The organism is Mycobacterium sp. ABE4_509, assembly GCF_056160785.1.
Map to the genome: position 1 here is coordinate 1 of NZ_JBSWXU010000002.1, position 53092 is coordinate 53092.

General features: G+C 68.0%; 64 protein-coding genes and 4 tRNA genes (1 of these 68 cut by a window edge). 30 read left to right on the forward strand and 38 right to left on the reverse strand.

Annotated features, from left to right (window positions below; all coding sequences use genetic code 11):
- On the reverse strand, positions 1-986 hold a 986-nt coding region (locus ACXAID_RS00705; protein WP_475020253.1), incomplete at its 3' end, for a DUF222 domain-containing protein.
- A gap of 210 nt (positions 987-1196) precedes the next feature.
- Here ACXAID_RS00705 and ACXAID_RS00710 point away from each other — a divergent pair.
- The gene (locus ACXAID_RS00710) at positions 1197-2066 is read left to right on the forward strand and encodes an LLM class F420-dependent oxidoreductase (RefSeq protein WP_475020254.1); all 870 of its coding nucleotides are present in this window, start codon (positions 1197-1199) and stop codon (positions 2064-2066) included.
- 21 nt (positions 2067-2087) lie between these two features.
- Here ACXAID_RS00710 and ACXAID_RS00715 read toward each other — a convergent pair whose 3' ends face one another.
- Entirely contained in the window at positions 2088-3080 is a 993-nt protein-coding gene (locus ACXAID_RS00715) for a phosphotransferase enzyme family protein (protein ID WP_475020255.1), read from the reverse strand.
- 47 nt (positions 3081-3127) lie between these two features.
- Between ACXAID_RS00715 and ACXAID_RS00720 the strand changes: the two genes are divergently transcribed.
- Genes ACXAID_RS00720 through ACXAID_RS00730 form a run of 3 tightly spaced genes read left to right on the forward strand, consistent with a single transcriptional unit; the run spans position 3128 to position 6730 of the window.
- On the forward strand, positions 3128-4447 hold the full coding sequence (locus tag ACXAID_RS00720) for an aspartate aminotransferase family protein (protein WP_475020256.1): 1320 nt from the start codon (positions 3128-3130) through the stop codon (positions 4445-4447).
- A gap of 10 nt (positions 4448-4457) precedes the next feature.
- Complete coding sequence (gene gluQRS, locus ACXAID_RS00725) at positions 4458-5333, forward strand: tRNA glutamyl-Q(34) synthetase GluQRS (RefSeq protein ID WP_421459229.1); 876 nt, start codon at positions 4458-4460, stop codon at positions 5331-5333.
- A gap of 23 nt (positions 5334-5356) precedes the next feature.
- Positions 5357-6730 carry a flavin monoamine oxidase family protein gene (locus tag ACXAID_RS00730; protein WP_475020257.1) on the forward strand — a complete coding sequence of 458 codons (1374 nt, stop codon included), beginning with the start codon at positions 5357-5359 and terminating at the stop codon, positions 6728-6730.
- A gap of 2 nt (positions 6731-6732) precedes the next feature.
- Here the strand turns inward: ACXAID_RS00730 and ACXAID_RS00735 are convergent, their stop codons facing one another.
- Positions 6733-7959 carry a cytochrome P450 gene (locus tag ACXAID_RS00735; protein ID WP_421459225.1) on the reverse strand — a complete coding sequence of 409 codons (1227 nt, stop codon included), beginning with the start codon at positions 7957-7959 and terminating at the stop codon, positions 6733-6735.
- A gap of 34 nt (positions 7960-7993) precedes the next feature.
- Positions 7994-9208: a tRNA guanosine(34) transglycosylase Tgt gene (gene tgt, locus ACXAID_RS00740; RefSeq protein WP_475020340.1), complete on the reverse strand. Its 1215-nt coding sequence runs from the start codon at positions 9206-9208 to the stop codon at positions 7994-7996.
- Positions 9209-9238: 30 nt separating this feature from the next.
- Between tgt and ACXAID_RS00745 the strand changes: the two genes are divergently transcribed.
- Entirely contained in the window at positions 9239-9685 is a 447-nt protein-coding gene (locus tag ACXAID_RS00745; RefSeq protein WP_475020258.1) for a lipoprotein LpqH, read from the forward strand.
- Here ACXAID_RS00745 and ACXAID_RS00750 read toward each other — a convergent pair.
- Positions 9682-10029 carry a hypothetical protein gene (locus ACXAID_RS00750; protein WP_475020259.1) on the reverse strand — a complete coding sequence of 116 codons (348 nt, stop codon included), beginning with the start codon at positions 10027-10029 and terminating at the stop codon, positions 9682-9684. The genes ACXAID_RS00745 and ACXAID_RS00750 overlap by 4 nt on opposite strands.
- A gap of 269 nt (positions 10030-10298) precedes the next feature.
- Between ACXAID_RS00750 and ACXAID_RS00755 the strand changes: the two genes are divergently transcribed.
- The 3 genes from ACXAID_RS00755 to ACXAID_RS00765 all read left to right on the forward strand — a co-directional run bounded on the left by ACXAID_RS00755 (position 10299) and on the right by ACXAID_RS00765 (position 11861).
- The gene (locus tag ACXAID_RS00755) at positions 10299-10655 is read left to right on the forward strand and encodes a hypothetical protein (protein ID WP_475020260.1); all 357 of its coding nucleotides are present in this window, start codon (positions 10299-10301) and stop codon (positions 10653-10655) included.
- A gap of 7 nt (positions 10656-10662) precedes the next feature.
- Positions 10663-11079, forward strand: a complete 417-nt coding sequence (locus tag ACXAID_RS00760; RefSeq protein WP_475020261.1) for a DUF6636 domain-containing protein — start codon at positions 10663-10665, stop codon at positions 11077-11079.
- Between the two features lie 311 nt (positions 11080-11390).
- Positions 11391-11861, forward strand: a complete 471-nt coding sequence (locus ACXAID_RS00765; protein ID WP_475020262.1) for a lipoprotein LpqH — start codon at positions 11391-11393, stop codon at positions 11859-11861.
- A gap of 16 nt (positions 11862-11877) precedes the next feature.
- On the opposite strand, the gene ACXAID_RS00770 is transcribed toward ACXAID_RS00765, so the two are convergent.
- Entirely contained in the window at positions 11878-12219 is a 342-nt protein-coding gene (locus ACXAID_RS00770) for a DUF732 domain-containing protein (RefSeq protein ID WP_475020263.1), read from the reverse strand.
- 87 nt (positions 12220-12306) lie between these two features.
- Between ACXAID_RS00770 and ACXAID_RS00775 the strand changes: the two genes are divergently transcribed.
- The gene (locus tag ACXAID_RS00775) at positions 12307-12675 is read left to right on the forward strand and encodes a hypothetical protein (protein ID WP_475020264.1); all 369 of its coding nucleotides are present in this window, start codon (positions 12307-12309) and stop codon (positions 12673-12675) included.
- Here the strand turns inward: ACXAID_RS00775 and ACXAID_RS00780 are convergent.
- Positions 12666-13697, reverse strand: a complete 1032-nt coding sequence (locus ACXAID_RS00780; protein ID WP_475020341.1) for an NAD(P)H-dependent amine dehydrogenase family protein — start codon at positions 13695-13697, stop codon at positions 12666-12668. The two genes, ACXAID_RS00775 and ACXAID_RS00780, sit on opposite strands and share 10 nt — an antisense overlap.
- Positions 13698-13769: 72 nt before the next feature.
- On the opposite strand from ACXAID_RS00780, the gene ACXAID_RS00785 reads away from it, so the two are divergent.
- Both ACXAID_RS00785 and ACXAID_RS00790 read left to right on the forward strand, forming a co-directional pair.
- Positions 13770-14684: an NAD(P)H-dependent flavin oxidoreductase gene (locus ACXAID_RS00785; RefSeq protein WP_475020265.1), complete on the forward strand. Its 915-nt coding sequence runs from the start codon at positions 13770-13772 to the stop codon at positions 14682-14684.
- A 30-nt stretch (positions 14685-14714) separates the two neighbouring features.
- On the forward strand, positions 14715-15068 hold the full coding sequence (locus ACXAID_RS00790) for a hypothetical protein (protein ID WP_475020266.1): 354 nt from the start codon (positions 14715-14717) through the stop codon (positions 15066-15068).
- 3 nt (positions 15069-15071) lie between these two features.
- Here ACXAID_RS00790 and ACXAID_RS00795 read toward each other — a convergent pair whose 3' ends face one another.
- The gene (locus ACXAID_RS00795) at positions 15072-15830 is read right to left on the reverse strand and encodes a DeoR/GlpR family DNA-binding transcription regulator (protein ID WP_475020267.1); all 759 of its coding nucleotides are present in this window, start codon (positions 15828-15830) and stop codon (positions 15072-15074) included.
- Entirely contained in the window at positions 15831-17828 is a 1998-nt protein-coding gene (locus ACXAID_RS00800; protein WP_475020268.1) for a PTS mannitol transporter subunit IICBA, read from the reverse strand.
- A 210-nt stretch (positions 17829-18038) separates the two neighbouring features.
- Between ACXAID_RS00800 and ACXAID_RS00805 the strand changes: the two genes are divergently transcribed.
- Positions 18039-19124, forward strand: coding sequence for a zinc-dependent dehydrogenase (locus ACXAID_RS00805; RefSeq protein ID WP_475020269.1), 1086 nt, complete (start codon positions 18039-18041; stop codon positions 19122-19124).
- Positions 19125-19321: 197 nt separating this feature from the next.
- On the opposite strand, the gene ACXAID_RS00810 is transcribed toward ACXAID_RS00805, so the two are convergent.
- From ACXAID_RS00810 to ACXAID_RS00825, 4 genes are all read right to left on the reverse strand, one after another.
- A complete protein-coding gene (locus tag ACXAID_RS00810) occupies positions 19322-20527 on the reverse strand; it encodes a Fic family protein (protein ID WP_475020270.1) in 1206 nt (401 codons plus the stop codon).
- Positions 20528-20849: 322 nt separating this feature from the next.
- Positions 20850-20940: transfer RNA gene (locus ACXAID_RS00815), tRNA-Ser, on the reverse strand.
- A gap of 124 nt (positions 20941-21064) precedes the next feature.
- Positions 21065-21514, reverse strand: a complete 450-nt coding sequence (locus ACXAID_RS00820) for a nucleoside deaminase (protein ID WP_475020271.1) — start codon at positions 21512-21514, stop codon at positions 21065-21067.
- Positions 21515-21525: 11 nt separating this feature from the next.
- Positions 21526-22047, reverse strand: a complete 522-nt coding sequence (locus tag ACXAID_RS00825; protein ID WP_475020272.1) for a tRNA adenosine deaminase-associated protein — start codon at positions 22045-22047, stop codon at positions 21526-21528.
- A 103-nt stretch (positions 22048-22150) separates the two neighbouring features.
- Between ACXAID_RS00825 and ACXAID_RS00830 the strand changes: the two genes are divergently transcribed.
- On the forward strand, positions 22151-23131 hold the full coding sequence (locus ACXAID_RS00830) for a prephenate dehydrogenase (protein ID WP_475020273.1): 981 nt from the start codon (positions 22151-22153) through the stop codon (positions 23129-23131).
- On the opposite strand, the gene ACXAID_RS00835 is transcribed toward ACXAID_RS00830, so the two are convergent.
- The 5 genes from ACXAID_RS00835 to ACXAID_RS00855 are packed head-to-tail and all read right to left on the reverse strand — an operon-like array spanning position 23073 to position 27162.
- Positions 23073-23672, reverse strand: a complete 600-nt coding sequence (locus ACXAID_RS00835; protein ID WP_475020274.1) for a putative glycolipid-binding domain-containing protein — start codon at positions 23670-23672, stop codon at positions 23073-23075. The two genes, ACXAID_RS00830 and ACXAID_RS00835, sit on opposite strands and share 59 nt — an antisense overlap.
- Positions 23669-24466, reverse strand: a complete 798-nt coding sequence (locus ACXAID_RS00840) for an ABC transporter permease (RefSeq protein WP_475020275.1) — start codon at positions 24464-24466, stop codon at positions 23669-23671. The genes ACXAID_RS00835 and ACXAID_RS00840 overlap by 4 nt, the downstream gene beginning before the upstream one ends.
- Entirely contained in the window at positions 24463-25137 is a 675-nt protein-coding gene (locus tag ACXAID_RS00845) for an ABC transporter permease (protein WP_475020276.1), read from the reverse strand. The genes ACXAID_RS00840 and ACXAID_RS00845 overlap by 4 nt, the downstream gene beginning before the upstream one ends.
- Before the next feature lie 4 nt (positions 25138-25141).
- Positions 25142-26236 carry an ABC transporter ATP-binding protein gene (locus ACXAID_RS00850; RefSeq protein ID WP_475020277.1) on the reverse strand — a complete coding sequence of 365 codons (1095 nt, stop codon included), beginning with the start codon at positions 26234-26236 and terminating at the stop codon, positions 25142-25144.
- A gap of 23 nt (positions 26237-26259) precedes the next feature.
- Complete coding sequence (locus tag ACXAID_RS00855; RefSeq protein ID WP_475020342.1) at positions 26260-27162, reverse strand: ABC transporter substrate-binding protein; 903 nt, start codon at positions 27160-27162, stop codon at positions 26260-26262.
- A gap of 157 nt (positions 27163-27319) precedes the next feature.
- On the opposite strand from ACXAID_RS00855, the gene ACXAID_RS00860 reads away from it, so the two are divergent.
- Positions 27320-27727 (forward strand): LapA family protein, encoded by a 408-nt coding sequence (locus tag ACXAID_RS00860; protein ID WP_475020278.1) that lies wholly within the window; start codon positions 27320-27322, stop codon positions 27725-27727.
- A gap of 8 nt (positions 27728-27735) precedes the next feature.
- Here the strand turns inward: ACXAID_RS00860 and ACXAID_RS00865 are convergent, their stop codons facing one another.
- The 3 genes from ACXAID_RS00865 to ACXAID_RS00875 all read right to left on the reverse strand — a co-directional run bounded on the left by ACXAID_RS00865 (position 27736) and on the right by ACXAID_RS00875 (position 30284).
- Positions 27736-28545 (reverse strand): transglutaminase-like domain-containing protein, encoded by an 810-nt coding sequence (locus ACXAID_RS00865; protein ID WP_475020279.1) that lies wholly within the window; start codon positions 28543-28545, stop codon positions 27736-27738.
- Positions 28546-28645: 100 nt separating this feature from the next.
- Positions 28646-29665 carry a phosphotransferase family protein gene (locus tag ACXAID_RS00870; protein ID WP_475020280.1) on the reverse strand — a complete coding sequence of 340 codons (1020 nt, stop codon included), beginning with the start codon at positions 29663-29665 and terminating at the stop codon, positions 28646-28648.
- Between the two features lie 10 nt (positions 29666-29675).
- The gene (locus tag ACXAID_RS00875; protein ID WP_475020281.1) at positions 29676-30284 is read right to left on the reverse strand and encodes a histidine phosphatase family protein; all 609 of its coding nucleotides are present in this window, start codon (positions 30282-30284) and stop codon (positions 29676-29678) included.
- Positions 30285-30302: 18 nt separating this feature from the next.
- Between ACXAID_RS00875 and ACXAID_RS00880 the strand changes: the two genes are divergently transcribed.
- Both ACXAID_RS00880 and ACXAID_RS00885 read left to right on the forward strand, forming a co-directional pair.
- Positions 30303-30458: a hypothetical protein gene (locus tag ACXAID_RS00880; protein ID WP_475020282.1), complete on the forward strand. Its 156-nt coding sequence runs from the start codon at positions 30303-30305 to the stop codon at positions 30456-30458.
- A gap of 160 nt (positions 30459-30618) precedes the next feature.
- The gene (locus tag ACXAID_RS00885; RefSeq protein WP_475020283.1) at positions 30619-31389 is read left to right on the forward strand and encodes an SDR family NAD(P)-dependent oxidoreductase; all 771 of its coding nucleotides are present in this window, start codon (positions 30619-30621) and stop codon (positions 31387-31389) included.
- A gap of 33 nt (positions 31390-31422) precedes the next feature.
- Here ACXAID_RS00885 and ACXAID_RS00890 read toward each other — a convergent pair whose 3' ends face one another.
- Positions 31423-33294, reverse strand: coding sequence for an alkyl/aryl-sulfatase (locus ACXAID_RS00890; protein ID WP_475020284.1), 1872 nt, complete (start codon positions 33292-33294; stop codon positions 31423-31425).
- Between the two features lie 49 nt (positions 33295-33343).
- On the opposite strand from ACXAID_RS00890, the gene ACXAID_RS00895 reads away from it, so the two are divergent.
- A complete protein-coding gene (locus ACXAID_RS00895; RefSeq protein ID WP_475020285.1) occupies positions 33344-33892 on the forward strand; it encodes a cupin domain-containing protein in 549 nt (182 codons plus the stop codon).
- A 5-nt stretch (positions 33893-33897) separates the two neighbouring features.
- Here the strand turns inward: ACXAID_RS00895 and ACXAID_RS00900 are convergent, their stop codons facing one another.
- A complete protein-coding gene (locus ACXAID_RS00900; RefSeq protein WP_475020286.1) occupies positions 33898-34401 on the reverse strand; it encodes a metallophosphoesterase family protein in 504 nt (167 codons plus the stop codon).
- Between the two features lie 4 nt (positions 34402-34405).
- Complete coding sequence (locus tag ACXAID_RS00905) at positions 34406-34987, reverse strand: mycothiol transferase (RefSeq protein WP_475020287.1); 582 nt, start codon at positions 34985-34987, stop codon at positions 34406-34408.
- A gap of 418 nt (positions 34988-35405) precedes the next feature.
- Here ACXAID_RS00905 and ACXAID_RS00910 point away from each other — a divergent pair, with 418 nt between their 5' ends.
- The 3 genes from ACXAID_RS00910 (at position 35406) to ACXAID_RS00920 (ending at position 37796) form a co-directional block, all read left to right on the forward strand.
- A complete protein-coding gene (locus ACXAID_RS00910) occupies positions 35406-36158 on the forward strand; it encodes a hypothetical protein (RefSeq protein ID WP_475020288.1) in 753 nt (250 codons plus the stop codon).
- 286 nt (positions 36159-36444) lie between these two features.
- Complete coding sequence (locus ACXAID_RS00915) at positions 36445-37068, forward strand: hypothetical protein (protein WP_475020289.1); 624 nt, start codon at positions 36445-36447, stop codon at positions 37066-37068.
- A 536-nt stretch (positions 37069-37604) separates the two neighbouring features.
- Positions 37605-37796 (forward strand): hypothetical protein, encoded by a 192-nt coding sequence (locus ACXAID_RS00920; protein WP_475020290.1) that lies wholly within the window; start codon positions 37605-37607, stop codon positions 37794-37796.
- Positions 37797-37869: 73 nt separating this feature from the next.
- Here ACXAID_RS00920 and ACXAID_RS00925 read toward each other — a convergent pair whose 3' ends face one another.
- The 8 genes from ACXAID_RS00925 to ACXAID_RS00960 all read right to left on the reverse strand — a co-directional run bounded on the left by ACXAID_RS00925 (position 37870) and on the right by ACXAID_RS00960 (position 42335).
- Positions 37870-38226 (reverse strand): HNH endonuclease, encoded by a 357-nt coding sequence (locus ACXAID_RS00925; protein WP_475020291.1) that lies wholly within the window; start codon positions 38224-38226, stop codon positions 37870-37872.
- 240 nt (positions 38227-38466) lie between these two features.
- On the reverse strand, positions 38467-39312 hold the full coding sequence (locus ACXAID_RS00930) for a phage major capsid protein (RefSeq protein ID WP_475020292.1): 846 nt from the start codon (positions 39310-39312) through the stop codon (positions 38467-38469).
- A gap of 145 nt (positions 39313-39457) precedes the next feature.
- Positions 39458-39907 (reverse strand): hypothetical protein, encoded by a 450-nt coding sequence (locus ACXAID_RS00935; protein ID WP_475020293.1) that lies wholly within the window; start codon positions 39905-39907, stop codon positions 39458-39460.
- Between the two features lie 49 nt (positions 39908-39956).
- Positions 39957-40304: a hypothetical protein gene (locus ACXAID_RS00940; RefSeq protein ID WP_475020294.1), complete on the reverse strand. Its 348-nt coding sequence runs from the start codon at positions 40302-40304 to the stop codon at positions 39957-39959.
- Position 40305: 1 nt separating this feature from the next.
- On the reverse strand, positions 40306-40623 hold the full coding sequence (locus tag ACXAID_RS00945) for a hypothetical protein (RefSeq protein ID WP_475020295.1): 318 nt from the start codon (positions 40621-40623) through the stop codon (positions 40306-40308).
- 100 nt (positions 40624-40723) lie between these two features.
- On the reverse strand, positions 40724-41098 hold the full coding sequence (locus ACXAID_RS00950) for a hypothetical protein (RefSeq protein WP_475020296.1): 375 nt from the start codon (positions 41096-41098) through the stop codon (positions 40724-40726).
- A gap of 69 nt (positions 41099-41167) precedes the next feature.
- Positions 41168-41836 carry a hypothetical protein gene (locus ACXAID_RS00955; RefSeq protein WP_475020297.1) on the reverse strand — a complete coding sequence of 223 codons (669 nt, stop codon included), beginning with the start codon at positions 41834-41836 and terminating at the stop codon, positions 41168-41170.
- Positions 41837-42056: 220 nt separating this feature from the next.
- Positions 42057-42335, reverse strand: coding sequence for a MerR family transcriptional regulator (locus ACXAID_RS00960; RefSeq protein WP_475020298.1), 279 nt, complete (start codon positions 42333-42335; stop codon positions 42057-42059).
- A 535-nt stretch (positions 42336-42870) separates the two neighbouring features.
- Between ACXAID_RS00960 and ACXAID_RS00965 the strand changes: the two genes are divergently transcribed.
- Genes ACXAID_RS00965 through ACXAID_RS00975 form a run of 3 tightly spaced genes read left to right on the forward strand, consistent with a single transcriptional unit; the run spans position 42871 to position 44701 of the window.
- A complete protein-coding gene (locus ACXAID_RS00965; protein WP_475020299.1) occupies positions 42871-43083 on the forward strand; it encodes a helix-turn-helix domain-containing protein in 213 nt (70 codons plus the stop codon).
- On the forward strand, positions 43080-44270 hold the full coding sequence (locus tag ACXAID_RS00970; RefSeq protein WP_475020300.1) for a tyrosine-type recombinase/integrase: 1191 nt from the start codon (positions 43080-43082) through the stop codon (positions 44268-44270). The genes ACXAID_RS00965 and ACXAID_RS00970 overlap by 4 nt, the downstream gene beginning before the upstream one ends.
- The gene (locus tag ACXAID_RS00975; RefSeq protein WP_475020301.1) at positions 44270-44701 is read left to right on the forward strand and encodes a hypothetical protein; all 432 of its coding nucleotides are present in this window, start codon (positions 44270-44272) and stop codon (positions 44699-44701) included. Before ACXAID_RS00970 ends, ACXAID_RS00975 begins: the two co-directional genes overlap by 1 nt.
- Here the strand turns inward: ACXAID_RS00975 and ACXAID_RS00980 are convergent.
- Together ACXAID_RS00980 and ACXAID_RS00985 are read right to left on the reverse strand one after the other, a co-directional pair.
- A tRNA-Arg gene (locus tag ACXAID_RS00980) sits at positions 44675-44747 on the reverse strand. The two genes, ACXAID_RS00975 and ACXAID_RS00980, sit on opposite strands and share 27 nt — an antisense overlap.
- Before the next feature lie 53 nt (positions 44748-44800).
- A tRNA-Ser gene (locus ACXAID_RS00985) sits at positions 44801-44889 on the reverse strand.
- A 94-nt stretch (positions 44890-44983) separates the two neighbouring features.
- Here ACXAID_RS00985 and hisC point away from each other — a divergent pair.
- From hisC to ACXAID_RS01005, 4 genes are read left to right on the forward strand one after another with little or no spacing between them, the layout of a single operon-like run.
- Positions 44984-46039: a histidinol-phosphate transaminase gene (gene hisC, locus ACXAID_RS00990; protein ID WP_475020302.1), complete on the forward strand. Its 1056-nt coding sequence runs from the start codon at positions 44984-44986 to the stop codon at positions 46037-46039.
- Positions 46036-46518, forward strand: a complete 483-nt coding sequence (locus tag ACXAID_RS00995; RefSeq protein WP_475020303.1) for a DUF4334 domain-containing protein — start codon at positions 46036-46038, stop codon at positions 46516-46518. The genes hisC and ACXAID_RS00995 overlap by 4 nt, the downstream gene beginning before the upstream one ends.
- A 5-nt stretch (positions 46519-46523) precedes the next feature.
- Positions 46524-46985, forward strand: a complete 462-nt coding sequence (locus tag ACXAID_RS01000; RefSeq protein WP_475020304.1) for a hypothetical protein — start codon at positions 46524-46526, stop codon at positions 46983-46985.
- A 28-nt stretch (positions 46986-47013) separates the two neighbouring features.
- Entirely contained in the window at positions 47014-47841 is an 828-nt protein-coding gene (locus tag ACXAID_RS01005) for a crotonase/enoyl-CoA hydratase family protein (RefSeq protein WP_475020305.1), read from the forward strand.
- A gap of 41 nt (positions 47842-47882) precedes the next feature.
- Here the strand turns inward: ACXAID_RS01005 and ACXAID_RS01010 are convergent, their stop codons facing one another.
- From ACXAID_RS01010 to ACXAID_RS01020, 3 genes are all read right to left on the reverse strand, one after another.
- Positions 47883-48440, reverse strand: coding sequence for a hypothetical protein (locus ACXAID_RS01010; RefSeq protein ID WP_475020306.1), 558 nt, complete (start codon positions 48438-48440; stop codon positions 47883-47885).
- 185 nt (positions 48441-48625) lie between these two features.
- Positions 48626-48712 (reverse strand) — tRNA-Ser (locus tag ACXAID_RS01015).
- A gap of 10 nt (positions 48713-48722) precedes the next feature.
- Positions 48723-49235 (reverse strand): MarR family winged helix-turn-helix transcriptional regulator, encoded by a 513-nt coding sequence (locus ACXAID_RS01020; protein WP_475020307.1) that lies wholly within the window; start codon positions 49233-49235, stop codon positions 48723-48725.
- A 78-nt stretch (positions 49236-49313) separates the two neighbouring features.
- Between ACXAID_RS01020 and ACXAID_RS01025 the strand changes: the two genes are divergently transcribed.
- Complete coding sequence (locus ACXAID_RS01025) at positions 49314-50288, forward strand: NAD(P)H-quinone oxidoreductase (protein WP_475020308.1); 975 nt, start codon at positions 49314-49316, stop codon at positions 50286-50288.
- A gap of 7 nt (positions 50289-50295) precedes the next feature.
- Here the strand turns inward: ACXAID_RS01025 and ACXAID_RS01030 are convergent, their stop codons facing one another.
- The gene (locus tag ACXAID_RS01030) at positions 50296-51492 is read right to left on the reverse strand and encodes a cysteine desulfurase-like protein (protein ID WP_475020309.1); all 1197 of its coding nucleotides are present in this window, start codon (positions 51490-51492) and stop codon (positions 50296-50298) included.
- A 296-nt stretch (positions 51493-51788) separates the two neighbouring features.
- On the opposite strand from ACXAID_RS01030, the gene ACXAID_RS01035 reads away from it, so the two are divergent.
- Together ACXAID_RS01035 and wzt are read left to right on the forward strand one after the other, a co-directional pair.
- Positions 51789-52307 (forward strand): bacterial proteasome activator family protein, encoded by a 519-nt coding sequence (locus ACXAID_RS01035; RefSeq protein ID WP_475020310.1) that lies wholly within the window; start codon positions 51789-51791, stop codon positions 52305-52307.
- Between the two features lies 1 nt (position 52308).
- Positions 52309-53092: the 5' portion of a galactan export ABC transporter ATP-binding subunit Wzt/RfbE gene (gene wzt, locus ACXAID_RS01040; protein ID WP_475020311.1), read on the forward strand. Its footprint extends 44 nt past the window's final position; only the first 784 of its 828 coding nucleotides appear in the window; its start codon is at positions 52309-52311; the stop codon falls past the right edge of the window.

A 53092-nucleotide genomic window follows, 5' to 3' on the forward strand; every position in this document is an offset into this window, starting at 1 on the left:
TCGGCCAAGTCTCGTGGGCTCGGAGATGTGGATAAGAGACGGGGTTGGGGGGTGGGTGGCGGCGCGGGGGCCGGGGTGGGTGGCGCCGCGGGGGCAGACGGTGCAGGTGTGTCCGGGCGGGTCTGGGGGCCTTCGCCGTGCAGGGCGGGATCAGGCTGAGCGGTCAGGGCGGCCTGGTCGGCCACGACGTGTACGACCACGCTGGCCGCGCGGGCATCCTCGGCCGCGGCGGCGGGGCAGTCGGGGGTGGCGCACAGACACTTGAGGGTGTGTGCGCCGGCGAACACCGCGCCGAACGCATCGGCGCGTTTCTGGGCCAGGGTGCGCGGATCAGCCTCACACACCGAGGCGACCAGCGCGGCGATGCGTTGCGCGGCGATCGCGGCGTCGACCGAATACACCCGGCCGTAGACGCTGGTGGTGCCGGTCGCGTCGTCGCGCTTGCCGATCCCGAAATCGCGAGACCGTGACCGGGCGCGCACCCGGCGCACCGCATCAGGGTCGAGGGTGTGGATCCACACCTCGATCGCGGTGTCGAGTTTCTCCCCCGACAGCGTCCCCCACGAGCTGGCTGCGGCGGCGAACTGCTCATCGAGGCCCGCCCACACCGCGTCGTCGACGACCAGGGCGCACTGCCACACGATCCGCGACACCACCCGCGCGCTGACCTGCCCGGCCAAGAACCGCCGGCCCAGTTTCGGCAGCCGATCACGCAGGGTCACCGCGGTGTCCATCAAACCCACCGCGCGTCCGTGCGAGACGGTCAGCGCCGCGGCGATCTGCGCGGCAGCGGCGTCGGTGTCATCGCAGGCCCAGCGGGCGCGCGCCGGGTCGCTGCACTGCCGGCGCTGCCATTCGGCGATCGCGACGAATGTGCGGGCCTCCGCCGCGGCCGCCGTCGCCGACCAGCCGGTGATCGCGTCGATCACCTCGCCATCCGAGGCGCCAGCCAGGTCGGCCGGCCCCGGAAGCGAACTATCGAACATATGAGCGACACTATTCGGGGCCACCGACGCCGGATCTCATCCGCAAGCCACCACCACCCAACCTGGGGATGAAAACGCGATTGGGGATAACTCCCTCCCCCGAGCCCCGAGCCTGCGGGCCGACTTGGCAGGATCGCGCCACACATGGGCCAGACCGCCTTTTCTGCCCCGGGCAGGAATGCCTGCCGAACACGACCCCTTGCACCCGGTATGGAGCTCGGATTTCACATCCCCGTTTTCGACATCGACGGCGGACCCACCGCCATCGCCGCAGAGCTGGCCGAGGTCGGTGCCGCCGCCGAGGCAGCCGGCGCGACCTGGCTGTCGTTCATGGATCACTTCTTCCAGATCGAACCGACCGGGCTGCCCGCCGAGGCGAACATGCTCGAGGGATACACCACGCTCGGATATCTGGCCGGGCACACCAGCTCGATCAGCCTCGGGTTGCTCGTCACCGGCGTCACCTACCGCCATCCCGGCCTGCTCGCCAAGACCGTCACCACCCTCGACATCCTCTCCGGGGGACGCGCGGTGCTCGGCATCGGCGCCGCCTGGTTCGAGCGCGAACACCACGGCCTCGGAGTGCCGTACCCGCCCACAGCGGAGCGTTTCGAACGCCTGGAGGAGACCCTGCAGATCTGCGACCAGATGTGGGACCCGACCGACAACGGTCCGTACCAGGGCAAGCACTATCAGCTCGCCGAAACCCTGTGCTCGCCACAGCCGATCAACCGGCCCAAGGTGCTCATCGGTGGCGGCGGCGAGCGCAAGACCCTGCGGCTGGTGGCCCGGTACGGGGACGCCTGCAACCTGTTCGCCAGCTCCCCCGGCGACGTCGCGCACAAGCTCGACGTGCTGCGCCGGCACTGCGACGACGCAGGCCGCGACTACCACAGCATCAGCAAGACAATCCTGGCCATGAACGCCGGACCCGAGGCCATCGACGAGTTCCTCACCCAGATGGCCGCCTACGCCGAACTCGGCGTCGACACGGCGATCGTCACCCCCAAGACCGGTGCACCCGCGTCCTGGATAGACGCCATGTCCCCGGCGGTGGCCAGACTCGCCGAGCTGGGCTGAGCGGCCTAGTCGACATCACACCTACTCGTAGCGCATCCAGCCGGGGTCACCCAGGTAGCGCTCTGCCAACGCTGCGGTGCCCATGGCGAAGCCGTCGGTGAACGTCAACGCCGCGTCGGCATCGGCGTGCGAGGCCACCCAGGCGGTCAGCATAAGCCGGCGCAGCATGACGAACGTCGGGATCATCTCCACGTGCCCGGCCGGGATCGCCCGCACCTCCCGGTATCCGCGCAGCCAGTCGGCGATCATCCGCCCGGCCTCGGGGGTGTCCTCGATGAACGACACCACCGCGCCGAGATCGGCCAGATGCCAGGACCAACCGCAGTCGTCGAAATCGATGACGGTGAGACCACCAGCGCCGGCGGGGCCGACCATCAGATTCGCCATCCGCAGGTCGGCGTGGATCAGCCCGAACCGGTCCGGCGCCTGACCGAACTCGGTGAGCGCGCCGGCCACCGCCGCGGCGGCCCGTTCCACCACCGCCGCCCCCTCGGATGTCAGCCCGGGCGCCTCCCGCCAGTTACCCCACCGGGCCACCGGCCCCAGCGTGGCGTCCACGTCCCAGGCGAACCGGGTGAAGTACTCCGGAGCCGACCAGCGCTCGACGTGGTCGTGCATGTGCGCCGACAACCGGCCCAGCTCGTCGAAGCCGACCGCATCGGGGTTCTCCTCGGCGGTGCAGCCCTCGATGAACGTCACCGCGTCGACGTGCAGCATTCCGTCGCCCACCACAGCGGCCACCACGTCGCGACCGTCGGCGGCGTGGATCAACTCCGGTGTCGCCACGTCGGTCTCGCGGCGCAACGCCGTCATCCAGTCCAGCTCGGAGCGGATGGCCTCCAGCGAGTGATAGCCCGGCCGGTGCACCCGCAGCACGATCGGCTCGTCGTCGGCCACCAGGTATGTCGCGTTCTCCGACAGACTGAGCAGGCGCAACGGCGCGTCCTGGGGGCGCGCGTAGGCCGGTAGCGCGGCGCGGGCGTAACTCTCGTGGTCGGGGGGCAGTCCGGACATCCACACAATTCTGACCGACGACCGGTCATGCAGCAGACTGGGGCGTGATGGCCTTCTCGAACATCATGGACTCCAACAGCTACCGCAGCGGGTCGGGCACCGCGGCCGGCGAGCCGATGATCGCCGCGCGGGAGCGGCTGCTCGGCCCGGCCAACCGGCTGTTCTACGAGCAGCCGGTGCACCTGGTGCGCGGTGAGGGCGCCTACCTCTACGACGCCGAGGGAAACCGGTTCCTGGACGCCTACAACAACGTCGTCAGCGTCGGACACTGCGAACCCCGGGTCGTCGAGGCCGTCACCCGCCAGATGTCGACCCTGAACACCCACACCCGCTACCTGCACCGCGGGATCCTCGACTATTCCGAGCGGCTGCTGGCCACCCTGTCCGACGACACCGGCGGACCGGATCAGGTGATGTATGCGTGCACCGGGTCCGAAGCCAACGACCTGGCACTGCGGGTCGCCGCGATGTACACCGGCGCCACCGGCGTCATCGTGACGTCGGACGCCTACCACGGCAACACCGCCACCGTCACCGCGATCTCACCGTCGTTGGGCGGCGCGGCGACGGTGGGCCCGAACGTGCGGACGGTGCCGGCACCGGACAGCTACCGGGTGCCCGCCGGCGAACTGGCCGGACGCTTCGCCGACGATGTGGCCCGCGCCGCCGACGATCTGGCGGCCGCCGGGCACGGGGTCAGTGCCCTGGTGCTCGACACGATCTTCTCCTCCGACGGCGTCTACCCCACCCCCGACGTCCTGGGCCCGGCCGTCGCCGAAGTCCGCCGACGCGGGGGCGTCTTCGTCGCCGACGAAGTACAACCGGGCTTCGCGCGCACCGGGGATGCGATGTGGGGCTTCCAGCGCCACGGGGTGGTTCCGGACCTCGTCACGATGGGCAAGCCGATGGGCAACGGGCTGCCGGTGGCGGCGATGGCCGGCCGGGCCGAGGTGCTGGCACCGTTCGCGACCGGCGTGCCGTACTTCAACACGTTCGCCGGCAACCCGGTGTCGATGGCGGCGGCCGCGGCGGTGCTGGACGTCATCGAAGCCGACGGGCTGCGCGACCGCGCCCGCGATGTCGGGGCCGCGCTGCGAGCCGGACTCGCCGCCGTGACCGACCCGCGGATCGGGAACGTCCGCGGGGCCGGGCTCTACCTCGGCGTGGAGATCGTCAGCGACCAGCGCACCAAGACGCCCGACCGGGACACGGCCCGCCGGCTGGTCAACGCCATGCGCCGGCGCCGCGTGCTGATCTCGGTGTGCGGCAGCGCCGGCCACGTCCTGAAGATCCGTCCGCCGCTGGTGTTCTCACCGACCGACGTCGACTGGTTCTGCTCGGCCTTCGCCGAGGTGCTGGCCGACTAACGTGACGGGGATGACGGCTGCAGGCAGGTTCGCGCCCAGCCCTTCGGCCGACCTGCACATCGGCAATCTTCGTACCGCCGTGCTGGCCTGGCTGTTCGCCCGGTCGACCGGCAGGCGCTTCCTGATGCGCATCGAGGATCTCGACGACCGCACCCACACCGAGATCGCCGACCGTCAACTGGCTGACCTGGCGGCCCTCGGGCTGGACTGGGACGGTGAGGCCACCCGGCAGACGGCGCATCCGCAGCGCTACGACGCCGTCGTCGCCGACCTGATCGAGCGCGGCCGGGTATTCGAATGCTATTGCACGAGAAAAGACATCGCCGCCGCGCCGCGAGCCCCGCACGCCCCGGAGGGCGCCTATCCGGGCACCTGCCGGGACCTGACCGAACCTCAACGCGCGGCACGCCGGCGCGAGACCGGGCGGCCACCCGCGCTGCGGCTGCGCGCCGACACCACCGAGCACACCGTGCACGACGTGCTGCACGGGGACTACACCGGCCTGGTCGACGACTTCGTGGTGCGCCGCGGTGACGGCGTGCCGGCCTACAACCTGGCGGTCGTCGTCGACGATGCGTCCTGCGGGGTCGACCAGGTGGTGCGCGGCGACGATCTGCTGTCCTCGGCGCCCCGCCAGGCCTACCTGGCCCGCCTGCTGGGCCACCCGCAGCCGACCTACGCCCATGTGCCGCTGGTACTCAACGACGCCGGTGCCCGGCTGGCGAAACGCGACGGGGCGGTCACCCTCGCCGAGATCGGTGCGCCGGACGCGCTGGCCCAGATCGCCGGTTCGCTGGGATACCGCTCCCACACGGTCGGCGGCATGCTCGCCGAGTTCGATCCGGACACGCTGCCGCGCACACCGTGGATATACCGGCCCGACTGACGTCGGCCGTGAGAGAGTTTCGCATGATCACTGCACCGTCGCGCGAAGCGGACGTCATCATCGTCGGCGCCGGCATCTCCGGGATGATCGCCGCCCGTGCGCTTCTCGCAGCGGGGCTGACACCGCTGGTGCTCGAGGCCGACGACCGGGTCGGCGGCCGCATCCTGACCGAGGAGGCGCTGCCCGGCCTGCCCGTCGAACTCGGAGCCCAGTGGATCGGTGATACCCATCACCGGATGTTCGCGCTGGCCGAAGAACTCGGGGTCCAGACGTTTCCGCAGTACGACGACGGCGAGACCTCCTACCAGCTGGCCGGCTCAGGTGTGCTGCGACAGAACGACTTCCACAGCAGGTTCGGCGCCGAGCTGGCCGAGCTGGAAAAGGTGCTGCGGCTGCTCGACGAGCTGGCAGCCGAGGTCCCTCCGGAGGCGCCGTGGCTGGCACCACATGCCGCGGAATGGGATTCGATCACCGCGGGGGCCTGGTACGACGGTCAGGGACTTTCGCCGGTGGCCCGCACCCTGCTGGAAATCTGCACCGTCGGGATCCTGGCGGTACCCACCGTGGAGGTGTCGTTCCTGCATCTGCTGTTCACCATCCAGACGTGCGGGGTCACCTCGGAGCTGTTCGCCGAGTCCGAGGGCGGGGCGCAGACCACCCGGTTCGTCGGCGGCACCGGCGAGATCCCGCGGCGGCTGGCTGCTCTGATCGCCGACCATCTGGTCCTGGAGGCCCCGGTGCTGCTGATCGAGCACGGTGCCGAGCAGGTGACCGTCACCTGCCGCGGCGGTCTGGTCGCGCGCGGCCGCCGCGTGATCGTCACGCTCTCACCGACGCTGGCCGGCCGGATCATGTACGACCCGCCGCTGCCCGCGGTGCGCGATCAGCTCACCCAGCGGCTGCCCAACGCCTCGGCGATGAAGGCGTTCTTCGTCTACGACGAACCGTTCTGGCGCGCAGACGGACTCAACGGTCAGCTGATCTCGGACATCGGGCCGGCGCGGATGTCCAACGACACCTGCATGCCCGGCGACGGCCGCGGGGTGCTCCTGCTGTTCCTGGAGGGCGACCAGGCCCGCACGTACGGTCGGCTGCCGACCGACCGGCGACGGGGCGCGCTGACCGCAGAGCTGGTGCGCCACTTCGGTCCGAAGGCGGCCCACCCCGAGTGCTACGTGGACGGCGAATGGGCCGAGCGGCAGTGGACCCGGGGCTGCTACAACGCCAACTGCGGCCCCCTGGTGTGGACCACGTTCGGCCCTGCGCTCGCCGCGCCCGTCGGTGCGATCCACTGGGCCGGCACCGACACCGCGACCCACTGGAGCGCATACATGGAGGGCGCGGTGGAGTCCGGCGAGCGGGCCGCCGCGGCGGTCATCGGTGAACTGGGTGGCTGATCTCAGCTCAGCGACACCGGCAGTTCGGCCATCCCGCGCAGCGTGACGTTCTGCTTGTAGGTCGGCTCCGCGGCCAGCGCGGCCTGCGGGAAACGCGCCGTCAGCGCCGTCAGCGCGACGGTTGCCTCGAGCCGGGCCAGCGGTGCGCCCAGGCAGAAGTGCGGGCCCTTGCCGAAGCCGAGGTGACGGATCGTGGGCCGCTGCGGGTCGAACTCGTCGGGACGCTCGACCAGGTCGGGGTCGCGGTGGGCGGCGGCCAGCAACAGCAGCATGTTGTCGCCCTTGGGTACCGTCACACCGCCGATCGTCATGTCGTCGCCAGCCACCCGGCCGATCAGCTGCACCGGCGGGTCGTAGCGCAACGTCTCCTCGATCACCCCGCCGGCGCGTTCGGGGTCGGCCGCCAGCGCCGCCCACTGCGCCGGATCCCGCAGCAACGCCAGCGTCGCGTTGGCGATCAGGTTGACCGTGGTCTCGTGCCCGGCGATCAGCAGCAGGTTGCAGGTCGCGACGATCTCGTCCTCGGTCAGCTGGTCACCGGACTCCTCGACGTGGATCAGCCCCGACATCAGGTCCTCGCCGGGATCGCGGCGGCGCTGGGCGATCAGTTCGCGCAGATACCCGCGCAGCCACAGCCCGGCCTGCATGCGTTCCTCGAATCCCTCCCCCGCGCTGCCGGTGACAGCCAGGAACGGGTCCAGGGCCTGGGCGAGCTTCGCCGAGGCGGCGCTGAACTGGGGCTCGTCGGACAGCGGCACACCGAGCAGCCGGCAGATCACCGCGACCGGCAGCGGATAGGCCAGCCCGGTGATCACCTCGAAGGGCTCGCCGGGTGTCGCCTTGCCCAGCAGCGAGTCGACCAGCGCCACGATGTCGGGTTCGAGCGCCTTGACGACCTTGGGCACGAACGCCTTGCTGACCAGCCGGCGCAGCCGGGTGTGGTCGGGCGGGTCGAGGAACAGGAACCCCGGCGGACCGAACGGACGCGGCGTCGCGCCCTCGGCCAGCATCCGCTGCGCCGCGGTCGACTTGAGCCGGTCGCTGGCCGCCGACGGGTCGCGCAGCACCTGATCGCACAGCGCGTAGGAGGAGAACACCGCCAGGTTGTTCTCCGGCAGCTGCAGCGGACCGTGCTCGCGAATCCGCCCGTACAGCGGGTAGGGATCGGCGCGGTGCACCGGATCGAGCATCTGCATCAGAAGGGACTGGGGGTCCGCGGCAGTCGTCATGCTCTTATTGTGCACGCGTCTAAAAGGACGCAGGTCAGGCTTTCGCCGCGTAGTACCGACCCAGCACGTGCTCACGCAGCTCGTCGAACCGGCCCGCCGGAATGGCCGCACGGATGTCGTCGACGAGACGGATGACGAACCGTTCGTTGTGGATCGTGCACAGCGTCGAGGCCAGGATCTCCTTGGCCTTGAACAGATGGTGCAGATACGCGCGCGTGTAGTGCGCGCACGTATAGCAGTCGCAGGCCTCGTCGATCGGGGTGAAGTCGCGCCGGTACCGGGAACCGGTGATGTTGAACCGGCCGTCCGGCGAATACACCGCGGCGTTGCGGGCCACCCGGGACGGAGAGACACAGTCGAAGGTGTCCGCACCGGCCTCCACGGCCGCGAACAGATCGTCGGGCTCGCTGATGCCCAGCAGGTGGCGCGGCTTGTCGGCGGGCAGCTCGCTGCTCACCCAGCCCACGATCGTGGCGAGGTTCTGCTTCTCCAGCGCCCCGCCGATCCCGAAACCGTCGAAGCCCAGCCCGGCCAGCCCGCGGGCGGCGTGGCGCCGCAGATCCTCGTACTGGGCGCCCTGTACCACCCCGAACAGTGCCTGGGCATGCTTGTCCGGACGCAACTCGTCGAGCCTGCGGTGCTCGACCAGACAGCGCACCGCCCAGTCGTGGGTGCGCTGCACCGAGCGCTCCTGATAGGAGCGGGTGTTGACCAGGGTGGTCAGCTCGTCGAACGCGAAGATGATGTCGGCACCGAGTTGCCGCTGGATCCCGATGGAGATCTCCGGGGTGAAGCGGTGACTGGACCCGTTCAGGTGCGAGCGGAACGTCACCCCGTCGTCGTCGACGTGGGCGAGGCGCTGTTTGCCCTCGGCGATGATGTCGTCGGCCTGGACCCGCTGAGCGTCCATCGACAGCACCTTGCGGAAACCCGCCCCCAGCGAGAGCACCTGGAATCCACCGCTGTCGGTGAACGTCGGGCCGGACCAGTTCATGAACGCGCCCAGACCGCCCGCTGCGTCGACGATATCGGGCCCCGGCTGCAGGTACAGGTGGTAGGCGTTCGCCAGGATCGCTTGGGCACCAAGTTCTTTCATGGTGTCCGGCAGGACCGCTTTGACGGTGGCCTGGGTGCCGACGGCGATGAAGGCCGGGGTCCGGATCTCACCGTGCGGGGTCGTGATCACCCCGGTCCGGCCCAGTCGGCCCGGCAGTTCGGCCTCCACCCGAAAAAACGGATCACTGAACATCGGCACCGGCACGGAAGTAGATTCTGCCCTGTGACCACACGATGGGCAGTCAGTGCCTGCGCTCTCGCCGCCGCCGCTCTCGCCGCCGGGTGTTCGTCGTCTCCGCCGCCGCCCTACCAGCCGCCACAGGGCGCGCTGATCCCGGGAACCGCTCAGGTGACCGTCAACGGTCAGGATGCCGGAACCTCCTACGCGGTGAACTGCATGACGATCGAATCGCTGACGATGATCTCCACCGGCGGCGAGGACTCCGGGGTGTACACGATGGTGTCCAACGCCGAGGACCTCGATGTACGGCTGCTGCGCATCACCGACCTCGGCGGGTTCACCGGCAGCTACAACCAGGGCCTCGACGGCGAGGCCACGGTGACGATGACCGACCGCACCTTCGACATCAACGGCACGGCGGTGGGCTTCGATCTCGACGACCCGAGCTTCCGCTCGACGAGCACGTTCGGAATCAAGATCGCCTGCTAGTAGTTCACGGTAATTATTCGGTCACCGGGGCGCCCGCAAATGACCGAGCAGCCACACTCGGTCAGCATTGCACCCGAGTACGGGATCTGGCATGTCCAGTCGTCGACCGGAAACACCAGGTAGTTGCCGCCCTCCGGGTAGGAGACACCATGGATGTAACGGTCGAGGACAGATAGGGCCTCGTTGCAGGACACACTGCCTTCAACGATGCGGACCGGAGCGCTTCGGCCGGTCCAGAACTCGTTGTCCGGGAATGCGATGGCGCCGCAGTCTGTTCCAGAGTCGCTCAACGGGTCGGCGCTCGCTGCGCCGACGGACAGCGCGCCAACCGCGATGGCAGACATGCCCACCCCGACCGCGATGGATCCAGTCCTATGCTGTCCTAACACGCTAAATCCCCCAAAACAGCGTGAAAAGCGTCACGATGACATCCCCGAGTATATGCACATTTGAGCTGGACTACAGGCCGAAGCACCCGGCCACTTGATAGCGTTTCTGCAGATAATCGGGGTGCGAATCGGGGGGGTTCGAGGCGGTGAAGCGCATCGGGTGGTCGGGGGCAGACCGGTTGATCGGCCTGGGGGGCGTCGGTCTCGCTGTTGGAGTCGTCTCTGTGATGACAGCGGCAGTCACCACTGCGGACGAGCAAGGGGGCGCCGACTGCGGGCAGCTCGCAGCCCCCAACGGCGCTCTCGGTCAGCTTCGCGCGGTGGGCGGGTTGACCTGTCCGGAAGCCTCCGCCGTCTTCGATCGCTACCTCAGCGACCCCGCGCGTGCCCAGGGCGGTCAGTGGCAGCTCGTGAGCTATGACGACGATTGGACGTGCCTGACCACCTACTACCCGGGCGCAACCGGTCCCCCGATCGGCGGGATCTGGAAGGAATGCGAACTGGACCACACCACGCTCAGCATCGGCCAGACGCCGGGAAATCCGCGCGCGGAGTTGGATTGGCTGGGTGCCAATGCCTAGGCCGGTGGTGAGTTCGCTGATCGGTGCGCTCACGGCGATCTCCTCGGCAGCCGCGGCGCCTGCTGCAACAGCGGCGGACTACGTGTCTTTTTCCTCCCCGTCGCACAACATCGTGTGCATGATGAAGTCCCAACTGGTCCTGTGCGATCTGGCCGAAAGAGACTGGACGGGACCCCCGGTCTACGACGACCCGCTGTGCGGCCTGCAACAGGCGGACCGGCTCGTCCTCCAGGCCGGGCAACCGGCGGCGATCCGCTGCCGCAACGACACCTTGATCACCAGTGAAGATTTCATCCTCGACTACGGCCAATCCCACACGGTCGGTTCCCTCACCTGCACGAGCGAGTACTCGGCGATGAAGTGCAGCGACGCCGACACCGGGCACTACTTCACAGTGTCCCGACAAGCCTACGATCTGCATTGAGTCCGCGGGCAAGCGTCGCGATCGCGGGCGTGGCCGGTTGCCTGGTCCTAGGCAACGCAGGGGTGGCGAGCGCCGAACCGCCGCCGGGAACCTATATCCGAACCCAGGACAACGGGCTTGACAGCACCATCACCTTGGTCTCCTGCGGCCCGGGATGCTTCGAGACCCGACGTGCTGACACAAGCCGTCAGCGAACCGCTCATGTGATTCGGCGAATACCCCTTCACCAGCGCGGACGCCGCTCATAATGCTTGATGTGGTTCGACGACCTCGCCAAGCCACGGCATAAGTCAAACCTTAGGAGACCCGCAATGAAGCATGGAACCCGTGAGATCGCCGTCGTCGTCGGGGGCGCAGCAATGATCTTCGGCCTGTCGGCCTGCGGCGGATCGAGCGAAGAATCGGGAACCTCGGGGGAGACATCGACGGCGGCCGCCGCCGCGGGGACCAGCACCGTGACGATCGACGGCGAAGATCAGGGCGTCGAGGGCACGGTCGTCTGCAACTCGATGGGCGGCAACGTCAACATGGCCATCGGCGACGCCACCACCGGCATCGGCGCCGTGGTGTCGGAGGGGGACGACCCCAACGTCGTCTCGGTGGGGCTGGGCAACGTCAACGGCGTCACGCTCGGCTACCAGAGCGGCGTCAACGAGGGCGAAGCCACGGTGGAGAAGGACGGCGACACCTACACGATCACCGGCACCGCGACGGGCATCGACATGGCCAACCCGCTGCAGCCGGTGAACAAGCCGTTCGAGATCGTGATCACCTGCCCGTAGCAGCCGGGGCGGGCTGCTAGAACGGCTGGTAGCCCGCCGCCGACTGCCGCAACTGCCAGATCTGCGCCGGGCACAGCTCGTTGACGGCCTGATTGATCAGGTAACCGGCCTGGTAGTAGTCGGTGGTGTGGAAGTCCGCCTTCACCTGGTTGACCAGTTCGGCGTACGGCATCTGGCCGGCCACCCGGTCGCAGACGCTGTTCCCGTAGCCCAGCGCCGCGTCGGCGTTGGGGAAGTTGTAACCGGGACGCACGTGCACGTTGACCAGGTAGGCCACCACATCGGCGTGCGCGGCCGGCGCCGCTACACCCATACCGCACACCAGACCCGCACACACCGCACCGACCAGCCACTTCATGAGCCAAGACCCTACGCCAGCCGCCGCCGTCGCGGGCCGAATGCCCGATCCCGCCCGGCTGGCGGAACAGCAGCCTAGGGTGAGGCCATGCGGACGGCGGCGATGATGGCGGCGCTCGTCGCGCCGCTGCTCGGGCTGGGTACGGGGACGGCGACGGCGACACCGATCTCCAGCTGCGACGGCTCCGGATGCGTGCCCTATGTGGACCACACCGCCCAGCTCGGCGGGTCCTGCAACCAGGCACCCCGCTACAACTTCGGCATGGACTCCTCCGGACAGACGCTGGCGTGCAACTTCGCCGGCCGGTGGGTGTCCTCCGGGCCGCTGACCGGGGTGCGCACGCTGCGCTCGCAGTGCACCGAGACCGGCGCGATCGCCCAGAGCCCCGACGGCGTCCCGCTCAAGTGCGACGGCACGGCGTGGAGCGCCGACTACTCGGTGATCTACTACAGCTGAACGCCGCCGCGGCGGAATCCGGTTGCGCTGCGGATCAGCGGCAGCGACGCCGAGGTGGCGAATCCAGCAGGTGCGTCGCACACCGCCGGCACCGCGTTGAGCACCTGCATCGCGGTGGCCACGTTGGCCGCGCGGACGTGCTCGGACATCTCGGCGGCACGGCTGAAGCTGGCCAGCGACATGAAGTGCGCCCGCATCGACGGGTCGCCCTCGATGGTCAGGGTCCAGCCGTGCTGGGGCACCGGCCAATGCCTCGGGTACTCCCCGCCCACGGTCCACAGCGTCTCGATCTCGATCAGCGCCCGCCCGTCGCGCCTGCCCGTCCAGTTCCACCGCTGACCCGCGGTCGTGCCCGCAGCCAGCACATGGTCGAAGATCTGGTGGTCGGTCTCGGCGGGGACCGCCTCGACGGTGGTGGTCACCTCGTCGAGGTCGGCGCCGAGTTCGTCACCGAGCAACCACACCTGCTCGACGAAGATCGAGCTGTTGAAGGCCAGGAACTCCGTCGCGGTCGGGCTGATCATCTCGACCGGCTGCCCGAAAGCCATGTTGTCGAACGTGATTCCGGTGCTCTCGTAGGCCGACCAGTCGGCACGCTCCTGCAGCGTGATCGAGTCGATGGTGCGGCTCATCCCCGACAGCGCCAACGGCAGCACGCCGGACAGGTTGCCCGGGTTCAGGCCGCTGCCGTGGACGGTGCTGCCGCCGGCTTCGCACGCCGCCTCCACCCGGTCACGGTCGGCGGCGGCCATCCGCCGCGGATGGAACATGAACGCGGTCGTCGCGACGTTCTTGCCGGCGGCCAGCACCGCGCACACGTCGTCCACCCGCGCGGTGCGCGGGGTGTAGAGCACGCAGTCGGCGTCGAGCGCCAGGATCTGCTCGACGTCGGTGGTGGCCGACACGCCGATCGGGTCCCGGCCGACGAGCGTGCCGATGTCGACGCCGTTCTTGTCGTCGGAGTACACCCGGGCCCCGACCAGCGACAAGTCCGGCCGGTGGTCGAGCACCGCGGTGATCATCTCCGTTCCGACCGCACCCGTTCCCCACTGGATCACCCGGTACACACCGGCGAAGGTAGCAAGATTGCGGCCATGACCAATCGCGTTCAGGCACTCCTCGGTGTCGAATTCCCCATCGTGCAGGCCCCGATGACCTACATCGCCCGCGCAGAACTGGCGGCCGCGGTGTCCGAGGGCGGCGGGCTGGGGATGATCGAGACGCTGACCGACGAGGGCCGCGCCGACCTGACCAGGGTGCGGGAGCTCACCGACCGCCCGGTGGCGGCGAACCTGATGATCCAGGGCTGGAAACGTGACCCGTCGATCGTCGACGTCCTCGCCGGCGCCGGGGTGCGCCACGTGTTCACCTCGGCCGGTGACCCGGCACTGTTCACCGCGCGGCTGCACGACGCCGGGATGACGGTGGTGCACGTCGTCGGCTCGTTGAAGGGCGCACTCAAGGCCGCCGACGCCGGCGTCGACGGGCTGGTGGTCGAAGGGGTTGAGGGTGGCGGTTTCAAGTCCGCCCTGGGCGCCTCGACGATGGTGCTGCTGCCCCTGGTGGCCGACAGCGTCGATCTGCCGTTGATCTGCGCGGGCGGGATCTGCGACGCCCGCTCGGCGGCTGCGGCGCTGGTGCTGGGCGCCGAGGGTGTCCAGATGGGCACCCGCATGCTGGCCAGCCAGGAGGCCGCGGTCCACGCCAAGTTCAAGGAGGCGATCGTCGCCGCGGGTGACGACGGGACGATACTGCTGGCCGTGCCGGGCAATCCGACGATGCGGGTGCTGCGGACCGGGATGGCGGCCCGCGTCGGCGACGGGGCGCAGGCACAGCTGCTCGGCCGGGTGACCGACCTGTACTTCGGGGGCGACCTGGATGCCAGCGTCGCCAACACCGGGCAGGTGTCGTCCCGGATCACCGACCTTCGTCCGGTCGCCGACATCGTCGCCCACACCTGGCGCGACATCGAGGACGCACTGCGCGCGGCACGGGCAAGACTCGGTTGAGCCGACCGGCGATAGGGCACACTCGACTGCATGGGTGACTACGACGACGCGGGCCCGGACAACACCCTGGGCCCCAGCGAATCGCTGGACTCCGACGAGGTCCGCAACGACGACGGGGACATCGTCGTCGATCCCCCCGAGGAGTGGATCGACGCCGAGGACGACGAGAACCTCGACGAGCGGCTCGCCGCGGAGGTGCCCGACGTCGAGCCCGACATCGGCAAGGGGCACGATCCGGGCGACTACCGGCCCGGGCGGCGCTCGGCCGGGCAGATCGACGGCACCCCGGAGGACGGGGACTCGTTCTACACCGTCGCCGACGACGACGAGAAGGAGATCGTGCCCGGCGACGACGAGGCCGACTCCGTCATCGGCGACGAGTGAGGTTCACGCCCGGATGACGATCGGGCCCAGCTGCTCGTAGCGGCGCGCCTCGGTGGCAGGCAGCTCGGATCCGGTGACGATCGACTCGAAATCCGACACCTGGGCGAACCGGCAGAAGCTGCTCTCGCCGAACTTCGAATGCGCGGCGACCAGGATGGGCCGGCGCGCCACCTGCACCGCGGTGTTCTTCACCGCCGCGACCGCCGGATCGGGTGTGGTGAGCCCGTGTTCGAGCGAGATGCCGTTGGTGCCGAGGAAAGCGACGTCGATGACCAGGCTGCGCAGCATGTCGGTGGCCCAGTGGTCGACGGTGGCCAGCGTGCGGCCCCGCATCCGTCCACCCAGCAGCAGCACGGTGACACTGCGGCTGTGTGCCAGTGCTTCGGCGGCCAGCAGCGAGGACGTGACCACGGTCAGCTCCTGGTCGGCCAGCCGCTCGGCGATGAGCCGGGGGGTGAAACCCTCATCCAGGTAGACCGTTTCGGCGCCGTGCAGCAGTTTGGCGGCCTCGGCGGCGATGCGGTGTTTCTGGGCGAGATCAACCTGGCTGCGGTACTCGACCCCGGATTCGAAAGCCGCGGTCTCCAACGGGACCGCGCCGCCGTGCACCCGCTTGAGCAGCCGACGCCCCGCCAGCACCTTCAGATCGCGGCGGATGGTCTCGCTGGCGACGTCGAACTCCGTCGCCAGCGATGCGACCTCCACCCGCCCGCGGGTGCGGGCGAACTCGACGATCCGGTTCTGGCGGGTGTCGGAATCCACCTACGTCACGCTACTGGTGTCACCGGCGATCAGGATGGCCTTGACCTCCTCGGACGTGGTCGCCTCCCGTAGCCGGGCGACGTCGTCGGCCTTGAGGAACACCTGAGCGATCTTGGTGAGCAGCGCCATGTGATCCTTACCGGCGCCGGCGATCCCGACCACGAACTCGGCGGGTTTGCCGTTCCAGTCGATCGGCTCGGGGTAACGCACGAACGACAGCCCGGTCCGGCGGATGGTGTCCTTGGCCTCGTTGGTGCCGTGCGGGATCGCCAGCCCGTTGCCCATGTAAGTGGAGATCGACTTCTCCCGTTCGTGCATCGCGTCGACGTAGCCGGGTTCCACGGCACCGGCAGCCACCAGCAGCCGGCCTGCCTCGTCGATCGCCGCCCCGGCGGTGGTCGCCGTCCCGTTCAGCACGATCGAGTCCAGCGCCAGCACGTCACCGTCGGCGCCCCCGGGCTCGGCGTCGGTCTCGGGCTGTACCGGCTCCGCGGCGCCGCCCGCGTTCGTCTGCGCGAGTTGTTCGACGATCTCGTCGTAGCGCGGGCTGCTCATGAAGTCGTCGACCGAGACGTGCAGCGCCGACGGGGTGCGCTGGCGGGCCCGCTCGGTGAGGTCACGGTGCGAGACGACGAGGTCGTAGCTGTCGGCCAGGTTGGAGATCGCCGAGTTGGTGACCTTCACGTCCCCGTAGCCCGCTTTCTGGATCTTGCGGCGCAACACCGAGGCTCCCATCGCCGACGAACCCATGCCGGCGTCGCAGGCGAACACGATGGTGTTGATCGGACCGGTCTTGGTCGAACCGACCAGCGCGGAGGCGACGCTGGACTTCTTGCCCTTCATCGATTCCATCGAGGCCGTCGCGGCGGCCAGGTCGTCTTCGTCGGTCGCCTTGTCGGTCTTGAGCAGCAGTGCCGCGACGGCGAACGACACCGCGGCCGAGCCGAAGACGGCCAGGGTCACCCCGATGAAGCTGTCGCCCGGTGTCTGGGCGTAGACGGCGATGATCGACCCCGGCGCGGCCGGGGCGCGCAGCCCCGACCCGAACAGCACGTTGATGAACACGCCGGTCATGCCGCCCAGGATGGTCGCGGCGATCAGCTTGGGCTTCATCAGCACGTACGGGAAGTAGATCTCGTGGATGCCGCCGAAGAACTGGATGATCGCCGCGCCCGGGGCCGAGGCGCGGGCGGCGCCCTTGCCGAAGAACATGAACGCCAGCAGCAGTCCGAGGCCCGGGCCCGGGTTGGCCTCGAGCAGGAACAGGATGGACTTGCCGGTCTCGAGGGCCTGCGTGGTACCCAGCGGGGTCAGCACGCCGTGGTTGATGGCGTTGTTGAGGAACAGCACCTTGGCCGGCTCGATGAGGATCGACGTCAGCGGCAGCAGATCGTTGTTGACCAGGAAGTCGACGACGTTGCCGGCGCCGCGGGTGATCGACGAGACGATCGGACCGATGCCGAAGAAGCCGAAGACCGCGAGGATCATGCCGAGGATGCCGGAGGAGAAGTTGTCGATCAGCATCTCGAAGCCCGGCTTGACCTTGCCGTCCCAGATCGCGTCGATCTTCTTCATCAGCCAGCCGCCGAGCGGGCCCATGATCATGGCGCCGAGGAACATCGGCACGTCGGCGCCGGTGACCACGCCAACTGTGGCGATCGCGCCGACCACCGCGCCGCGGGTGCCGTAGACCATCCGCCCGCCGGTGTAGCCGATCAGGATCGGCAGCAGGTAGGTGATCATCGGGCCGACGATGCCGGCACCCTCGAAGTCGCCCCAGCCGCCGATCTGGGCGACCCAGCCGCTGGGATCGCGCAGCGCGCTGAAGATCCCGGTCAACCAGCCGGCCTCGATGAACAGCGCGGTGATCAGGCCCCAGGCGATGAACGCGCCGATGTTGGGCATGACCATGTTGGACAACGCCGTGCCCAGCTTCTGGACACGCACACGAATCCCGGGACGCGCGGCCGCGTCCTGGTCGATGACTGCTTGAGACATTCACGTCCTCCGATTCGATGGTGAGCTGCTCGACACTTCCCGGATTCGGTGATGCCGATCACATACATTCAGTTAACCGCATGAACGGGCATAAATGCAAGCAAACGGTCATAAATGGTCAAATTATGTGGTGGTTTTGTGCCCGGTTTGCGGTTAGAGTGTCGTAGAGCACACCGGATGCAGCCCGCCAAGCCGAGAGGATCACCCACCATGAAGGCACTGCGCTTCTACGCCCCCGAGGATGTCCGGCTCGAGGACATCCCCGAGCCGGACTGCGCGCCCGACGAGATCAAGATCAGGGTCCGCAACTGTTCGACGTGCGGCACCGACGTCAAGATCTTCTACAACGGCCACCAGAACCTGACCCCGCCGCGCACCATCGGCCACGAGATCGCCGGCGAGATCGTCGAGGTCGGCGCCGAGGTCAACGACACCTACGCTGCCAACTGGCAGGTCGGCGACCGGGTCCAGGTGATCGCCGCGGTGCCCTGCGGCGAATGCCACGAGTGCCGGAAGGGCTGGATGGCGGTCTGCCAGAACCAGACCTCGATGGGCTACCAGTACGACGGCGGCTTCGCCGAATACATGATCGTTCCCCGGCAGGTGCTCCAAGTCGATGGGCTGAACCGCATTCCGGACAACGTCGGGTTCGACGAGGCATCGGCTGCCGAACCGTTCGCCTGCGCCATCAACGCCCAGGAGCTGCTCGGCATCGAACCGGGCGACACCGTCGTGGTGTTCGGCGCCGGCCCGATCGGCTGCATGCACATCCGCATCGCCCGCGGCGTCCACGACTGCGGCCCGGTGTATCTGGTCGACGTCAACACCGCCCGGCTGCAGATGTCGGCCGACGCGGTGTCCCCCGAGGAGATCATCAACGGCTCCGAGGTCGACGTCGTCGAGCGCGTCATGGAGCTGACCGGCGGGCGCGGCGCCGACGTCGTCATCACCGCCACCGCGGCCAACGTCACTCAGGAACAGGCGATTTCGATGGCAGCCCGCAACGGGCGCATCTCGTTCTTCGGCGGGCTGCCCAAGACGGACCCGACCATCACCTGCGACTCGAACGTGGTGCACTACCGCCAGCTGCACATCCACGGCGCCAACGGCTCGGCGCCCGAACACAACAAGCGCGCACTGCAGTACATCTCGACCGGTCAGGTGCCGGTGAAGGATCTGATCACCCGGCACATCCCGCTCGACGACGTGCTGGAAGCATTCCAGATCGTCAAGAAGGGCGAGGCCATCAAGGTGACCGTCGAGCCGGTGCCCGCCCAGGTGGGCGCCGGGGTCTGAGCCGCCGGTCGGCTGCAGTCGCTTCGGGTGTCGCCCGGGACAGTCAGGAAGGGCTTAGTACGCCCACCGCACCGGCGGTCCGTCATCGATCCGCGCGATGACCTCCTCAACAGTGGTCAGGGCCGGGAAGGTCGACTCCATCCACCACGACCTCGGTTCGACGAGTCCCACATGGCGCCACTATTACCCCCATACCGTTAAGGTGCCGCGGCCGTGATCGCCCGATAGACGTCCCGAGCGACGTAGTACCGCCCATAGCCGCCGTACGGGCCGTCCACAATGCCCAGCGTCGCCAGCTTCTTCACGGCCGTGTCGATGCCCTGCGGTGTCTTGTTGAAACGCCGCGCGAGCGCCGGAACGCGGACAATCGGAGTGTCGACAAGAGATTCGACGATGTCGCGCGCAACGCCGCCTCTGTACCCGCTGTCTTGGAGAAGCTGCACGTAATTGCGCTGAGCGTCGAGCATGAGATTGACGCGGCGGGCGGTGTCGATCGCCGAGGCCTCGACGCCACGGGAGAAGAACCGTATCCACGAGTCCCACTCACCGGTCTGCGACACCTTCGCAAGTTCGTCCTCGTACTCGCTTCGACGGGCTTCGAACCAAGGCGAGACGCTGAGCAGCGGCTCTTGAAGGAGGTCGTCGATCATGAATTGGAGGACGATCAGTAGCCGTCCTATGCGGCCATTTCCGTCATTGAACGGGTGCAGGGTTTCGAACTGATAGTGAGTCATCGCGGCGGCGATGAGAGGGTCCCTGTCCCCGCCCGTGGTGATCCATCCCACGAGGTCGCGAACGGCGGCTTCTAGCTCAGGGCCTGGCGGCATTGGGACGAACCTCGCCGACTCGATTGTTCCGTCGGGGCTCCCGATCGCGACCTGACAGTGCCTGATACGGCCTGCGTCCCGCGTCTCGGAGTCAGTTCCGTTCACCAGTTGTCGGTGTGCGTCGAACAGCAGGCTTGTCGTGATGGTGCGATGCTCCGCGACGTAATCGAACGCGACGTCGGCCGCGTCGACGTAGTTGAGGACTTCCATCAACGCAGCGCTTCTGTTCTCGTTGGCGGCGGAGTCAGCCGCCAGGACGTCATCGATCGGCGCGAACGTACCTTCGAGCGCCGATGTGCTCTGCGCCTCTCGGCTCAAGGTCGGTCGCCGGAGGATTCGAGGGTCAGGTACCTGACGGGAAGCTTGGTCCAGGTGGGCCAGTGCCCGGCTGGCGCGGGTCACCGCCCGCCATGCTCCGCCACTCAGTTCAGGCTCGATCCCGAGCGGATGAGCGACGTATGCCGAGTGCTCGTAAGATCGCCCGTTACGGCCGTCGGTGCCAGCGATCGGCCGTAGGTTGCCGATCGGACTTGACGCGAAACGCTCTACCTGCACAAACCAAGTGTACAGCCTCATTGGTTGGTATTACATCCGCGAAATTAAAGCTGATTTGGTTTTGAATGGCCGAAAACAACTGACAACGGGGTTCACTTGATGATGGATTCGACGAAAGCACATCGAGTTGACGTGTTGCCGGAACAGCATCAGCAGCGCTTCACAGTGCTCTCGGCCGCTCCCCGCTCACGTCGGCGGGGGCTGGTTCTCCGGCGCTGTACACCGGGCCGAGGTCCAGAAAGATCACCGCGCACCTGTTCACCGCCGAGTGTGTCAAAGGGTGGAGGCCGCAGCGCAGCAATATAGAAATAACCCCTCACCTGGATCGCAGGTCGAGGGGCTATGGCGGTGGCGGAGGGATTTGAACCCTCGGACGGGGGTTACCCGTCACACGCTTTCGAGGCGTGCTCCTTAGGCCGCTCGGACACGCCACCGCGGGGTAGCTTACCGATGCACACCCGGCGAACCCAAACCGCCGGTGCACCGAGCGTGCATGGACTGTCGCGGCTGGCGTCGGCCGGCGACCGTAGGTGCACTTTCGCGGGTCTTGGCAGACCGCTACCGCTGACGGGCGAAGAACGCCTCCAACGGGGCGGCACACTCGTCGGCGAGCACCCCGCCGCGCACCTGCGGTCGATGTGTCAGCCGCCGGTCACGCACCACATCCCACAGCGACCCGACCGCGCCGGTCTTGGGCTCCCACGCCCCGAACACGACCCGCGCGACGCGCGCCATCACCAGCGCACCGGCGCACATCGTGCACGGTTCCACGGTCACCGCCAGCGTGGCGCCCTCCAGCCGCCAGCCGTCGCCCAGCACCGTGGCCGCGGCACGCAGCGCCAGGATCTCGGCATGGGCGGTCGGGTCTCCGAGGGCTTCGCGTGCGTTGGCCGCGCGGGCCAGTTCGGTGCCGTCGGCGGAGACCACGACCGCGCCGATCGGCACATCGCGCGGGCCTGCGTCCGCCGCCGCGTCCAGCGCGGCCCGGATCAGCTCCTGGTCGGTCACCTACGGCTGGATCAGCGGCCGAGCCTGTCGAGCACCGAGGACAGCTCATCGGAGAAGCCCATCTCGCGGGCGATGCGGCCCACCTGCTCGTCGGCGTAGAGGTCGCTCTCGTCGAGGATCACCCCGAGCACGCCGGCGGGCAGCCCGAGGTCGGACAGCACCCCCAGGTCGCCCTCCTCGAACGGGTCGGCGTCGTCGAGTTCGTCATCGTCGATGTCGGCGTCGAGCATCTCCAGCACCTCGGCGGCGATGTCGTAGTCCAGTGCAGCGGTGGCATCCGAGAGCAGCAGCCGGGTGCCCGCCGGCGCCGGACGCACGATGACGAAGAACTCGTCGTCCACGTCCAGAATCCCGAAAACAGCACCTGCGCTGCGCAATTGGCACAGCTCCGTCTCGGCGTCCTTGAGGCTGGTCAGCGCCGCCGGGCGCATCGCGGTGCATCGCCATTTGCCGTCCTCACGGACAACCGCCACACCGAAGCCGTCGGGCGTGTCCACCGACTGCTGCTGCGCTTGGGTTCGCTGCGCTCCCATGACAGCACACGGTAGTCCCCAAACAGGGCCTTGACCAGCGGCTCGACACCCGCTGGAAACCTCCTGACACCGGACCGCCACCCGGGTGTGCCAACCTGGAACCGTGGCGAAGACACCGGTGTGCGTGATCGGCCTCGGGCTCATCGGCGGCTCGGTGATGCGCGCGGCCGCCGCGGCCGGCCGCGACGTGTTCGGCTACAACCGCTCCCCCGGCGGCGCCGACGCCGCCCGCTCCGACGGATTCGCCGCCTCCACCGACCTCGACGAGGTCCTCACCAGGGCCGCCGACACCGGCGCGCTGATCGTGCTGGCCGTACCGATGCCGGCCCTGGCGCCGATGCTGCGCCACGTCGCCACCGCCGCCCCGCACTGCCCGTTGACCGACGTCACCAGCGTCAAGGGCGCGGTGCTCACCGAGGTCGGCAAGGCCGGCCTGCTGGACCGCTTCGTCGGCGGACATCCGATGGCCGGCACCGCGCACTCGGGCTGGCAGGCCACCGACGCGACCCTGTTCGTCGACGCCCCGTGGGTGCTCTCGGTCGACGACCACGTCGACCCCGCGGTGTGGGCACAGGCCATGACGCTGGCGCTGGACTGCGGCTCATTCGTGGTGCCGGCCCACTCCGAGGAGCACGATCTGGCCGCTGCCACCATCTCGCACCTGCCGCATCTGCTCGCCGAGGCGCTGGCCACCACCGCCGGTGCGGTGCCGCTGGCATTCTCGCTGGCGGCCGGCTCGTTCCGGGACGGCACCCGCGTCGCGGAAACGGCACCGGACCTGGTCCGGGCGATGTGCGAGGCCAACGCCACCCAGTTGGTGCCGGTGCTCGACCAGGCACTGCGCCTGCTGAAAGACGCGCGCGAGCACCTGGCCGCCGGCCGGCCGATATCCGACCTGGTCGAGGCCGGCCATGCCGCGCGGACCCGCTACGGAAGTTTCAGCCGGCCCTCGATCGTGGCCACCGTGATCGGCGCCGAGGGCTGGCGCGGCGAACTGGCCGCCGCCGGCCGGGCCGGCGGGGTGATCAGATCCGCTCTGCCAACCCTGGATAGTCCAGCAGAAAACCGTTCTCATCGACCGTGAGCGTGGTCTCGGCGACCGGTGACTGCACGTGGATGCCGTCGGCACCGCACCGGTACCCGATCGTGGCGACGTCGACCGACAGGTCGGGCACTCGCACGTAGACCACCGGCACCGTCACCGATTCGCCCGGCCTGCGGTACACCCCGGTGCGCCGGATCGGCAGCGTGTTGAAGAACGGGCTCAGGATCAGGTCGACGTCCAGCGCACCGTCGAAGGCCGACCGGCTGGTCTGCCCGGAATGGTCCTGCACCAGCCACATGTTCTCCTCGTCCCGGGCGATCGAGAGCTGGCGCTCCCGCTCGGCCATCGTGACGGTCAGCGACAGGCGCTTGGTGCCGCCCACCTCGTCGGTGACGAGGTCGTAGGACGCGCTGAACGCGGGATGCGCCGAGGTCGCGGCGGCGACGATCCGGCCGTAGGCCTTGATGCGGTCACCGGACAACTGCACCCGCGCAGACTCCATCCGCGGCACATCGTGTGCACGCCAGGTCAGAATCGCCGGAAACGAACCATGCGCCTCAGAGCGAGCCTCTTCACTCATCCCTCTACCGTATGCGAAGCGTCCGGCCGTGTGCGGCTGGCTTCGGAACTGGACCGCGAACCGACGTTCGGACGTGATTCGAACGCAATCTCATCGCCGAGTAGCGGCTGCGGCAGCCGTCCGCCGAACCGGCCCAGCCGACCGGAGCCCGGCATCGAGACCCACACGGCGAACGCCAGCAAGGCATCGAGGATCAGGGCGAGCGCGGTCACCATCAACGCGCCCACCAGAGCGATGTGGAACTCCCTGATCTTGATGCCGTCGATCAGGTAGCGGCCCAGCCCACCCAGGCTCGCGTAGGCCGCAATGGTGGCGGTGGCCACGATCTGCAGGGTGGAGGTGCGCAGCCCGCCGAGGATCAGCGGCAGCGCGTTGGGGGTCTCCACCCGCAGCAGGATCCGCCGCTCGGTCATGCCCATCGACCTGGCGGCGTCGACGACGGCCGGATCCACGTTCGCGATGCCGGCGTAGGTACCGGCCAGCAGCGGCGGGATTCCCAACAACATCAGCGCGATGGTGGGCGGCACCAGACCCAGCCCCCACAGCAACACCCCCAGCAGCAGCACGCCGAGGGTGGGCAGCGCCCGCAGCGCGTTGACCCCGGTCACGATCACGAAGGTGCCGCGGCGGGTGTGCCCGATCAGCATGCCGATCGGGATGGCGATCAGCGCGCTGAAGAACACCGCGATCACGGTGTACTGCAGGTGTTCGACGATGCGGGCCCACAGACCCGACGGGCCGGCCCAGTTGTCGGCGGTGAAGATGAACGACAGTGCCTGCTGCAGGAAGTTCACGCGGCCACCTCCTGGGGCTTGGCCGCGCGGGGCGAACGATCCGCGCGGGTCCACGGTGTCAGCACCTTGCCGGCCAGCATGATCAGCGTGTCGATGACGATCGCGAGCACGAAGATGGCGATGATGCCGGCCATGATCTGGTCGCTCTTGTTGGACTGGTAGCCCGCGGTGAACCAGGTGCCCAGCCCGCCGATGCCGATCACCGAACCGACGGCCACCATCGAGATGTTGGTGACCGCGACCACCCTCAGGCTGGCGACCAGAACCGGAACTGCGAGCGGCAGTTCGATTTTGAGCATCCGCGTCAACGGCCGGTAGCCGACGGCGGTGGCGGCGTCGCGGACCGCTGCCGGTACCGCGTCCAGCGCCTCGGGAACCGCGCGCACCAGCAGCGCGGTGGTGTAGAGCGTCAGCGCGACGATCACGTTGGCCTCGTCGAGGATGCGGGTGGGGATCACCAGCGGCAGCACGACGAACAACGCCAGCGACGGAATGGTGAACACGATGCTGGCCGTGACCGTGGTCATCCGGCGCAGCGCGGTGGTGCGCTGCACCGCGGCCCCCAGCGGGACGGCGATCAGCAAGCCCAGCACGATCGGCACCAGGGACAGCCGCAGGTGGATCACAGTCAGTTCCCACGCGGTGTCGAGGTTGTTCAGCAGATAGTTCACCGGCTCACCCCCGCTGCTTCTGCAGGGCCTCGAGCACATCGGAGGCCAGCACCCCACCGATCGGTGCGCCGTCGGCGTCGACCACCACCCCCAGTCCGGACGGCGAGGACAGCGCGGCATCGAGCGCCTGACGCAACGAGTCCTGCGGGCGGAACAGCGAACCACCCGCGGTGGTGCTGTCGTACAACGACTTTCCCGACCGGTGCTGCGCGACCCCGGAGGCGTCGATCCAGCCGTAGGGCGCCCCGTCGGGCTTGGTCACCAGTGCCCACTGCCCGTTCGCCAACTCCAGTGAGTCGATCCCCGGTTCGCCGACGGTATGCAGATCGTGCATCGGCAGCCCGGACGCGTGCCGGAACTGCAGGCCCCGGTAGCCCCGGTCGGTGCCGATGAACCCGGCGACGAAATCGTTGGCGGGGTTGGACAACAACCGCTCGGGTGCGTCGTACTGCTCGAGCACACCGCCGCGGCCGAACACCGCGACCCGGTCACCGATCTTGACGGCTTCGTCGATGTCGTGGGTGACGAAGACGATCGTCTTGTGCAGTTCGCTTTGCAGACGCAGGATCTCGGCCTGCAGCTCCTCGCGCACCACCGGGTCGACCGCACTGAAAGGCTCGTCCATCAACAGGATCGGCGGATCGGCAGCCAGTGCCCGGGCCACCCCGACCCGCTGCTGCTGACCGCCGGAAAGCTGAGCGGGATAGCGATTGGCCAGGCCCGGATCCAGCCCGACCCGTTCGAGCACACCGAGCGCCGCCTTGCGCGCGCTGCGGCGCGACTGTCCTTTGAGCACCGGAACCGTGGCCACATTGTCGATCACCCGCTGATGCGGCATCAGCCCGGCGCTCTGGATCACGTAGCCGATCCCCAGGCGCAGCTTCACCGGGTCGACGGTGGTGACGTCGGAGCCGTTGACCGTCAACGTGCCCGACGTCGGCTCGGTCATCCGGTTGATCATCCGCATCGACGTCGTCTTGCCGCAACCGGAAGGCCCGACGAACACGGTGAGCGTTCCATCGGGTACCACCAGATCCAGATCGTCGACGGCCACGGTGCCGTCCGGGTATTTCTTGGTGACGCCGGCGAATTCGATCACGGATTACCCTTCGTTGCTCATCGTCACAGCGGTTCGTCGAACCCGTTGTCGGACACCCACCGTGCGGCGGCCTCGTCGGGGTTGATACCCGAGTTCCCGGAGGTCTCGGTGTTGAGCCTGATCAGATCCTCGGTGGTCAGCGCCGCGGACACCGCGTCGAGCACGATCTTGAGTTCATCGGATTTCTTCTGCGAGCTCACCAGCGGTATCACGTTGGCCGCCAGGAAATTGTTCTTCGGATCCTCGAGCACCACCAGGTCGTTCTCTGCGATCGCCGGCGAGGTGCTGAAGATGTTGGCCGCGGTGACCGTGCCGTCGGTCAGGGCGCGCACCGTGGCCGGGCCGCCGCCGTCGCTGATCGCGACGAAGTTGGTCTCCGGGATGTCCAGACCGTAGTTCTCCCTCAGGCCCGGGAGGCCCTCGGCGCGGTTCAGGAACTCCGACGGTGCGCCGAACTTCACCTCTGCCGAGTGCTCGGCGAGGTCCCCGATCGTGGTGAGGTCCCACCGTTGCGCCGTCTCGGAGCTGACGGCAACGGTGTCCTTGTCCTCCGCCGGCGACGGGTTGAGAATCGACAGATCACCGGGCAGTGCGCGGAACAAGGCCAACAGCACACCGTCGGGTGTGGTGACCCCGGTTTCCGGGTCGAAGTACTGCAGCAGGTTGCCGGTGTATTCGGGGATCAGATCGATCGAGTGGTCCTGTACCGCCGGGATGTAGGTCTCCCGGCTGCCGATCCCGAACTGGCGGCCCACGGTGAACCCGTTGGCTTCCAGCGCCTGCGCGTAGATCTCGGCGACGATCCTGGACTCGGGGAAATCGGCCGACCCCACGACAATCGACTTCAGATCACCCGAGACTTCGCCACCGCCCAGCGGATTGGAACTGCCGCACGCCGCCAAAATCGCTGTGGCCAGGGCGAACATCGCCACCAGCGCAGAGCGCAGCCGCGCCGGTCCGGGTCGTCGGGAACGATTCACGCGAACGTCCTTCCAGCTGCGGGTGAGCCTGCGAACCATTCGTGACCCTAACGCGACCTGCGCGGTGGTTTCATTCGAAGGGCGAAAGGGCAAAAATGTAGATATGCCCAGCGATCCGTCCGCGTCGCCCGACGTGCCACCGTCCGACCCGCCGGTCACGGATGGGCCGTCCACCCCGCCGACCGGGTCCCCCACCCCACCGATCGGTTCCCCCACCCCTCCGTCCGGGTCGCGGCCGGTGCCCGAGGACGCGGTCAAGTTCACCAAGGCCGCCGCCATGTGGGGTTCGCTGATCTTCGGATTCCTGGTGCTGATCGTGTTGCTGATCTTCATCGCCCAGAACACCGAGTCGGCGCAGTTCGCATTCCTGGGCTGGCGCTGGAGCCTGCCGCTGGGCGTGGCCATCCTGTTCGCGGCGGTGGCCGGCGGCCTGCTGACCGTCGCGGTCGGCGCAGTGCGCATCTTCCAGCTACGGCGCGCCGCCAAGAAGAATCTGAAGGCGGGCCTGTAGCCGCCGGCTCACTGGATCGACACCAGCTGATCCACCGAATCCGTCGGCAGATCACCGTCGACGGTCGCTGTGACCGCCATGTTGTTGACCATGATGGCGCCCTTGTGGTTATCCAGCCAGGCGGTGTCGGCGGCATCGCGGCCGGTCGCGATACGCACCATCGACTGCCGCGGCGCCAGGCAGGTCGCGTCGACCACCCGCCACTGCCCCTCGACGAACGCCTCGGCCACGGCGTGGAAGTCCATCGGCTGGCAGCCCGGCGCGTACACCGACACCAGCCGCGCCGGGACGTTGACCGCGCGCAACAACGCGATCACCAGATGGGCGTAGTCACGGCAGACACCTTCGCCGGCCAACAACGTGTCGGCCGCGCCGTCGATCGGGTCACTGGACCCGGGGACGTAGTTCAGCCGGGTGCCGACCCAGGAGGAGACCTTCTCCAACAGCGTGGCCGTGTCGCCGTACTCACCGAACTCGGTGGCCGCGAACCCGAAGAACTTGTCGGCCTCGGCGTAACGGCTGGGCCGCAGATAGGTCGACAGGTCGAGATCGTGCACCGGCGCCGGATCGGCCCGCCCGATCAAGGTGGCCGCGTAGCTGACCTTCAGATTGCCGACCGGGGCGTCGAGGGTGTGGATCCGGTTGCCGTGCTCGCCGGTGATCTCGCGAACATCGGGGCGGATTTCCTTGCCGTCCAACAGGAACGACAGCGACTCGGTCACTTCAACCCCCGAATGCGGGGACACCGCGATCTGGAACTCGAGCGTGGAGGGCGCGGTGATCTGCACGTCCAGCTCGGCTCCCACGTCACGTTTCATCGGCGGGCGCTTCCTTCCGATCCGGGAAAGGAATCTCGAAGGGGGTTTTTGGGGCACGCGTTCCTCTACCCGCCGCCCACCGACGGCGAAACCTCGGCGTTCAGGACAGTTCGGCCAGCCCGGCGGCGATCAGCGGGCGCACGGCCTCCTCGACCTTATCGCTGTCATCGGCCACCCCGCTCTCCCTGGCGCGGTAGGCGATGCCCGCCCCGATGATGGCGAGCTTGAAATACGCCAGAGCCATGTAGAAATCCCAGTTCGCCAGCGAGTGACCGGCGGCTTTCGCATACTTCTCGGCCAGCACGTCGGCGGGCGGGATCTGATCGGCGGCCCACGCGGCGTCGGCGTGCACCAGCCGGAAGGTCGGATGGCGGTACACGCACATCAGCGCGGCGTCGGACAGCGGGTCGCCGAGCGTCGACATCTCCCAGTCCAGGACGGCCACCACCTTGGTCGGATCATCCTGATCGAGGATCGTGTTGTCGATGCGGTAGTCACCGTGCACGATGGCGGCCCGGCTGCCGGCCGGGATCGTCTCGGCGAGCTTGGCGTGCAGCGTCTTGACGTCGGCGTCGCACGGGTCGTCGTCGCGTTTGACCAGTTCCCACTGCGAACCCCAGCGGCGGACCTGACGTTCGAGGTACCCGGCGGGCTTGCCGAAGTCGCCGAGCCCGACCGCGTCGGGGTCGACCGCGTGCAGGTCGGCGAGCACGGTGATCAGGTTGTCGACGCAGGATTCGATCGCGGCGGCATCACCGATCTCGGCCAGCTGATCGGTGTGGCGCACCACCCGGCCCGGCACGAAATCCACCATCTGGAACGGCGCCCCCAGAACCGAGTCGTCGTTGCGCATCGTCACCGCCCGCGGCACCGGCACGGCGGTGTCGGCCAGCGCCGCGACCACCCGGTACTCGCGGGCCATGTCGTGCGCGGACGGGGTGAGCCCGTGCAGCGGCGGGCGGCGCAGCACCCACCGGGAGGCGTCGTCGCTGACCAGGAACGTCAGGTTGGACCGGCCGCCGGAGATGAACTCGGCGCGCAGTTCCCCGCTGCGGGGCACCCCGGCGTCGGTGAGGTGTCGGTCCAGGGCGGCGAGGTCGAGGCCTTCGAGGTCGGTCACGCGGACCTGTCTACCACCGCTGGTTCCGCGGCAATAGGTCCCATACGTGTTCGGTCGCGTTCACCCCGGCGACCGCCAGCCGCCCGGTGCGTGACGACAGCAGCCGGGTCACCGACGCGTAGTCGACGTGGAACGACAGCAGCCGCTCGGTGCCCAGAATGCGGTGCAGCAGCACGTTGATCACCCCGCCGTGGCTGAACACCGCCACGGTGTCGTCGTGCCCGGCCGCGCCCACCAGATCGTCGACGGCGGCCCCGACCCGCGCCAGGAAAGCCGTCTCGTCGACGCTGCTGGGCAGATGCCCGTCGATGAGGCGCTGCAACTCCCCGGGGTTCTCCGCGGCGATCTGCTCGACGGGGATGTAGTGACCGAGGTCGCGGTCGTACTCGGCGAACCGCTCATCGATGTCGACGGCCTTGCCCAGCGCATCGGCGACCGGTTGGGCGGTCTGGATCGCCCGGACCTGCGGGCTGCTCACCACCCGGGTGATCGGAAACCGGGCCAGCGCGTCGGGCAGCCGCGCGGCCTGTCGGTTGCCCTCGTCGGACAGGTGTGGGTCGGAGCCCTGCCCGGGCTCACTGCGCAGCGGCAGCGCATGTCGGACCAGAAGCAGTTGCACCGTGACACCATATGGCCCGTGCGCGCCTTCGCCTGCCCCGTGTACCGCTCGTTCGCCCCGTTCGAAGCTGCCCGGTGCGCCACCTGCGGGGCTGCGCTGGGCCTTCACCTGCCCTCGAAGTCGATGGTGGCACTCGACGACCAGCAGTCCGCCACCGTCGACGGCCGGCACTGATCCCGTGCACCCAGCACTCGACGTTGAGCTGCAACTGGCTGGTCCCCGAACAGGGCACCGAAACCTACGCGCGGGGCCATTCCGCCACCGGTGGTGGCCAAACTGGGATTCGTGCACCGGGTGATCCGCTCGGCGTCCCAAGAGATCCGCGAGGTGCAGCATGAGTGATTCCAGCGGCTATGCCGACCAGTTGTTCGACCTGACCTCGCGGGTGGTGCTGATCACCGGCGGCAGCCGCGGCCTCGGCCGCGAGATGGCGTTCGCCGCGGCGCGCTGCGGCGCCGACGTCGTCATCGCCAGCCGCAAGTACGAAACCTGCGTGGAGACCGCCGAGGAGATCACCGCCCAGACCGGCCGCCGCGCCTTCCCGTACCAGGTGCACGTCGGCCGGTGGGACGAGCTCGACGGGTTGGTCGACGCCGCCTACGGCGAGTTCGGCCGGGTGGACGTGCTGGTCAACAACGCCGGCATGTCACCGGTGTACGACAAACTGACCGACGTCTCGGAGAAGTTGTTCGACGTGGTGCTCAACCTCAACCTCAAGGGCCCGTTCCGGCTCTCGGCGCTGGTCGGGGAACGGATGGCGGCCGACGGCGGTGGTTCGATCATCAACGTCAGCACCCACGGCTCGCTGCAGCCGCAGCCCTCGTTTATCCCCTACGCCGCGGCCAAGGCCGGGCTCAACGCGATGACCGAGGGGCTGGCGCGGGCGTTCGGACCCACGGTGCGGGTCAACACGCTGATGCCGGGACCGTTCCTCACCGACATCAGTGCGGCCTGGGACTTCGACGACGTCGACAACCCGTTCGCCGGCAGCGCGTTGCAGCGCGCCGGGCGCCCTGACGAGATCGTCGGCGCCGCGCTGTTTCTGATGTCGGACGCGTCGAGTTTCACCACCGGGTCGATCGTGCGTGCCGACGGCGGGGCCTGACCGCCTACGGCGTGACGATGTCGGCGCGCCCGCCTACGGCGTGACGATGTTGAAGGACGGATCGGGCCGGTCCAGCACCGATGTCAGTGCCTGCAACGCCGCGCCGTCTCCGGTGATCGCCAGCCCCGGCGAGTCGAAGTCACCGCCGAGCAGGCTGATCAGGCGCAGCTTGCTGGCCAGGTTCAGCGTCGCCTGCGCGGTCGACGCATCGGCGGCCACCTTGCGGTAGACCAGCACCCCGTTGCGCAGGGTCAGCCGGTAGTTGTCGTCGCCGCCGAACGTGATGTCGAACGCCAGATCCAGGTCCCAGGCCCGCGGACCGTTGATGCTGATCGCCAGCACGTCGAACAGCTGCTCAGGCGTCAGCTGGGCCGCAATCGTCGTCGACGTCGTGGTCGGGGTGCCGAAGTTGCCGTCCCGCAACTCGGTGGCCCCGGCCAGGAAGAAGTTGCGCCACGTCGCGGTCTCGGATCCGTAGGCCAGCTGCTCGAGGGTGTCCGCGTACAGCTGCCGGGCGCCGGCGTGGTTCTCATCGGTGAAGATCGCGTGGTCGAGCAGCGTCGCCGCCCAACGGAAATCGCCGTCGTCGAAAGCAGTCTGGGCGAGCTCGACGACCCGGTCGATGCCGCCCATCGCCGCCACGTACCGCGGCCCGATCGCCTCGGGCGGATGCTGCCACAGCCGTGCCGGATTCCCGTCGAACCAGCCCATGTAGCGCTGATAGACGGCTTTGACGTTGTGGCTGACCGACCCGTAGTAGCCGTGCGCATGCCAGGCCCGCTCCAGTGCCGGCGGCATCGCGAAGTTCTCCGCGATCTCGATGCCGGTGTAGCCCTGGTTGAGCTGGCGCAGCGTCTGATCGTGCAGGTAGGAATACAGATCCCGCTGCAGGGAAAGGAATTCGACGATGCGGTCTTTGCCCCAGGTCGGCCAGTGGTGTGAGGCGAACACGACGTCGGCACGGTCGGCGAAGGTGTCGATCGCCTCGGTGAGGTAACCGGCCCAGCCGTGCGGATCGCGCACCAGCGCGCCACGGAGCGTCAGCAGGTTGTGCAGGTTGTGGGTGGCATTCTCGGCCATGCACAACGCGCGGAAACCCGGGAAATAGAAGTGCATCTCGGCGGGGGCCTCGGTGCCCGGCGCCATCTGGAACTCGATCTCGACCCCGTCGATGGTGTGTTTCTCGCCGGTCTCGCGGATGTCGACGGTCGGCACGATGATCGCGACCTCACCGGTGGACGGAGTCTGACCCAGACCGCAGCCCACCTGTCCCTGCGGGCCCCGCTCCAGGGCGGCGCCGTACATGTAGCCGGCCCGGCGCGCCATCGCGGTGCCGGCGTAGACGTTCTCCTGCACCGCGTGTTCGGTGAAACCCTCCGGGGCGAGCACCGCGACCTTGCCGGCGTCGACGTCGGCCTGCGATGTCACACCCAGCACGCCCCCGAAGTGGTCGACGTGGCTGTGGGTGTAGATCACAGCGGTGACGGCCCGGTCGCCCCGGTGCTCGCGGTAGAGCGCCAGCGCCGCCGCGGCCACCTCGGTGGACACCAGCGGGTCGATCACGATGATGCCGGTGTCCCCCTCGATGACGGTCATGTTGGACAGATCGAATCCGCGTACCTGGTAGATGCCCTCGACCACCTCGTAGAGACCCTGCTTGGCCACCAGCTTCGACTGCCGCCACAGGCTCGGATGCACGGTCGCCGGTGCGTCGCCGGTCAGGAAGCTGTAGACGTCGTTGTCCCACACCACCCGCCCGTCGGCGGCGGTGATGACACACGGAGACTGCGCGGCGATGAACCCGCGGTCGGCGTCCTCGAAATCTCTGGTGTCGTCGAAGGGGAGGTGCCCCAGGTGGTCGCGGTGAGCGGCTTCGATCGTCGCGGTCGGCGGCTTGTTCTGCATATGCGCAACATTGCCACGGGAACCCCACCGGCGGTGGTTCACTGGGGCAATGGATGTCCGCCGAGTAGTGACCGGGCACGACGCGTCCGGCAAGTCCGTATTCGTCAGCGACAGCACCGTCGCACCCCGGGAACCCATGCTGTTGCCGGGCGCCGAGTTCACCCTGCTGTGGGGCGCGGACCAGGTATCAAAGTTCCCCGATGACGGCGCGATGCCCAACTGGCACACCTATTTTCCGCCGGTCGGCGGCTTCCGGTTCTCGACGTTCACGCTGCCGCCGGGCAGCGCCGAACCCGCCGCGTCCGGGCTGTCGGCCGAGGAGGCGGTGGCCGATGCCGAGGCGAAACTGCCGGGGCTGCTGGCCTACCTGGAGCGCGACGATCCCGGGATGCACACCACCGACACCATCGACTTCGAGGTGGTGCTGGAAGGAACCGCGATCCTCGAACTCGACGACGGCGCCGAGGTGACGCTGCACCCGGGCGACACCGTCGTCCAGAACGGAACCCGGCACCGCTGGCGCAACCCCGGCGACGTGCCGGTGCGGCTGGCGCTGTTCATGTGCGGTGCGCACCACGCGAAGGTCGACCGGGGCTGACCCGCTCAGCCATCACGGTGCAGCTGGTGCAACCGGACGTCGGTCAGGGACGTCGAACGCACCGAGGCGGTCATATAAGTGCAATGCGGCTGGCGCCGCCGATCGGTCGGCGAGCCCGGATTGAGCAGCCGGAGACCGGTTTTGGCGACCGTATCCCACGGGATGTGGCTGTGCCCGAACACCAGCACGTCGGTGTCGGGATATTCGCGGGCCATTCGGGCTTCGCGGCCGGTGGCGGCCCCGGTTTCGTGTACGACGGTGAACCGCAACCCGCCGAGGATCGCGTCGGCGCGCTCGGGCAGCCGACGGCGCAGCTCCGCACCGTCGTTGTTGCCCCAGCAGGCCAGCAGGCGCTGCGCCCGCGCCTCTAGCGCGTCGAGCAGGGCGGGTTCCACCCAGTCCCCGGCATGGATCACCACGTCGGCCTCGTCGACAGCCGACCAGACCTCGTCGGGCAGGTTCTTGGCTCGCTTCGGCAGGTGCGTGTCGGCGATCAGCAGAAGGCGCACCACCTCACCCTAGGAGATCGGGCACCGGTGCGGCGGGGCGCCAACCCGGCGGCGGGTCCTCACCGACCCGGCCGTCGACCGCCTCGCGCAGCAGGTCGGCATGACCGGTGAGGCCCGGCCGTACTCCTCGATCAGATCGCACAGCAGCCGGCGCAGGCTCGCATGCTCGCCGTCGTTGTCGCTGACCGCCACCAACTGGTCCAGCCCGCCACGCGCCAGCGCCGCGGCCAGCCGGGCGCGGGACCCCCGACGGCGTCGCGCCAGAACGCGTAGAGCTGTTCGGGGTGTCGGCGGCCGCCGAGGTGAACTCCCAGTCCTCGGCGCCGTCGAACAGCGACTCCCACGGCTCGCCGACCGGATCGCCGGTGAGTTTGGTGGTGGTGATGAAGTCCTCGTTGATCGCCATGTGCTTGAGCAGGCCGCCCAGCGTCAGCGTCGACGCCCCGATCCGCAGAGCCAGCCCGGCGGCGTCCAGCCCGTCGGTCTTCCACAGAAACGTTGCGCGCAGGCGCTCGAGCGCGCCCAGCAGATGTTCGGCCTCGCTACCCGCCAGCGGCGGTTCCCAGGGAGTGTCGCTATCGGCCATAGACCGATTAAAAAGCGCGCCCGAAGGGATTCGAACCCCTAACCTTCTGATCCGTAGTCAGATCAAGGGGGTCCCCGCCGGTTCCCAGCAGTACACCATAACCGTCCTGACCAGGCGTTCCTGTCCCACAGGGTACCGGGTAGTCCCAGGGAGTTTCGGTTGAGTTGTGACAACGTCGTGACACTGAGGCCCCGGGCGAGCCGGTCCCGAAATCGGGACAAGCCAGGGGCCATCAATGGTCGGCAAGGCGGGCCAACGCCGTAGCCCCCCCCGTGCCACCACCAGGCTCAGCAGGGTCACCTTCAGCGTGGTGCCCGCCGACCGGCGGTCGATTCGCCTAGTGCGACACGTGGGACCAACATCGCCTTCTTTGTGGGTCACCCTGATGAGCCGCACGTCGGCGGGTAGGCTTCGCGGCATGTACGAGGGCTGGTTCCTCAGCGTCCAGTTCAGGTGGACGCCGATCCTCACCTACCAGCGACGACGGTCGGAACTCCTCGACTGGCTAGAGGCGAATACGGAGCCGGTCGCCTTCGTCGCCAACGACTCAGACGAGCACGTGGGTGTTGCGCTGGTCGCTCCAGACCTGAGGATTTCCGTCAGTCGATCGGGGATGGTTGTTGAGTCGGGCGCATCAGGCAACAGCGTAGAGCTGCTGGAGCAGGCGATCGTCGGCACCTTTGAAGTGATGGAGCCCCGGGATGTCCTCGCCACTCGCTATTACGCGACTGGCACGACGCAGTTGGACGACGACTGCGCGCACGCTATGAGCGCCTTCGGGAAGTCGGTCGGCGGGGCCGGGGTCGATCCCGATAGATTTGCGGTGAAGGATGGGTCGGCCCTTTTCGATCTGCTTTCTGATACGATGAAACTGCAGGTGGAGTGGGGAATTGTTAGCGGCGAGGAACTGGTGACGAGGTTAGCTGAGCCGGACATGAGCCGCGTGGACGGGCGAGACAGCCAGTCATCGCTGACACGTAGGTCTCTGCAGTCCCGAAAAATACCGCCGGTCGCAGTTTTCACTGATCAGCGGGGCATTTGGCGAAAAGTCGCAAAAGTGACCGATGTCTCAGATGTGTTAAATCTCGCGTCAGAGGCTAAACAGACTGCTACTACAGTCGGAACGAATCTTGCAGATTTTTTCCAACATGCCGTTGAGGAGGCGAAATAGATGGTGAGTACGCAGCTTGCCGTCCGTCGACCATGGTGTGACGAAGACGACGATGACTTGATGACCGGGGGTTGGACAATCCGTCGCGCCCCGACAGTCCCGGCGTCGGAGTGCGGGATTAGGGAGTTGGCTGAGCCCTACCTATACGGGCCTCTTCACAGGCCTGCCGACACACCAGTGATCGGCAAGGGCCAGTCGGAGACCCCGCCGGTCTGCGACTACCCGACGGTCGCACGGAGCCGTACGCGCATCCGGCCAGGACGATAAGGGCCGTCAAAGCTGAAGCGTGTCCAAACCTCCCGCAGTTGTCGTCTTTGACGTCAACATCTACGTGGACATCGCGGGCTTAATTACGCAGCCGTTCACGTGGTCGAAGTTCGACGCTGTAGCCGGGCGCATCATGAACGACCCAGTTCCACACCATGAAGACGCGGCGTTCGATAGTCTGCGGGCGGTCGCGATGTCGCGATCGGGCACAGTGGGGACCGGCGAGAAGCTTGAGGTGTGGACCTCCGAACACATCGACAATCTGACGATCACCAAGGTGCACCAGAACATTCGTGATACCGCCAACGTGGCCTGGTCACACGGCAACGCGGTCGACCTCCACGACGAGATGGTAAATACGCTCGTCTTCGACCTGAGCGGCGGAGGCTCCGTGGGCAGGATTCTGACCCCGTTGAATTTCCCTCCGCTGGACTATGAAGACGGATGTGTGATGAGAACTGCGGCACTAGCTGGCGATGTCACGGAATCGCGCCGCTTCTGTGTCACCCGAGACAGGGATTTTCGCGAATCCTACGTAGCCGACGAGCTTGATCCAACTGTGCAGGTGCTCTACCCGTCGGAATGGGTAGAGCTGCTTAGGATCGCGCGGCGACCCGATCTAGGGCGTATGCGCCGACGGTAACCAATTGGGGTGGAACGTACCGGCCCGCACCATGAGAGCGGAGAGTGGGCCGACTCCGCATTATGAATCGCAGGCCCGCCCGGGAATCCTAGAGCTGTAAGCAGGGAAATTGGCAGTCCGCGCCGACTGTGCTGGTGGGGTGGGGGGAGGGGGTTCGGGGGTGTGTCGGCGTGTTGGTGCTGGTCGATGTGGTGCAGGTCGGTGATGATCACCGGTCTGCCGGGTGAGACGCTCCTGACCTGGGGTTATCCACTGATCGTGTAGTGTCGGTGCCCGGACCTCCGGTTGAAGCGGTCTTCGGACCCACCGTCGCGGTTAGGTATGGCAGGCGCACCTTGGGTGCGTAGGGGTGCAGGGGTCCGGCCCTCTTTCGAAGTAGCCGAAGCGTCCCAATGGCGTGGAAGGCTTTCCGAGCGGGTAAGTGACCCGCCCGGGGAAAGAAGACTGCTATGTCCGGCCCTCTTTCGAAGTAGTCGAAGCGTCCCAATGGAGCTTTCCGAGCGGGCAAGTGACCCGCCCGGGGAAAGAAGACTGCTATGTCAGCATCAGAACGGCAGCTGCGCCGCCGGGCCTCTCAGAGCGGCCTCCGGCTGATCAAGCTGCGTGAAACCAACCGGGACTACTGGCAGTACGGGCCGTACATGCTCGTCGATGTCGAGTCTCGTGGTGCAGTCGCGTCAGGTTTGGATCTCGGAATGGTCGAGGACGAACTGACTGGCGCGCGCTAGGCACCCCGGGGGCCGCCCATCCGATTCACACCGTGATCGGTTGGGCGGCTTCTGTTCTCGCGGTGCTGCATGTTCAATTGCTGTGTCGCCTGTTCGCGGCATCGACTGCTGTGTGGTGGCGGTGACATGGGCCGCAGCAGGATCGGGCGTTGTCGAGGCTGTCCGGCCCTCCGTCGGCGACCGGGGTGATGTGGTCGACCTGGTCGGCGGTGCCGACGCACCGGCCGGGGTAGCGCAGCTGGCACAGGTAGTTGTCGCGCTGCAGGGCTTGCGGGCGGATGACGGTGCGCCAGTAGTGGCGCTCGGTGGCGGCGGCGCTGGCGGTGCGTGGGCTGGTGTTCCAGCCGGAGTGCTCGCGGCAGCGTTTCTGCGGTGAGCGGATGCGGTTGGTGCAGCCCTGGATGGGGCACTGGCGCTGGGCGCGTGGCATGGTGCTCCTCGGTGTTGGTGGTGACCCCCGGGCGTGGGGAGTCTGTCTGTCACAACGAGCGTCACGCCCGGGGTCACCGGCGCGCCCTGGCCAGCGCTGGCGGGTGCGCGCTGCCAGGGCGTCTGGGGGGGTGCCCGACCCGGCGGTGGATGCGCCAACCAACGCATCCCGCAAAGTCCCGTCGGGCCGGGCCCCACCTGCGGCCGGGCCAGCGGTGGGCACTCGCTGCGGCGCAGCCTGTTACGAGCCGCCGCCGATGGTGAACTTGCCGATGCGCGTCGGCCGTACCACGACGTGCCCGAAGCGCCACGTGCCACGGCAGGCGATGCTGTCGCTGGTGAAGTACGTCGAGTCGTCGGTGGCCACGTTGACGGGGCCGACGGCCGACACGATGGCCGACCTGTCGATGACCAAGCCGCTGTTGGCGGTCATCTCCTTGTTGACGATCACCGGCAGCGACAGGAGCCGCTCCACCGCGTCGGTGGTGCCCGCCCCCAGCAGCGAGCTGTTGTAGTCGACGCCGGTCTTCAGCTTGCGGAATTCGGCCCACCCCAGCGGGTCGAGGACGATGTGCGTCGGGGTGGCCCGGTTGGACTGCAGGAGGGCGATCAAGTCGACCAGGCCGTCGAGGTCGTCGGCGATCACGCCCGCGTCGATGACGTTGCCCGTGTTGAGCACACCGGCGACCGGCGCGCTGGCCGGGCTGGGGTCGACCTGGGCGAGGAACGCGGCGTCGCCCTTGCGGGTCAGGGCGCGGGCCACTGACTGCGAGATCTGCTCGGCGGTCTGCGGCTGGTTGAACTGCTCGCGGGACAGCCGCACAAGCATGGTGGCCTTCGAGGTGTAGACAAGGGCCTCGCTGAGCGTGGGCTCGGCTTCGGGGATCTCGGCACCCTCAGCGGAGAACTGGGCGGTGTCATCGTCGATGTAGGCGACCCTCACGACCGGGTCGTCGCCCTCCACGGTGGCGCCCACACTGGAGCACTCCAGAATGACGGCATCGCCGACGGCGTCGCCGGGCGCGAACGAGAAAACGTCGGGCGACCAGGCGGCCGCCGAGGTGGTTGTCTTGTGGGTGAAAGCCATTGTGGGCCAGCCTTACTACGGCACGATGACGCGCCGCGAACGATTCTTGTGGATTCGTTCGGCCCCGCTGCCCGGCGCTGGCCCCGACCACGAGAGGCCGGTCGAGGGTGCCCGGCACCACCAGGATCACCCTCGACCCGTGATTCTACTCCGAAGTGCGCTTCGGTTTGAACGCGTCAACGAACGACGGGCCGCCTGCCGGTGCCCGGCCGTCGCTGGTGACCAGCCCGGCCGGGGCGGCGGGGTTGACCCCCCGCCGGGCCATCTCGGCTTGCACGGCGGCGTCGATGTCGGCGCGGTGTTCCTCGGCGCTGGCCCGCATCTCCTCGGGGGTGTCGCCCTTGACCTTGTCGACGGGCACGTCGTGTTCGGTGGCGATGTCGCGGCGCTCGTACTCACGCACCCGCTCGGCGAGCCGGTCGCGCTCCTCGGCCACCGGCCGTAGGCCCTCCAGTTCGGCTTCGGCGTCGCGCAACCGCTGCCGGTAGCGCGCGTCCTTGGCGTTGTCGGGCTCGCCCGTAGGATCGGCCTCGGACGGTTCGCCGCTAGGCGGCGACTCCGCAGCGGTGTCGCCGCCCTGTGGTGCCGATGGCATGTCGGGGTCCTGGCCAGGTGCCCCGTCCGGCGAGGGCGGCGGCGCTGCGTTAGTGGCGGTCGAAGACATGGCGGTGCTCCTCACAGAATCTCTCGGTCTCGTGCAGCTCGCCCAGCCGGGTGGCCAGCCGGGACAAGGCTTCGGCTGTTCTCAACGACGGGCATGCGTCGACACAGGCCAATACAGCCCGGGCGGCGACGGCGACGGTCTTGTCGTCGTCGAAGTAGCGGCCCGCCAGTTCCATGCTGGTGCCGCGCTTCTCGACGACGGCCAGGGCAACGAGCTGGGCGCCGATCAGCTCGTTGACATCGAGGACCGGCAGAGGCACTCCAGGCTTGGGCTCGTCGGGCTGCTGGAAGTCGTGGCCGTTGCGGGTGCGCTTGCGGTTGATGGTCATCTCAGTTGTTCTCCTCGGATTCGCGCCGGGCGACGCTGTCGCTGATCGACTGCTGCAGGTGGGTGATGAACCGGTCGACGGCCAGGAAGGTTTCGGGCCGGTCCAGGTCGAGGCCCCACGATTGGGCGATGAGGCGGGCGGCGGCGTCGAACAGTTCGCGTTGGCGGCCGTCGTCGGCGACGGCCTGCCACAGCTGGTCGCACATGGTTTCGTCGCCGCGCTTGAGCGCGACGGTGTAGACGGCAGCGCTCATGGTGAATTCGCCGACATCGCGGATCTCGCGCGACGAGGGACGCTCGGTGGGGTCGAAATCGGTCATTCTCAGGTTTACCTCCTGTTGGTTGCGGTCAGCCGTGCTTGGTGGGTGGCGTGGTTCTGCTTGGTGACTGAGATGGCGCTGTCGTGGCCGTTTGCGATGGTCATGCGCGGTCTAGCTCCAATTCTGCTCTGAGGCTGGCGATTACGGTGCGGCCGACGCCGATGCGGGTTTGCAAGGTGTCGATCTTGCGGCGCTGGGCGCGGACGAGCGTGTCGGCCAACTTGGCTGCCAACCGCTCGTCGGTGGTGGCGGCGTCGGCGACGGCGTGGCGGTGGTGTTGCGGGCCGCTAGCGGCGAGGTAGGACTTCGACCACGCCAACGTCAGTGCCTCGGCGGTTTCGACGGCGGTCTGCTCCAGGCCGTCGAGTTCGGCCTGCAGCTCGGGCAGCTCGGCGGACAGCGTCAGCAGCAGGTCGATGGCCTGGGCGTGGGTCCAGCCGCCGAGACGGCTCGGCGGGGTTGTCTCAGTGGGCATTCCCGGCCCCCAGATCGCCGGAGACGGCCGAACGGGCCGCCCGTGGTGGCGCAGCAGTGCATTCGGGACTCATGGCTTCCACCGCCTGCCCCCGTGCCACGCGCACCGATCGGACCCGGACTCGGCAGTGTCCCCGCATCCCTCCTTGGAGCAAGCCTTCCCGAAGGCTTCCGGAAGGCTTCCCGAAGGGACGGTTGCGGGTGAGAGTGAGGTTGTGGTTGAGGCTGAGGAGGAGGGGGAGGGGGAGGAGTCACGGCGAGCTTCGATGAACCGGTACAGCTCTTGGAAGGCCGCCTCGTTGCGTTCGATAAGTGCCTGCTGGGTGTCGGCGGCGCTTGGGCCCCGGCCGAGCTTCACCTGCGGTGGGCTGACGATCAGCAGTTGTTCGAAGGCTTTGTCGCGTAGGTGTTCGGACTGAACGGTTTGTACTGCCCGGCATGCGGACTGGTAGATCTGTGGCTGCTTGCATGAGTCGAGGCGGATAAACGGGACGACGAAGATCTCCTCGGTGTCGAAGTCGGCGAGCACCCAATTGTGTGCTTCGAGACCGGCGAGGACTTCGCGCATGTCTGCTTCGCTGGAGTGTGGGGTGAATCCGCGACCCCATTTGCCGAGTTGCAGCGCGTCGATGCCTGCGCCGTTGAGGTTGGGTGAGATCCACATCTTCATGAACAGGAGTTGCTCCAGGGGGCTGAGCTTGCGGAACTGCTCGTCGGCTAGCAGTTCGGTGGGGAACATGGCGGCTCGTCGGGGCATCAGAGATTCACCGCGCAAGTGCCGAATCGCACTGCGGCGCAGACTCTGTGCGGCGCTCGCGGTGCTACAGTGGGCGTTGCCCTGGTACGGCTCTGTTGGGAGGGGCGGTGAGCGGGATCTGGCCCCGCCGCCGGCCCTTTTCTATGCGTCATGAACGCCTTTCCGGCTCAACAAAATTCAGGGTGGCTTCGCGGTCGGCGCGTCAGGGGGCGTTTGGCTGATCGGCAAGAGGCGCGACCGCGGCATTCCGATCGCGCGTGCGGGTGGGCTTCGTACTGGCGGCGGCCAGCGCGGCGACCCATTCCTGCAGGGCATCCTCGGGGATCAGACGGCGGTTGTTCACAAAGATGGATCGCAACTCGCCGCTCTTGAGGGCGGCGAAGACTTTCGTGCGGCTGATCGAGGTTCGGGCAACGACAGTGTTCACACTGTTGAACAGGATGGGCGCGTCCTGGGGCGCGTCGGTTCGCGGCGCTGGCATCGGTGCGGAGTTCCTCTCGGTTCCGAATGGGTGCCATCCAGTACACGCCAGTTCGCCCACTACTTCCAGCTTATTACTCACCAATAGTGTTGTGGCACAGCGTCACACAGCCGTTATACCTGGTAGGTGGAGCGGGCTCTCGAAAATTGTTGCCGGGCCCACAAAACTGTTTCCGCAGGTCGCAGCGAGGGCCCTGGGCGGCGGTCGCCGGAGATCCCGTGACGTGCCAGCAGCCTTCGCGGCCTGGGCGGCCGACGTACGGTCGGCCTCGGAACCCTCGCCCGAATACGGGCGAGGGTCTACCACCTTCCCCGCGAGCAACCGCGCGAGTATTCGCGGCTGATCCCGTGTGTAGTAGCCGCCTAGCCCTGATCGGCGATAGAACCTATCCGCGCCCGTGCGACGACGATGGCTTGCTGGGCCTTTGGGTCATATTGCGCCGGTTGATGTTCACCGCCAGCGCATAGTGGGGTGTGCCTACCCTGACCACCATCAGCGTGTGTTCAAGTGTTCAACTAGGTGTAATGTGGGGGTTGTGACCAGGAAGAAGACTCCTGCACCGCAGGTCGGCTGGGTGAAAGGCCGCGACGGCCGGATCCGGCCCGATCGGCGCGTCGACACCGGCCCCCGCGACGAGCTGATCCGCGCCCTGCGGGCCGAGGGCCAGTCGGTGCGCATGATCGCCGAGCAGGCCGACTGCTCGGTCGGCACCGTGCACCGCGTCATCAGGCAAGGGGAGAACCGATGAGCCGCCAGCAGCTGCCCCCGCAGATCCGCAAGGTCGCGATCACCGACCGCAAGACCGGTAAGCCCGTGGCCCGCTATCAGGTGACGGTGGACGGCGGCCGGGACGCCGACGGACGACGCCAGCAGGTGCGCCGCCGCTACCCCACCGAGCGAGACGCGCGTGAGGCTCTCGCCCGGTTTCAAAGCGACTCTGCTGCAGGTATTTTCGTGCCGCGCAAAACCGTCACCGTGGAGGACCTGGCCGCCGACTGGCTGGCGTCCCTGCACCACCTTCGGGCCAGCAGCATCCGCGACTACGGCTACGCGATCGCCCCGCTGCGGGAGGCCCACGGGTCGATGCCCGCCCAGAAGCTGTCCCGCGCCGACCTGGACCGGCTGATCGTGGCTCTGCGCGACGGGGGCACCGTCACCGCCGACGGCAATACCCGCAAGCCGTGGGGGCCGCGCTCACTCAACCAGACGATCAAGGCCGCCAAGCTGCTGCTGGGCTACGGGGTGGAGCGCCGGGTGCTGGCCCACAACGCGGCGGCCGGGATGAAGGCCGTGCCGCGCGAGCGCGCCGAGATGGCCACCTACACGGACACCGAGATCCGGGCCGTGCTGGCCGCCGCCGCCAAGGACCGCGCCGGACACCTGTGGTTCCTGGCGCTGTCCGGGCTGCGGCGCGCCGAGATCGCCGGACTGAGGTGGGCAGATGTCGATTTCGACGCCAGCACCCTGACGGTGGCGCGGGGCCGCGTCCAGGTCGGCGCGACCGAGGTCGCCGAGAACGCCCCCAAGACGGCGGCGTCACACCGCACCCTGCCCCTCGATGAGGGCATGGTGGCCGTGCTGCGGCGGGCCCGGGCCGCCCAGAAGGCTGAACGGTTGAAGGCCGGTGCCGCCTACGTCGACAGCGGCTACGTGGCTGTCGACGAGGCCGGGCGCGCGTATCAGCCGGGCTCGCTGACGAACATGTGGCACCGGCTGACGAAGGCGGCCGGGGTGCGCCCGATCCGGCTGCACGACGCCCGGCACACGGCCGGGACGGCGATGCATCTGCGGGGGGTGCCACTGGCGGTGATCTCGCAGTGGCTGGGCCACGCGGACGCGTCCATCACGGCCCGCATCTACGCGCACAGCCAGCCGGACGCGTTGAAGGCTGCCGGGGCCACACTGGGTGCCGTCATGACCGGGTCGGAGGCCTGATGATCTACTACCACACCACCGACGCGGCGGACGCGATCCTTCGGGACGGGTTCCGCGACGCCACCGGCGGCTACCTGTTCGCGACCACAGTGCTGACCGGTGTGTGGCTCGGCGATTCGCCGATGACCGTCAACGAGGGAGCGAAGGGCGAAACGGTTCTTCGCGTCGAGTTCCCCGACGACGTGGACCTCGGGGACTTCGAAGTGATCGAGGACTGCAAGCCGTACCGCGAGTGGTGCGTGCCCGCCGAGCTGATCAACGAACGAGCCTCGGTGACACTGATGGCGGCAGACGATGAGTTACCCACGGCTTGTGACACTCTCGTGACACCGGGCCCTCTGGTGTTCAGATCTGAGCAGCTGCCCGACTGGCTCAAGCGCAGGTCAGGTGAGCTTTCCGCGAAGCGCGCCCGAAGGGATTCGAACCCCTAACCTTCTGATCCGTAGTCAGATGCTCTATCCGTTGAGCTACGGGCGCATGGTGTGGTGCTTGTTCAGTTGTATGACGCCGGCGAGCCGGCAGTGTCACCGCGGAGGCGAGAGGATTTGAACCTCCGGTCCACTTTGAGGTGGACAACTCATTAGCAGTGAGCCCCATTCGGCCGCTCTGGCACGCCTCCTGACGTTTACCGCCGAGCCAAGAGCGTACACAGCCGATACCTGCAGAAGCAAAGCACATCGAAGAGTGCACCGGCCGGGCCATAAACTGGTCGGGTGTCCGCCCGTCTGCGCCCCGAACTCGCCGATCTGCCCGCCTACACCCCGGGCAAGACGGTGCCCGGCGCCATCAAGATAGCCAGCAACGAGACCGTGCACGGCCCGCTGCCCAGCGTCAAGGCCGCCATCGAGGCCGCGGTCGACGGCATCAACCGCTACCCCGACAACGGCTACGTCGAGCTCAAGGAGCGCCTCGCCAAGCACGTCAACTTCGCCCCGGAGCACATCTCGGTGGGGTGTGGGTCGGTCAGTCTGTGCCAGCAGCTGATCCAGATCACCTCCACGGTGGGCGACGAGGTGCTCTACGGCTGGCGCAGCTTCGAGATCTACCCGCTGCAGGTGCGCACCGCCGGCGCCACCCCGGTCCAGGTGCCGCTCACCGAGGAGACCTTCGACCTGGACGCGATGCTCGCCGCGATCACCGAGAAGACCCGGCTGATCTTCGTGTGCAACCCGAACAACCCGACCAGCACCGTCGTCGACCCGGACGCCCTGGCCCGGTTCGTCGAGGCGGTGCCGCCGCGCATCATGGTGGTGCTCGACGAGGCCTACATCGAATACGTGCGCGGTGACCTGGTGCCCGACAGCTTCGCCCTGGTCCGGTCCCACAGCAACGTGGTGGTGCTGCGCACCTTCTCCAAGGCCTACGGGCTGGCCGGGCTGCGCATCGGCTACGCGGTGGCCGACCCGGACATCGTGACCGCGCTGTCCAAGGTCTACGTGCCGTTCACCGCCACCAGCGTGTCGCAGGCCGCCGCGATCGCCTGCCTCGACGCCGCCGACGAGCTGCTGGCCCGTACCGACGCCGTCGTCGCCGAACGGTCCCGGGTCAGCGCGGCGTTGCGCGACGCCGGCTACGACCTTCCGCTGTCCCAGGCCAACTTCGTCTGGCTGCCGCTGGCAGGTCGGGCCCAGCAGTTCGCCGCCGACGCCGCCAACAGCCGCGTCATCGTGCGCCCGTACGGTGAGGACGGTGTGCGGGTGACCGTCGCCTCCCCCGACGAGAACGACGCATTCCTCCGATTCGCCCGATCATGGACAGGAAACCGATGACCTCAGTAGGCACCGCCCGCGACACGTTCACCGCCCTGACCGAACGCACCGACACGATCTCCGACGCCGAGCTCGACGACTTCTGGGCCACCCTTGCTCCGGCCACCATCGACTTCATGATCGGCGAATGGAAGGGCGGCGAATTCCACACCGGGCACATGGCCAACGGCTTCATGAACAAGCTGAACTGGTTCGGCAAGACCTTCCACTCCGCCACCGACGCCAAGCCGCTGGTGTGCCTGGACGCCGAGGGCAACAAGTTCTCCAACACCGAGGCGATGAACGGGGAGGCCAGCCTGTGGATGGAGGAGTTCCGCGGGGAGCTCGTCGCCTCGATGGTCTACGACGGCAAGCCGGTGCACGACCACTTCAAGGTGGTCGACGACAACGCCGTGGTCGGCATCATGAACGGCAAGGGCGCGCTGGACACCAGCTCCGGCACGCCCCGCCATCTGTATTTCCATCTGGAGCGGGTGTAGTCACCGTGATCGGCGCGAAGACGCAGATCAAGACCGCGGCGACGGCGCTGGTCGGGCTCGGGCTCGTCCTCGGGGTGACGACGGCCTGCCAACGAACCACCGAGGGCGCCGTCGCGCAGACCACCGAACCGGGGCCACCGCTGACGTCGGCCCCCACCCTGCCCAGTCGCTCGCCGGGTATCCCGGGGCTGCCCGAGATCCCGGGAATCCCCATCCCGGACATCCCGCTGCCGACCCGCAACACCAACGTTCCCGAGGTTCCCGCCCCGCCCAACGCGACGTCGATGATGTGCGACGAGTACAACGACCTCGACGAGGCCACCAGGGTCGCGGTGGTGCGCGCCATCCTCGCCGAGGAGAACAACCCGCTGGGCCCCGACGGGGAGTTCATCGGGCAGATCCTGGCCGATGCCGCCTGCCAGTTCCTGCCCAGCGCGCGGGTCAGCGAGATCCTGATGGGTGGCTAGCCGGACAGACTGGTTAGCCTTCATGGTCATGGGCAGCACATACGAATCGGTGACCGTCGACATCGCCGATCACATCGCGCAGGTGACATTGATCGGTCCGGGCAAGGGCAACGCGATGGGGCCGGCTTTCTGGGCCGAGCTCCCTGGAGTGTTCGCCGAGCTGGACGCCGACCCCGACGTGCGCGCGATCGTGCTGACCGGGTCCGGTAAGCACTTCAGCTACGGCCTGGACCTGGCCGCGATGGGCGGCACCCTGGCCGGTGTCATGGGCGGTGACGGAGCCACCGCCAAGCCGCGCGCCGATTTCCACAAGCACCTCAAGGCGATGCAGCAGGCGATCACCGCGGTCGCCGACTGCCGCACCCCGACGATCGCCTCCGTGTCCGGATGGTGCATAGGCGGCGGGGTGGACCTGATCTCGGCGGTCGACATCCGCTACGCGAGCACCGACGCGAAGTTCTCGGTGCGCGAGGTCAAGCTCGCGATCGTCGCCGACGTCGGCTCACTGGCCCGGCTGCCGCTGATCCTCAACGACGGGCACCTCAAGGAGCTGGCGTTGACGGGCAAGGACATCGACGCCGCGCGCGCCGAGAAGATCGGCCTGGTCAACGACGTCCACCCCGATGCCGAGGCGTGTCTGGCCGCGGCCCGGGCCACCGCGGCCGAGATCGCGGCCAACCCGCCGCTGACCGTGCACGGCATCAAGGACGTGCTCGACGAGCAGCGCACCGCCGCGGTGTCGGCCAGCCTGCGCTACGTCGCCGCGTGGAACTCGGCGTTCCTGCCGTCCAAGGACCTGTCCGAGGGCATCACCGCGATGTTCGAGAAACGGGCCCCGAACTTCACCGGCGAATAACCCCGGGCGGACTTGCCGCCTTCGCCGCGAAGCGTTCCGAATCAGGTCCACATCAGCGAGGCGGACAAGAAAAGGCCCCACCCAAACCCGGCGCCATATCGCCGTCCATCCCATTCGAATTCGTGCAATTCCTGTGCGGGCAGATACTCGTCGAACAAGGCTGCCGTGGAAGTGACCCTGGCCGGACCAAAACACTGGACGAAATCTGCGGTATCCATGCTCCACGGAGGCTGGGCAGTCGGAGCTGCGGCGCACCCCGGCTCACCTCGAGCACGCCGGTATGCGGCCGTCTGAATCGAACCATCACGGCCGGCGGTAGCGGCGAAATCGAATTCCGGCCAAAGGATTCCTTCGAACGACAGTGCACCTGCATCGCGGGCGTCTACCCCGACGAGAGTCTGCAGCTTCGCGAACTGCGTGGCTTTGTCACGCAATACCTCGGCCACACGTTGATGGATTCGTTCGGCATCACCGAAAGAGAGATCGTGCTCGGCCAACTTGGCTTCACGTTCGGCATCCTGATTTGTCATGCCGTACTTCATGGTCACCAGCAGGTACACCTCGAAGTCGAGCACATGTGCAAAGGGGGCGGTGTTCATCGCTGCCTCCTCCATGATCCCGAATACGGCAGGAACTGGCTCGAGTCACCCCTAAAAACCGCAACCGCCCCGTCCGGGGACAGCTGCATCGCGATGGTTTCCATGAGACGCGCCGGTAGCGCGAGCGGGTGATCGACGACAGGAGCCGGGGCGTGTCCTGTGCCCGCGAAACCGCTTCTGACCTGCGGTGGCGGAGGGATTTGAACCCCCGGACGGTTTTAGCCGTCTCTCGCTTTCAAGGCGAGTGCATTAGGCCGCTCTGCCACGCCACCGCGCGTCAGTCTAGACGCGCCCGATCTTGGCGGGCGGCCCCCCGGCCTTGAGTGCCGCGCTGATCCGGCGGCTGTTCTCCCCCATGGCAGTGACCTGCGAACGGGACAACGGGTCCAGGAAATGGGCGCGCACGGCGGCGCCGTAGGTCTGCAGCGCCTCCTCCAGCGAGCGCCGCCCCTCGGCGGTGATGCTGGCCAACACGCCGCGCCCGTCTTCGGGGCTGGCGCCGCGCAGAACGAGCCCCTGGCGTTCCAGCCGGTGGATCTGGCGGGTCACCCGGCTCGGCAGCGACATCAGCGACTCGGCGAGATCGCCCATCCGGGCCGACCCCGTCGCCGATCTGGCTAACAGATCCAGCAGCCGGACGTCGTTGAGCGTCAATTCATGGCCGTCGACCAACGACCTGTTGATGGTCGCGTACAACCTCAGCGAGGCGTCCAGAAAGTTCTGCCACGCCTTCTGTTCAGCAATGTCCAGTCCGGGCGTATCGCTCGCGGTACGGCCCCCGATGATCCCCTCCATCGTGACAATAGTAAGGGGGCCGGTGGGCCGGGGAGGCGAAAGCGCGGCGTGTTTACCCAGCGTAGTAGCGTTTTGGGAATGCGCGCGATCGTGGCCGAGTCCCCTGGCCGACTCACCTGGCAATCAGTTCCCGACGTGACGCCCGCCCCCGGGGAGGTGTTGATCCGGGTGACCGCGGCCGGCGTCAACCGTGCCGACCTGCTCCAGGCCGCCGGCAAGTACCCGCCGCCGCCCGGCGCCAGCGACATCATCGGTCTCGAGGTGTCCGGCACGATCTCCGCGTGCGGCGAGGGCGTGACCCAGTGGACCGAGGGGCAACCCGTCTGCGCTTTGCTGGCAGGCGGCGGCTACGCCGAGTTCGTGGCGGTGCCGGCAGCCCAGGTGCTGCCGATCCCCGGCGGCGTGGCACCCGAGCACGCGGCCGGCCTGCCTGAGGTCGCGTGCACCGTCTGGTCGAATCTGGTCATGACCGCCGGGCTGCGCGCCGGGCAGCTGGTGCTGCTGCACGGCGGTGCCAGCGGCATCGGCACCCACGCGATCCAGGTGGCCCGCGCGCTGAACTGCCGTGTCGCCGTCACCGCCGGCTCACGCAACAAACTCGACCTGTGCGCCGAGTTGGGCGCCGAGATCACCATCGACTACCACAACGAGGACTTCGTCGAGATCGTCCGCGCGGCCGGCGGCGCCGACGTCATCCTCGACATCATGGGGGCGGCCTATCTCGAGCGCAACGTCGACGCGCTGGCCGCCGACGGACGGCTGGTCGTCATCGGCATGCAGGGTGGGGTCAAGGCCGAGCTCAACCTCGGCAAGCTGCTGGCCAAACGGGCGGGCGTGATCGCGACGGCGCTTCGCTCACGCCCGATCGACGGGCCGAGCGGCAAGGCGGCGATCGTCACCCGCGTGCTCGACGATGTGTGGCCGATGATCGCCGACGGCCTGGTGCGACCGGTCATCGGCGCACAGTTCCCCATGGCTCAGGCGCAGGCCGCCCACGAGCTGCTCGAGTCGGGCGATGTGTCGGGCAAAGTCATTCTGCGGGTGGGCGATTAGCCGCAGCTCAGCCCAGCGACGCGAGCGCGCGGACCAGCTGGTCGACCTCGGCGGTGGTGCTGTAGTGCGCCAAACCGACGGTGACGGCGCCGCCGATGTCGTTGACCCCGATCAGGTCGAGCACCCGCGAACTCGCGTTGGGGATCGCCAGGATGCCGTTGTCGGCGAGGCGTTGCACGACCCGCTCAGCGGGAACGTTGCTGATCGCGAAGCTGAGTACCGGGATGCGCACCTCAGGGCTGCCGATCACCATCACCGTGGGCAGTGACCGCAGCGACATCAGCAGGTAGTCGAACAGCCCGCTCATGTACGCGGCCGCCGACCGCATCGAGACGGCCAACCGCTCACGCCTGCTGCCCCCAGCCGAATCATCTAGTCCGGCAAGGTATTCGATACTGGCGACCACACCGGCCAGCAACCCGAACTGGTGGGATCCGAGTTCGAGGCGCGCCGGGCCGGTGGCATACGGATTCAGCGAGACCGAGCCGAGCGCGTCGATGGTCGCAGGATCGCGGAAGACCAGCGCACCGATCGGCGGGCCACCCCAGGCCAGCGCGTTGACCGCGACCACGTCGGCGTCGATCTCGTTGATGTCCACCAAGCGGTACGGGGCAGCCGCCGAGTGGTCGACGACCACCAGCCCGCCGACCTCGTGCACCAGTTTGGTCACTTCGCGCAGCTCGGTGACGGTACCCAAAGTCGCTGAGGCAGAGGCGATCGCCACCAGCCTGGTGGGCCGGGTGACCAGCGCCTCCCACTGCCAGGTGGGCAGCTCACCTGTCTCGATGTCGACCTCGGCCCATTTGATCTTCGCGCCGAAACGGTTCGCCGCCCGCAGCCACGGGGCGATGTTGGCTTCGTCGTCCAGCCGCGTCACGACCAGTTCGTAACCGAGCCCGACCCGTGCCGAGGCGGCGTCGGCCAACGAGGTCAGCAGCACCGCACGGTCCGCCCCGAGTACGACCCCGGCCGGGTCGGCACCCAGCAGATCGGCGATTGCCTGACGGGCCGCGGCAAGCACCGCCGCACTGCGGTGCGCCGCCGGATGCGGGCCGACCGGGCTGGGCATCGACCCGCGGAACGCGGTGGAGACCGCCCGGCTCACGGTGTCGGGCAGCAGCATGCCGTTCTGCGGGTCCATGTGTACCCACCCATCGCCCAACGACGGATGCAACCCACGCACCCGGGCGACGTCGTATGCCATGCCAGCCCACCTTAGTGCGTCGAGGAATTCCCCCGTACCGCCCGCTCAGGGGCCGGTCTGGCGGATGCTCGACCAGTCTCGCTGCCCGTTCCGCACCGGAACAAGTCATCTGCGCAGCCATACTAGTCCAGGTCGCCGACGAGGCAGAGTGCTACCGAGCCAGGCGTTGCTGGGTACATCCAGGCAATCATCGCGGGCGGCGCAGACCCGTCCGGCGCGCCCGCCGTGAGAAGATCGGTTCCCGAACCGCGCAGCCCAGCCGCGGAGGAACAGCGAGGGTGGGGCACCCTAGGAACATGACGAGCGATACCGACGACGACAACATCGAGATCATCGGCGGCGGTCCCGACCAGGTGGACGAGGAACACGGAGCCGACGGCAAGGCACTGACCGACCTGGTCGAGCAGCCGGCCAAGGTGATGCGGATCGGCACCATGATCAAGCAACTGCTCGAGGAAGTACGGGCGGCACCGCTCGACGAAGCCAGCCGCGGGCGGCTGCGCGACATCCACCGCACCAGCATCTCCGAGCTCGAGGACGGACTGGCCCCCGAACTCCGCGACGAGCTCGAACGCCTGACGCTGCCGTTCACCGAGGACGCGGTGCCCTCGGACGCCGAGCTGCGCATCGCCCAGGCCCAGCTGGTGGGCTGGCTGGAGGGGCTGTTCCACGGCATCCAGACCGCCCTGTTCGCTCAGCAGATGGCCGCACGTCAGCAGCTCGAACAGATGCGTCAGGGCGCGTTGCCGCCCGGCGTGAGCGTGCCCGGTCAGCGGGGCGGTCCCGGACACCCCGGCACCGGTCAGTACCTGTGACATGACCGATCCAGCCGGGACCTCGGAGTCACCCTGCATCGAGACCCGCAACGCGTGGGTCGAGTTCCCCATCTTCGACGCCAAGACCCGCTCGCTGAAGAAGGCCTTCCTCGGCAAGGCGGGCGGCGCGATCGGCCGCAACGAGTCCAACGTCGTCGTCATCGAAGCACTGCGGGACATCACGATGTCGCTGAAGTTGGGTGACCGCGTCGGCCTCGTCGGCCACAACGGCGCCGGCAAGTCGACGCTGCTGCGGCTGCTGTCGGGCATCTACGAGCCGACCCGCGGAGTCGCCGCAGTGCGGGGCCGGGTGGCACCGGTCTTCGACCTCGGGGTGGGGATGGACCCCGAGATCTCCGGTTTCGAGAACATCATCATCCGCGGGTTGTTCCTCGGCCAGACCCGCAAGCAGATGATGTCCAAGGTCGACGAGATCGCCGAGTTCACCGAGCTGGGCGACTATCTGTCCATGCCGCTGCGCACCTACTCCACCGGCATGCGGGTGCGGTTGGCGATGGGGGTCGTGACCAGCATCGACCCCGAGATCCTGCTGCTCGACGAAGGTATCGGCGCCGTCGACGCCGAGTTCCTGAAGAAGGCCCAGTCGCGGCTGGCCGGCCTCGTCGAGCGATCCGGGATCCTGGTGTTCGCCAGCCACTCCAACGAGTTCCTGGCCCGGCTGTGCAACACCGCGATGTGGATCGACCACGGCACCGTGAAGATGTCGGGCGGCATCGAGGAGGTGGTCCGCTCCTACGAAGGTGAGGACGCCGCCCGCCACGTCC

Bases quoted from the DNA above. Each gene is read 5' to 3' on its own strand.
- ACXAID_RS00710 (WP_475020254.1), top strand. From the start codon at position 1,197: ATGGAGCTCGGATTTCACATCCCCGTTTTCGACATCGACGGCGGACCC.
- ACXAID_RS00715 (WP_475020255.1), bottom strand. From the start codon at position 3,080: ATGTCCGGACTGCCCCCCGACCACGAGAGTTACGCCCGCGCCGCGCTA.
- ACXAID_RS00720 (WP_475020256.1), top strand. From the start codon at position 3,128: ATGGCCTTCTCGAACATCATGGACTCCAACAGCTACCGCAGCGGGTCG.
- gluQRS (WP_421459229.1), top strand. From the start codon at position 4,458: ATGACGGCTGCAGGCAGGTTCGCGCCCAGCCCTTCGGCCGACCTGCAC.
- ACXAID_RS00730 (WP_475020257.1), top strand. From the start codon at position 5,357: ATGATCACTGCACCGTCGCGCGAAGCGGACGTCATCATCGTCGGCGCC.
- ACXAID_RS00735 (WP_421459225.1), bottom strand. From the start codon at position 7,959: ATGACGACTGCCGCGGACCCCCAGTCCCTTCTGATGCAGATGCTCGAT.
- tgt (WP_475020340.1), bottom strand. From the start codon at position 9,208: ATGTTCAGTGATCCGTTTTTTCGGGTGGAGGCCGAACTGCCGGGCCGA.
- ACXAID_RS00750 (WP_475020259.1), bottom strand. From the start codon at position 10,029: ATGTCTGCCATCGCGGTTGGCGCGCTGTCCGTCGGCGCAGCGAGCGCC.
- ACXAID_RS00765 (WP_475020262.1), top strand. From the start codon at position 11,391: ATGAAGCATGGAACCCGTGAGATCGCCGTCGTCGTCGGGGGCGCAGCA.
- ACXAID_RS00770 (WP_475020263.1), bottom strand. From the start codon at position 12,219: ATGAAGTGGCTGGTCGGTGCGGTGTGTGCGGGTCTGGTGTGCGGTATG.
- ACXAID_RS00775 (WP_475020264.1), top strand. From the start codon at position 12,307: ATGCGGACGGCGGCGATGATGGCGGCGCTCGTCGCGCCGCTGCTCGGG.
- ACXAID_RS00780 (WP_475020341.1), bottom strand. From the start codon at position 13,697: ATGATCACCGCGGTGCTCGACCACCGGCCGGACTTGTCGCTGGTCGGG.
- ACXAID_RS00785 (WP_475020265.1), top strand. From the start codon at position 13,770: ATGACCAATCGCGTTCAGGCACTCCTCGGTGTCGAATTCCCCATCGTG.
- ACXAID_RS00790 (WP_475020266.1), top strand. From the start codon at position 14,715: ATGGGTGACTACGACGACGCGGGCCCGGACAACACCCTGGGCCCCAGC.
- ACXAID_RS00800 (WP_475020268.1), bottom strand. From the start codon at position 17,828: ATGTCTCAAGCAGTCATCGACCAGGACGCGGCCGCGCGTCCCGGGATT.
- ACXAID_RS00805 (WP_475020269.1), top strand. From the start codon at position 18,039: ATGAAGGCACTGCGCTTCTACGCCCCCGAGGATGTCCGGCTCGAGGAC.
- ACXAID_RS00810 (WP_475020270.1), bottom strand. From the start codon at position 20,527: ATGAGGCTGTACACTTGGTTTGTGCAGGTAGAGCGTTTCGCGTCAAGT.
- ACXAID_RS00825 (WP_475020272.1), bottom strand. From the start codon at position 22,047: ATGGGAGCGCAGCGAACCCAAGCGCAGCAGCAGTCGGTGGACACGCCC.
- ACXAID_RS00835 (WP_475020274.1), bottom strand. From the start codon at position 23,672: ATGAGTGAAGAGGCTCGCTCTGAGGCGCATGGTTCGTTTCCGGCGATT.
- ACXAID_RS00855 (WP_475020342.1), bottom strand. From the start codon at position 27,162: ATGTTCGCCCTGGCCACAGCGATTTTGGCGGCGTGCGGCAGTTCCAAT.
- ACXAID_RS00860 (WP_475020278.1), top strand. From the start codon at position 27,320: ATGCCCAGCGATCCGTCCGCGTCGCCCGACGTGCCACCGTCCGACCCG.
- ACXAID_RS00865 (WP_475020279.1), bottom strand. From the start codon at position 28,545: ATGAAACGTGACGTGGGAGCCGAGCTGGACGTGCAGATCACCGCGCCC.
- ACXAID_RS00885 (WP_475020283.1), top strand. From the start codon at position 30,619: ATGAGTGATTCCAGCGGCTATGCCGACCAGTTGTTCGACCTGACCTCG.
- ACXAID_RS00890 (WP_475020284.1), bottom strand. From the start codon at position 33,294: ATGCAGAACAAGCCGCCGACCGCGACGATCGAAGCCGCTCACCGCGAC.
- ACXAID_RS00895 (WP_475020285.1), top strand. From the start codon at position 33,344: ATGGATGTCCGCCGAGTAGTGACCGGGCACGACGCGTCCGGCAAGTCC.
- ACXAID_RS00905 (WP_475020287.1), bottom strand. From the start codon at position 34,987: ATGGCCGATAGCGACACTCCCTGGGAACCGCCGCTGGCGGGTAGCGAG.
- ACXAID_RS00910 (WP_475020288.1), top strand. From the start codon at position 35,406: ATGTACGAGGGCTGGTTCCTCAGCGTCCAGTTCAGGTGGACGCCGATC.
- ACXAID_RS00920 (WP_475020290.1), top strand. From the start codon at position 37,605: ATGTCAGCATCAGAACGGCAGCTGCGCCGCCGGGCCTCTCAGAGCGGC.
- ACXAID_RS00925 (WP_475020291.1), bottom strand. From the start codon at position 38,226: ATGCCACGCGCCCAGCGCCAGTGCCCCATCCAGGGCTGCACCAACCGC.
- ACXAID_RS00930 (WP_475020292.1), bottom strand. From the start codon at position 39,312: ATGGCTTTCACCCACAAGACAACCACCTCGGCGGCCGCCTGGTCGCCC.
- ACXAID_RS00935 (WP_475020293.1), bottom strand. From the start codon at position 39,907: ATGCCATCGGCACCACAGGGCGGCGACACCGCTGCGGAGTCGCCGCCT.
- ACXAID_RS00940 (WP_475020294.1), bottom strand. From the start codon at position 40,304: ATGACCATCAACCGCAAGCGCACCCGCAACGGCCACGACTTCCAGCAG.
- ACXAID_RS00945 (WP_475020295.1), bottom strand. From the start codon at position 40,623: ATGACCGATTTCGACCCCACCGAGCGTCCCTCGTCGCGCGAGATCCGC.
- ACXAID_RS00950 (WP_475020296.1), bottom strand. From the start codon at position 41,098: ATGCCCACTGAGACAACCCCGCCGAGCCGTCTCGGCGGCTGGACCCAC.
- ACXAID_RS00955 (WP_475020297.1), bottom strand. From the start codon at position 41,836: ATGTTCCCCACCGAACTGCTAGCCGACGAGCAGTTCCGCAAGCTCAGC.
- ACXAID_RS00960 (WP_475020298.1), bottom strand. From the start codon at position 42,335: ATGCCAGCGCCGCGAACCGACGCGCCCCAGGACGCGCCCATCCTGTTC.
- ACXAID_RS00970 (WP_475020300.1), top strand. From the start codon at position 43,080: ATGAGCCGCCAGCAGCTGCCCCCGCAGATCCGCAAGGTCGCGATCACC.
- ACXAID_RS00975 (WP_475020301.1), top strand. From the start codon at position 44,270: ATGATCTACTACCACACCACCGACGCGGCGGACGCGATCCTTCGGGAC.
- ACXAID_RS00995 (WP_475020303.1), top strand. From the start codon at position 46,036: ATGACCTCAGTAGGCACCGCCCGCGACACGTTCACCGCCCTGACCGAA.
- ACXAID_RS01005 (WP_475020305.1), top strand. From the start codon at position 47,014: ATGGGCAGCACATACGAATCGGTGACCGTCGACATCGCCGATCACATC.
- ACXAID_RS01010 (WP_475020306.1), bottom strand. From the start codon at position 48,440: ATGAACACCGCCCCCTTTGCACATGTGCTCGACTTCGAGGTGTACCTG.
- ACXAID_RS01020 (WP_475020307.1), bottom strand. From the start codon at position 49,235: ATGGAGGGGATCATCGGGGGCCGTACCGCGAGCGATACGCCCGGACTG.
- ACXAID_RS01025 (WP_475020308.1), top strand. From the start codon at position 49,314: ATGCGCGCGATCGTGGCCGAGTCCCCTGGCCGACTCACCTGGCAATCA.
- ACXAID_RS01030 (WP_475020309.1), bottom strand. From the start codon at position 51,492: ATGGCATACGACGTCGCCCGGGTGCGTGGGTTGCATCCGTCGTTGGGC.
- ACXAID_RS01035 (WP_475020310.1), top strand. From the start codon at position 51,789: ATGACGAGCGATACCGACGACGACAACATCGAGATCATCGGCGGCGGT.